We start from the raw sequence: 55,289 nt of genomic DNA on the forward strand, positions 1-55,289 counted from the left end.
ACGGGGTCCGCGGGCCCGCGGACCCCGTTGCCTCCGTCGGGACGTCTACGAGGCGATCAGGTGCCGACCGCTTCACAATTGACGATCCGTCAGGAACACTGGCGCGATGCGAAAGGGATCGCGGGCGGCCACCGCACTGCTCACCCTGTGCTGCACGGCCGTCGGCGGCCTCACCGGCTGCGGCGGCCCGGCGCGCGAGGGCTTCTCCGCCGTGGGCGCCGCCGCCCCGGGCCCCGAACGGGGCGCGGGGGAGAACGTCGCCCCGCAGGACGGCGTGGATTTCCACCAGCTCGGCGATCCGCCCGCGGCGGGCGGATCCGCCTCGCCGCGCCGTACGCAGGCCGGCCCCGCCGGATCGGGTACCGCAGGCAGCCGCATGACGGGTGGGGCGACGGCCACCGCGCCCAGCGGCTCCGTCGGCGCTCCCGATACCACCGCCGGAGCAGGCCGCACCCCTGGTACAGCCGGGGGGCCGGCCACACCAGGAGGGCCCGCCACACCCGGCGGCCCGGCCACACCGGCGAACCCCGCCGACCCCACCGCCCCGACGGGCCCCACCGGGCCTCCGAGCCCGCCCGGTACGACGCCTCCGGCGCCGCCCGCCACCCCGGCCCGGCTGGCGCTGTCCGCGCCGACCCGGTCCGCCACGGCCGACCGCCGGTGCGAGCGGGTCACCGTGACCTTCACCAACACCGGCACCACCGCCGCCCGTTCGGGCACGGTCAGCTTCGCGACGCACGTCATCGGCGCCCTCGGCATCGACTGGACCACGATCACCACGACCCAGGCACTACCCGCGCCCATCGCGGGCGGGGCATCGAAGACGCAGACCTACACGGTGTGCCTGGAGGCCTGGCGGGTGCCGCTGGGCATGCACGTGGACACCCGGAAGGTCACCGCGACCTGGAGCTGAGCCGCCCTGGCACCCGGAGCCCGGCACCTTCGGCGCCCGCTGCCGCTTCGGCCCCCCTCGGCGCGGCCCGCGACCTCACCACGACCCGCGATCCCAGCGCGGGCCAGGGCCTCGGCGCGGGCCAGGGCCTCGGCGCGGGGGGCGACCTCAGCGCATGACGACCCAGGCGACCGCGCCGATCACGAGCACGAGCGCGAGAGCCAGCCCGATCTTCACGGCCTGGCCGGACGACTTGGCCGCCTCCTGCTCGGCGCGACGCTGCTGGCGCGCCCCGGGGCCCGCCTGCCGAGCCGGCGCAGCCTCCTCGACGAAGGCCCGGAACATCTGGGTGCTGCCCGCCGGGTCGTAGTTGCCCTCGGGTGCCTGTGAGTTGTGGTTGTCAGCCATGGAGCAGGACCCTAGCCGGTTTTCCGATTCCTTTACCGCCCCGCCTCCAGATTAATTTGCCTGTAGCAACCATTGGCTTCTATGGTTGCCTCAAGCAACAAGATGGGAGGGTGCTCGATGCCGACGCAGACAACGCAGACGACGCGGACCACTCCGCACGAGGAACTGGCCCGCCGGCTGACCGGGATCGGCGCGGTCAAGCGGGAACTCGCCCGCAATCTGCCCCCGGACTGCCCGCCGGGCGCCGCCGCCGTGCTCACCGTGCTCGACCGGCACGGAGAGATGCGGCTGAGCCGGCTGTCCGACCTCATGGCCGTCGACATCTCGGTCACCAGCCGGCACGTCACCCACATCACCGCCCGCGGCTGGATCGAGCGCGAGCCGGACCCGGGCGACGGACGCTGCCGCATCCTGCGGCTCACCCCGGCCGGACGGGCGCTGCTCGCCGAGATCGGCGCCCGGTACACGGCCGCCCTGGAAAGAGCCCTCCACGACTGGTCCGCCCAGGACATCGACGTACTCAACACCCTGCTGGCCCGACTCCGATCGAGCTTCTAGAGGAAGGAAAGACATGGCCCAGTCGGAGACGACCACCGGCCCCGTGTCCGCATCCGTGGACATGACCCATTCGCAGATCATGAAGGCGCTGTCCGGGCTCATGCTCGGCATGTTCGTGGCGATCCTGTCCTCCACGATCGTTTCCAACGCCCTGCCCCAGATCATCAGCGACCTCGGCGGGACCCAGTCCTCCTACACCTGGGTGGTCACCGCCGCCCTGCTGTCCATGACGGCGGCCACCCCGCTGTGGGGCAAGCTGTCCGACCTCTTCAGCAAGAAGCTGCTGGTCCAGATATCCCTGGTGATCTACGTCCTCGGGTCCGTGGTCGCGGGCATGTCCCAGAACACCGGCACGCTGATCGCCTGCCGCGTGGTCCAGGGCATCGGCGTCGGCGGCCTCTCGGCCCTCGCCCAGATCGTGATGGCCGCGATGATCTCCCCGCGCGAGCGCGGCCGGTACAGCGGTTACCTCGGCGCGGTCTTCGCGGTCGCCACCGTCGGCGGCCCGCTGCTGGGCGGTGTCATCACCGACACGGAGTGGCTGGGCTGGCGCTGGTGCTTCTACGTCGGCGTGCCCTTCGCGATCATCGCGCTGATCGTCCTCCAGAAGACCCTGCGGCTGCCGGTCGTGCGGCGTGATGTCAAGGTCGACTGGCTGGGCGCCTTCCTGATCAGCGGCGCCGTGTCCCTGCTGCTGATCTGGGTCACCCAGGCCGGCGACTCCTACGAGTGGATCTCCTGGCAGACCTGGGCGATGACGGGCGGCTCGGTGGTCCTCGGACTGCTCTTCGTCCTCGTCGAGTCCCGTGCGAGCGACCCGATCATCCCGCTGCGGCTCTTCCGGAACAAGACCATCACCCTCGCCTCGATGGCCTCCCTCTTCGTGGGCATCGCGATGTTCTCGGGGACCGTGTTCTTCAGCCAGTTCTTCCAGCTGGCCCGGGGCGAGTCCCCCACGATGTCCGGAATCCTGACGATTCCGATGATCGGCGGGCTCTTCGTCTCCTCCACCGTTTCCGGTCAGGTGATCACCAAGACCGGCAAGTGGAAGGCCTGGCTCGTCTCGGGCGGTGTGCTGCTGACGGCCGGGCTGGGGCTGCTCGGCACCCTGCGGTACGACACCCCGTACTGGCACATCGCGGTCTACATGGCGGTGACCGGCCTCGGTCTCGGCATGATGATGCAGAACCTGGTCCTCGCCACCCAGAACCAGGTGGCCCCCGAGGACCTGGGCGCGGCCAGCTCGGTGGTCACCTTCTTCCGCTCCCTCGGCGGCGCCATGGGCGTCTCGGCACTCGGCGCGGTCATGGCCCACCGGGTCACCCACTACGTCCAGGAGGGGCTCACCGCCCTCGGCCCGAAGGCCGCGGCCCTGGGCCAGAGCGGCACCGCCGGCGGCGGGATCCCCGACCTCGACAAGCTGCCCGCGCCGATCCGCGAGGTCATCGAGTCCGCGTACGGGCACGGCGTCGGCGACGTCTTCCTCTACGCCGCCCCGTTCGCGCTTCTCGGACTGGTGCTGGTGGTGTTCATCAAGGAGGTCGCCCTGAAGTCGAAGCCCGCGGCGCACACCCCGGCGGCGGCTTCGGACGGTGCCTCGTCCGCCGGTGCGGCCAGGGCCGGCGAGGTCGTGGACGCCACCGTCAAGGCCTGATCCCCTCTGCTCCCACCGAGCGCCGCCCCGTCTCCCGGGCGGCGCTCGGTCGTGCGCGGGCTGTGCCCGGGCGCGGCCGGGCACAGTTCGGGCCGGGGCTCGCGCCGAGCCCCGGGCCGGGCTTCCGGCCGGGCTCAGGCCGGGCTCGTGCTCAGGCCGGTACGCCGGCCGCGGTGGCCTGGACCTGGATGCCCGCGATCAGGACGTCGAGCGCCAGGCAGAAGTCGCCCTCGGGCGTCCGCCGGACCGCGCCCCCGCAGCCGTGCAGGAACTGCCGGACGGCCAGGTGGGCGCCGGTCCGGGCGGCCCCCATCAGCCCGGTGGCGTCCATCAGCCGCTGGAGGGCGGCGTCGAAGGCCCGCGCGTGCGGGCCGATGTTCGGGTAGGCGGCACTGAGCGGAGCCACCCACGGGTGGTCCGCCAGCACCCGCCGGTAGCCCAGGGCCAGGTCCTTCAGCCCGTCCGGCCAGCCTGCCCCGCCGCCCCCCGGCTGCCCCGTCGGCAGGGCCAGCTCGCCCAGGACCCGGTCCAGGGCCAGTTCGAGCAGGTCGTGCTTGGTGTCCACGTACCAGTACAGGGACATCGCGGTGACGCCGAGACCGGAGGCCAGCCGCCGCATCGAGAACCGGGCGAGTCCGTCGGCGTCGAGCAGCCGCACGGCGGCATGGGTGATCCGGTCCCGGTCGAGCCCGGAGGGTGCTTCGGCGCGGCGTCTCCCGGGCGGGCCGGACCTGGCCACCAGCCACACACTGGATCGGGTCTCTCCCGGATCGGCCGCGGTCACCATGCAGGCACCCTCCTCGGGACGGCTGGACCGGCCCCGGAATGCCCGGTCCGCCCTCTTGATGCTAGGGGGTGGGCCGCCGATCGGGCCGGAACGGGGAGCGGTGTCCGATGCCACGGGATCTCCCCGACCCTCAGAGGCCCCCGCCGGCCAGGGCCGGATGACAGGCGGAGGCCGTGTACACAGCCGCGGATGACGCTTGGTCAGGACACCGGTGCGGTCAGGTCGTAGAAGGTGGCACCTCCGACCGTGGACTCCTTGAACGTGGCCTTGACCCAGTTCTCGATCTCCGTGCTGGTGCCACCGCCGGGGCCTCCCGGACCGCCGCCTCGGCGTCCGCCGTCCTCGCCGGCGCCCGCGGCGCCACTGCTCTGGCCGATGAACCAGTGGATCCTGCCGTCCCGCACGTACTCCTTGAACTGCTCCAGGGTCGGCGAGGGGTCGCTGCCGTTGAAGCCTCCGACCGGCATGACGGGCACGCCCGAAGCCAGCTGGTAACTGGCCGCGTTCTGCGAACCGATGGCCGCCGCCGCCCAGGTGTAGTCCTCGGCGTCGGCCGTGAGGGCCGCCTTGGCCTCGGCACTGACCTGGGCGCCGTTGAGCAGGCCACCTGCGCCGCCCGGGCCTCGGCCGCCCTGCGTCCCGCCGGGGCCGCCTCCCGGCCGCCCTGCTCCGCGGCCGCCCGCTCCGGGCGTACCGTCCTGCCCCTGCCCCTGCCCCTGCCCCTGCCCCTGCCCCGGCGGTACCGCGCCCTGCGGCAGCGTGCCACCGGGCTGCTGCCCGCCGCCCGGCCAGGTACCGCCGCCGCGCTGGCCGCCGTCCTGGCCGCCCGGACCGCCCTGCCCCATCCCGCCGGGGGCGCCCGGACCGCCGGGCATCCCGCCGGGGCCGCCCCGGCTTCCCGCCACCGCCGGTCCGGCGGTCACGATGGAGCCGGTGTGGCCGGTGCTCACGGTGGTCATGCAGTACGCGAACGGCCCGGCCAGGGCCGCCGCCACCCCGACTCCCGCGGTGAGCTGGAGCATCCGCCGGCCGGCCCGCCCCGCGAAGGGCAGCGCGACAGCGGCGACGAGCCCGCCCACCAGCACCGCCCAGCGCAGCCAGGGCAGGTAGTCGGTGGCACGGCCGAGCAGGACGTATGACCAGATCGCCGTCAGTGCGAGCGTGCCGGAGAGGGTGATGGCGGCCGGCGTGCTGCCGCGTTCCTCCCACAGCACGGCGACGCCCATACCGATCAGCGCGGCCACGAAGGGCGCCAGTGCGACGGTGTAGTACTCGTGGAAGATGCCCTGCATGTAGCTGAAGACCAGCGCGGTGATCAGCAGCGAGCCGCCCCAGGCCAGGAAGGCCGCGCGGGCCATCCCGTCCACCGAGTCGGTGGTGCGGCGGGCCCGCCAGGTGATCACCAGCCCGGCGACCAGCAGCACCAGGGCAGCCGGCAGCAGCCAGGAGATCTGCCCGCCGATGTTGCCCGAGAAGAGCCGGTCGATGCCGCTCTCTCCCCAGCGTCCACCGCCGCCGGCGCCACCGGGTCCCCCCGCTCCACCGCCGCCGACACTGCCGGTCTCGTTGCCGTTGATCCGTCCGAGGCCGTTGTAGCCGAGCGTCAGCTCAAGGAAGGAGTTGTTCTGCGATCCGCCGATGTAGGGACGGGAGGAGGCGGGCCACAGTTCGACGACGGCGACCCACCAGCCGCCCGCCACCACCATCGCGCCGCCCGCAAGCAGCAGCTGGCCGAGCCTGCGGCGCAGCCCGGTGGGCGCGCAGACCGCGTACAGCACGGCGAGCGGCGGCAGGATGACGAAGGCCTGCAGGGTCTTGGTGAGAAAGGCGAAGCCGACCGCGACCCCGGCCCAGACCAGCCAGCGGGTGTGCGCCCCTTCGAGGGCCCGCAACAGGCAGTACACGGTGACGGTGAGCAGCAGGGTCAGCAACGCGTCGGGATTGTTGAAGCGGAACATCAGCGCGGCGACGGGTGTCAGCGCGAAGGCTGCACCGCTCAACAGCGCGGCTCCCGGTCCGAACTGGCGGCGTACGGCGGCGTACAGCACGCCGGTGGTCGCCACGCCCATCAGGGCCTGCGGGGCGAGGATCTGCCAGGAGCCCAGCCCGAAGAGGCGGACCGACAGCATCATCGGCCACAGCGCGGCCGGAGGCTTGTCGACGGTGATGGAGTTGCCCGCGTCGGAGGAGCCGAAGAAGAAGGCCTTCCAGCTCTCGCTGCCGGCCTGCACCGCTGCCGAGTAGAAGGAGTTCGCGTAGCCGGAGGCGCCCAGGTCCCACAGGAGCAGGACTGCGGTGGCGATCAGCAGGCCGGCGAGGGCGGGCCGTTCCCAGCGGGGCCGGGCGACAGAGGCGCCGGCCACGGCGGCCGGGAAGATCGGGATTGCTGCCGTGGTCATCGGCTCTCCTTGGATATAGACGGGCGGGAATCGGTGCCGCGCCGCTCGGGGAAGACCCATGCGCGCAGGAGCAGGAAGCGCAGCACGGTGGCTGCGAGGTTGGCGGTGATCAGGACGGCGAGCTCGGTGCCGTGCGCGGGATGGGGCGTGGCCGCGGTGAGGGCGGCGAGGGAACCGCTGGTGAGGGCCAGCCCGATACCGAAGACCACCAGGCCCTGGGCCTGGTGGCGTACGGCACGCGCCCGGCCGCGGACCCCGAAGGTCAGCCGGCGGTTGGCCGCCGTGTTGGCCACGGCGGAGAGCAGCAGGGCCGCGCCGTTGGCCAGCTGGGGGCCGGCCCCGCCCCGGAAGGCGGAGTACAGCACCAGGTAGAGCAGGGTGGAGAGGACTCCGACGGTGCAGAAGCCGATGAGCTGGCGGGCCAGCCCGCCGTCCACCCCGGGCACCGCGGTACGGTCGCGCGGATCGTCGCCGAAGGGGCGGGCGAGCCGGTCGAGTGGGAGCGCTCCGACGGCCAGCGCCCGGCCGACGCGCCAGACGCCCTTGAGGTCATCGGTGGCGGTCTTGACGATGTGCACGGTGGAGTCGGGGTCGTCCACCCAGTCCACGGGCACTTCGTGGATCCGCAGGCCGGCCCGCTCGGCGAGCACGAGCAGCTCGGTGTCGAAGAACCAGCCGGTGTCCTCCACGAGCGGCAGCAGTCGCTCGGCGACCTCGCGCCGGATGGCCTTGAAGCCGCACTGGGCGTCGCTGAACCGGGCGGCGAGGGAGGACCGCAGCAGGAGGTTGTAGGCACGGGAGACGAACTCCCGCTTGGCTCCGCGGACGACCCGCGAGGAGCGGGCCAGCCGGGTGCCGATGGCGAGGTCGGAGTGACCGGAGATCAGGGGGGCCACCAGCGGCAGCAGTGCGTTCAGGTCGGTGGAGAGGTCCACGTCCATGTAGGCGAGGACGGGGGCTTCGGAACCGGACCAGACCGTACGCAGGGCCCTGCCCCGGCCCTTCTCCTCCAGACGGGTGCTGCGTACGCCGTCCAGCGCCGCGGCGAGCCCGGCCGCGACCTCGGGGGTGCGGTCGGTGCTCGCGTTGTCGGCGACCGTGATCCGGAAGGGGTAGGGGAAGGTCCGGGTGAGGTGCTCGTGCAGTCGGCGCACGCACGGGCCGAGGTCCTTCTCCTCGTTGAAGACCGGGATCACCACGTCAAGGACGGGCTCGCCGGGCACAGGCGCGAGGGGCGCCCGTGCCGGAAGGGCCCCGGGAGAGGTGTCGGTTGGCATGTTCCGACACTCCCGCGGCCTCCTGTCACCTCAGTGTGCTGAGCCTGTGCCCCGTCTGTGAGTCCGCAGCCGCCGCCCCGGTGGACCCGTCGAGCGGTAGGACGACGTCGAAGCAGGTCCGACCCGGTTCGCTCTGCACGTCGACGCTGCCGCCGTGGGCCGTGACGACGGCCTGGACGATGGCCAGTCCGAGGCCCGTGGAACCGGCGGCACGGGAGCGGGAGGCGTCACCACGGGCGAAGCGTTCGAAGACGCGGGGGAGCAGCTCGGGTGCGATGCCGGGCCCGTCGTCCTCGATGCGCAGTCGGACGGCGGATGTTTCACGTGAAACATGGGCGGTGACGGTGGTGCCGGGCGGCGTGTGCGTACGGGCGTTGGCGAGCAGATTGACCAGCACCTGCTGGATGCGGGCCGCGTCGGCGCGTACGGACGCGGGCTCCTCGGGCAGGTTCAGCCGCCAGTGGTGATCGGGCCCGGCGGCCCGGGCATCGCTGACGGCGTCGATGACGAGCGGAGCGAGGTCGGTTTCGGCGTCGGCGGTGGACAGCGGACGCCCGGCGTCAAGCCGGGCCAGCAGGAGCAGGTCCTCGACCAAGCCGGTCATCCGGGTGGCCTCGGACTCGATCCGGCCCAGGGCGTGCCGTGTGTCGGGCCCGGGCTCCTCGCGGCCCCGCCGGGTGAGTTCGGCGTAGCCGCGGATGGAGGCCAGCGGCGTGCGCAGCTCGTGGCTGGCATCGGCGACGAACTGCCGCACCTGCGTCTCACTCTGCTGACGGGCCGTGAGGGCGGACGCGACGTGCCCGAGCATCCGGTTGATGGCGGCACCTACCTGGCCCACCTCGGTGCGGGGGTCGGCCTCGGCGTCCGGGACCCGTTCGTGGAGTGCGGGCTCGCCCTTGTGCAGGGGCAGTTCGGAGACCCGGGTGGCGGTGGCCGCGACCCGGCGCAGCGGGCGCAGGGCGACGCCCACCAGGGCCTGCCCGGCGAGCGAAGCGGCGATCAGTCCAGCCAGGGTGACGCAGACCTCGACCCCGACCAGAGCTCCGACAGTGGCGTTGACCTCGCTGAGCGGGAAGGCCAGGACGACGGTCCGGTCGGGGGAGGCCAGCACCCGGTAGGCGCCCAGGCCCGGCAACTCGGCGCCCACCGCCCGCTCGGGCGACCCCTGCACGGTCTTCTGGGCGGCCGCGGCGAGGGTGGTGCTCTGGGCCTCGGTGAGGGACGGCGGCACCTGGTCGGGAGACCAGCCCTCGCCGCGAGTGTTGCGGGCGCTCCCGAGGACCGCGCCATGGTGATCCAGGCGAACCCCCACGGCGTCCAGCGGGCTGCCGGGGGCCATGACGATGCCCGCGCCGTTCTCCCGGGCCGCCTTGCCGCCGGGTGCCCGGGCGGCCATCCGCATGGACGTCTCCAGCTGCTCGTCGAGCTGGGTGACCAGGTACGAGCGGAGAGCGAGGGTGGTGACGGTTCCGATGGCCGCTCCCACGACGGCGATCAGGGCCACCGCCGCGACGACGAGCCGGGTCCGCAGTGACCAGGGCCGGCGCCCGCCCGGTCGCCGGATCCTGCGCGGTGCCACTACTCGGCCGGCTTGATCAGGTAGCCGGCGCCGCGCCGGGTGTGGATCATCGGAGGCAGGCCGAGGCCGCTCTCCAGCTTGCGGCGCAGGTAGGAGATGTAGAGCTCGACCACGTTGGCCTGGCCGCCGAAGTCGTAGGACCAGACCCGGTCCAGGATCTGCGCCTTGCTCAGCACGCGCCGCGGGTTGCGCATCAGATAGCGCAGCAGCTCGAACTCGGTGGCCGTCAGGTGGACGTCCTGGCCGCCGCGCACCACCTCGTGGCTGTCCTCGTCGAGGCGCAGGTCGCCGACGGTCAGCACGGAGCCGCCGCGCGCCGCCTGCGCCGCACCCGAACGCCGCACCAGGCCGCGCAGCCGGGCCACGACCTCTTCCAGGCTGAAGGGCTTGGTGACGTAGTCGTCGCCGCCCGCGGTGAGGCCCGCGATGCGGTCCTCCACAGAGTCCTTGGCGGTCAGGAACAGGACGGGAACTTGGGGGATCTCCCGGCGCAGCTGTCCGAGGACGGTGAGACCGTCCATGTCGGGGAGCATGACGTCGAGGACGACCACGTCAGGGCGGAAGTCGCGCGCGGCCCGCAGTGCCCCGGCGCCGTCGCCGGCGCTGCGGACCTCGCAACCTTCGTAGCGCAGGGCCATGGACAGCAGCTCGGAGAGGGAGGCCTCGTCGTCGACGACGAGCACCCGGCAGGGCCCGCCGTCGGGCCGTACCAGAGCCGTGTGGTTGCTGGTGGACGTGGACGCAAGGGAGGTGGTCGTCGCAGTCATACGGACACGCTCCCCGGTGCCTCTGAGAGCGTTCTTGCCCCAACCTGTGAATTTCCTGAGAAAGGGCCCCGCCCGTCGGGGGAGCGGGCGGGTGGTGGGGGCGGGTCAGCCGTCGAGCCGGAACAGCCGGGCGCCGTTGTCGTGGCAGACCGCCCGTAGCCAGGGGTCGCCCAGGCCCAGTCGTTCGAGGGCGGCGAGCTGGTGCTCGTACGGGTAGGGGATGTTCGGGAAGTCGGTCCCGAACAGGATCCGGTCGCCGAGGTCCGCGAGCCGTCCGAGGTCCGCGGGCGGGAACCCGCCGAACCGCTCGGAGAAGTCGGTGAAGGCCATGGTGGTGTCAAAGCGCACCGTCGGATGGCGGTCGGCCAGGTCGAGGAAGTCCGCGTACTCGGGCAGGCCCATATGCGCGATGATCAACGGCAGCCGGGGATGGCGGTCCAGCAGCCGGGCGACCGGGGCGGGGCCGGTGTACCTGCCGGGGACGGGACCGGAGCCGCAGTGGATCACCGTGGGGATATCGGCCTCGGCCAGCAGCCCCCAGACCGGGTCGAGCAGGCGGTCGTTCGGGTCGTAGCCGCCGACCTGGAGGTGTGCCTTGAACACCCGGGCACCTGCCTCCACTGCCTGGTGGACGTACGCGTCCACCCCCTGCTCCGGGAAGAAGGTGGCGGTGTGCAGGCAGTCGGGTGTGCGGGCCGCGAACGCGGCGGACCAGGCGTTGAGCCAGGCGGCCATCTCCGGCTTGTGCGGGTAGAGCATGGAAGTGAAGGCTCGGACCCCGAAATCCCGCAGGAGCGCGACGCGCTGCTCCTCCTCATGGCGATAGGTGATGGGCCACTCGACGCCGGTCAGGGGGCCGATCGCATCGAAGTGGTCCCACACCTTCTCCAGGACCCGCTCGGGCATGAAGTGCGTGTGGACGTCGACCAGTCCGGGCAGCCCGAGCCTCTGTCGGAAGACGCGGACCGCGTCAGCCGTTGCGGACACAGCCGTGGCTCCGCTCGACGGTGGCGATGCGCGGGGTGCGGCTCTCCTGCCAGTCGGCGCGGCCCGTGCTCCCGGCCTTCCGGTGCTCCGGCTCCTCTCGCCGGACGGCGAGGGACCCGCGGCCCAGGAAGGAGGCGGCGGTGCGGGCCGGGCCCTCGGCAGTGCGCGCGGACGCGTGGCCGAGGCAGCCGGGGACGGCCTGGACGATCTCGGTGCGGAGGCCACGGGGAACGGCCATGGCACTGGGCGGTTCGAAGGCTCCCGGGGGCTGGAGGGTCATGCTCACCACCCTCTGCGGAGCGCCCCCGGCGTGTCCACCGGATCGGCACGGAGGATCCAGGAGATCCGGGACATGGCCGTGTACCGGCCCTCCTGGTTCCCCGGCCAGGACATCAGAACAGCCCGTCCTGCTCCGCGGGCGGGGCTCCTGCGGGCGGGATCTGTACAACCGGAACCGAGGTCACCGCCCCCTCGCACGGTGCGGCGAGCTCCCAGCCGGCCAACAGCCGGGTGTCGACCACCAAACCGTCCTCGACGTGCAGATCGGGCCCGGCGGCACCGACCAGCCGCCCCACGACGGCCCCGTCGGCCGTCATCTGCGCGACCACCCGGTCCGGGGACGGGCGCCCCTGCCAGTCGTCCATCCCGAACACCGCTGCATGGTCGGAGACTTCACATCCCAGCCGCTTCAGGGACTCCGGCCACCCGGCCAGGGCCACAGCCCGGCCGTGCAGCTCTGCGACCTCCCGCGCCCGCTCCGGCGCGCCGGGCAGATGAGCCCGTACGGCGCGCTTGCGCGCGTACGGGATCCGGTCGGGCACCCCGAGCGCCGCCCGCAACAGCTCCTCGGTACGCCGGGCCGCCATCAGCGGCCCGCGTCCCAGCCAGGTCCACGACATCGCACCCTGCTCCAGCAGCCGGGCACGGCCGCGCTCCTCGGCGGTGATCCCGACCTTGACCAGGCCGGGGCCGAACCAGGCCAGATAGACCCGGTAGGTCCGCGGATCGGCGGCGTTGGTGTCGGCCGCCACGGAGAACGACCGGTCGAGGCGGGCGCATTCGGGGCACTGCGCACCGCCTCCAGTCCCGGGAACGGTGGCGGAGGCCGGACAGGGCGTCCGCTTCCCGGCCCTCCACACGCCCAGGCAGTGCCGTTCCCCGCGTGCGACGAAGGCCAACAGCTGCCCGTACTCCAGCGCGCTCGCGCGCTCGCCTCTCCCTTGGCCGTACCAGCCGATGACGGGCCCGGACCCCTTCCACCGGATCCCGGTGCACCACCAGGTCACAGCGGGAGCGGCCGCTCGAAGAAGGTGTCCAGGACGACGGTCGCGTGCGTACCGCTGACGCCGTCGATGGCGTAGAGGCGGCGCAGGACGTCCTGCAACTGCTCGGTCGAGGCCGTGCGGACCTTCACCAGCACCGACGCGCTGCCCGCGATGATGTGCGCCTCCTGGATCTCCGGGATCGCGGCGAAGGCTTCCGCGGACTCTCCCATCCAGGCGTTGGCGTCGACCATCACGTAGGCGAGGACCCCGCTGCCGACGGCGGTCGGGTCCACATCGATGGTGGTCCGCCGGATCACCCCGCGCTCGCGCAGTTTGCGTACCCGCTCATGGGTGGCCCCGGCAGAAAGCCCGACGGCCGTGCCGAGGGCCGCGTAGGACTGCCCGGCGTCCTGCTGCAGGCGCAGGACGAGCGCCCGGTCGATGTCGTCCACGCAATCTTCCTCTCTTGGGCCTGACAACCCTTGCGAAGACGGTACCTGTTCCTGCAATCTCACCATCAGACCGAACAAAATTCGGCAATCTTCTCTCAGGGGGAATCATGTCTGCCATAGCCGACCTCACCTTGTACGAGATTCTGGACGAACGCTTCACGACCGGCCGCTGCACCCACGGCGACGCCCGGCTGGACCGGCTCTACGACGACTGCCGCTGGGCAGAGGGCCCGCTGTACCTGCCGGCCTGGCGGCAACTCGTCTGGAGCGACATCCCCAACGACCGGATGCTGCGCTGGGACGAAGCGACCGGGGCGGTCTCCGTCTTCCGCTCACCCGCCGGCCACTCCAACGGCAACACCCTCGACCGCGAAGGCCGCCTGATCTCGTGCGAACAGGGCAACCGGCGCGTGACCCGCACCGAGCCCGACGGCAGCATCACCGTCATCGCCGACCGCTTCGAAGGCAAACGCCTCAACAGCCCGAACGACGCGGTGGTTCGATCGGACGGCTCCGTCTGGTTCTCAGACCCCGACTTCGGCATCACCACCGACTACGAGGGCCATCGCGCATCCAGCGAGATCGGCGCCTGCAACCTCTACCGAGCCGACCCCTCGACCGGCGAGGTGCGCATCGTCGCCGACGGCTTCCTCGGCCCCAACGGCCTCGTCTTCTCCGCCGACGAGAACGAGCTGTACGCCGCGGACACCAGGGCGGGCCACATCCGCGCCTTCAAGGTCACCGACGACGGCACCCTCACCGACGACCGGGTCTTCACCACCTGCCCCGGCATCGACAACATCCGCTTCGACGACCAGGGCCGGCTCTGGGCGGCCGCGATGGAGAACGGCGTCCACTGCTATGCCGCGGACGGGACCCTGATCGGCCGACTGCGCATCCCCGAGCCCGTCTCGAACATCGCCTTCGGCGGCCCCAAGAACAACCGCCTCTTCATCACCGCCACCACCTCCCTCTACTCGCTGGTGATGTCGGTGACCGGCCTCCCCCGGGTCCTCTGAGGCCGGCCGGGCGGCTACCGGGCGACGAACTGCGTCAGGATCGCCTGCACCTCGTAGATGTCGACACCCTTGGTGAAGGTCTTCTCGATCGGCGTCGAGCTGCCGGATATCCAGATCTTCAGCTCGGCGTCCAGATCGAAGTGGCCGGCCGTCTCCACGGAGAAGTGCGTGATGCTCCGGTACGGGACGGAGTGGTACTCCACCTTCTTGCCCGTGAGCCCCTGCTTGTCCACGAGCACCAGCCGCCGGTCGGTGAACAGGATCGTGTCCCGGATCAGCAGGAAGGCCGCGTGCACCTGCTCCCCCTGCCCCAGCAGCCGCGCGTAGTCCCGCTGCGCCGACACGGGGTCGACGGTGTGCGCATTCCCGAACAGTCCCATGATTGCCCCCGTTTTCCAGCCTCGGACGATCTGCAAGAACCGTACCGACGCCGCCGGGTCACCGGCGTCCCCCGCCAGAGCCATCCTGCCCCTGACATCTTCCGGGGGACCTCCTCCCCAGCAAGGAGGACATCCCGCCCGACATCTCCTGGGCATACGCCAGAGGCCCCGGACTTTCGTCCGGGGCCTCTGATCTGCGTGCACTCGGCAGGATTCGAACCTGCAACCTTCTGATCCGTAGTCAGATGCTCTATCCGTTAAGCTACGAGTGCTTGGGCTTCCCGGGGTTTTTCGCCCCGTTGGCCTTGCGAGAACAACAATACATGGACCTCGCCGGGACGCGAAATCCATTACCCAAACCACTCCTGACCTGGGAAAACACTCCCACCGAAGATCATCCACACGGGTCGGCGCAAGGAGCGGTCAAGGGTGCGGCGCGCCGGAAGAGCGCACGGCAGCGCACAGAAACACCCCGGTCGGCGCGAAGGCCACGGAACGCATCGAAGCCCCGGTCCTGACGGACCGGGGCTTCGATGAACTGCGGAGGCGGAGGGATTTGAACCCTCGATGGGTGGTAAGACCCAAACCGCATTAGCAGTGCGGCGCCATAGACCGGACTAGGCGACGCCTCCAGCACACCCTCGCGTACGAAGGTGCGTGCAGATGATGACACAGGCGCGGGGCCCCTCACCAATCCGCTCCCACGGTACTAGGCGGGGCGGGCCGAGGGCAAAGCCTTAAAGACCCCGCCGCACGCAACATCGGCGCGCTCACGTCGTTGGTCAGGCGTACGACGTCCGGACGACCTGGAGTGCCCCATGCTGCGTCTCGCCGCCTTCGCCGTCACCTCGGCCCTGGCCACCGCGGCCGCCGGGCCGCTGCCCCCACTGCCCCTGGGACAGCTGCTGGCCCCGCCCGACCGGCTGACCATGACCATGGCCGACACCGGCAACCGCCAGCTGGACCGCGAGTACACGCTCGAATGCGGCCCCGTCGGCGGCGACCACCCGGAGGCCGAGGGCGCCTGCGCCCGACTGGACCAGTTCGCCAGGGAGGGGCGCAACCCCTTCGCCCCCGTGTCCCCGGACCAGATCTGCACCAAGCAGTACGGCGGCCCCGCCACCGCACGCGTCACCGGAACATGGAACGGACGCAAGGTGAACGCCACCTTCCGGCGGACGGACGGATGCGAAATCAAGCGCTGGGACGAGTTGGAACCTCTGCTTCCGAGTGGGCGTTCCTGACCTGGGAGGATGCCCGGAAGCGGCGTTGCCGGCCCCACATCGGCCACCCCGCCGCGAGCCTGTGGCCTTAGACTCCTCCCGTGACTTGCCGGTAGTCGTTGGTCAGGGAGGAAGCTCGTCGTGAGCAGCAGGCCATCCCGAGGCGCTGCTCGCCTCGCAGCAATACTCGACGCCCTTCCGGACGCGCTGTTGCTCGTCAACGCCAACGGCACGGTCGTCAACGCCAATTCGATCGCGCTCGAGGTCATGGAGAGCCCCGGCACCGGACTGGTCGGCCGAGGCCTGCTCGACCTCCTGCCCGAGTTCGACTCCAAGCTGATCCCCGGCTCCATGCGTCGGCCCGGCGAGGACACCGGCGGCCGCACCAAGCCCAAGCGGATGATCGCCCGCCGCACCGACGGCTCCGAGTTCCCCGTCGAGGTCACCAGCGCCCACCTTGACGGCCGCGACGCCTACCGCGAGCCGCAACCCGCCTACACCGGTGACGAGCTGCTGATGCTCGTGGTCCGTGACCTCTCCGAGACCGTCGACACCGAGGCCGAGCTGGCCCGGTCCCAGCGGCAGACCGAGATGATCCTGCGCGCCGCCGCCGAGGGCGTCGTGGGCACCGATACCGACGGCCGCGTCGTACTCGTCAACCCGGCGGCCGCCCAGATCCTCGGCTACCGCGCCACCGACCTCGGCAACCGCGAACTGCACGGCCTGGTCCAGCACTCCCGCGCCGACGGCTCGCCCTTCCCGTTCGAGGAGTCCCCGCTCGCCGACACCCTGCGCAGCGGACGCAAGCACCGCGTCCGCGGGCAGGTGCTGTGGAACAAGGCCGGGCAGCCGGTCGCCGTCGACCTGACCACCTCTCCCGTACGGGACGGGGAGCAGCTCGTGGGCGCCGTCATGACCTTCACGGACCGCCGGCCCTACGACGCCCTGGCCGCGCGGCACGCGCAGCTGATCGCCGTCCTCCGGGACTCCCTGCGCGGCCCGCTGGACGAGCTGCGCGGCGAGCTGGCGACCCTGGCCGCCGACGACGCCGGACAGCTGTGGCCGGAGGCCAACCAGCTCCTGCACCACCTGGCCGCCGGGTACTCCCGGATGACCACCCTGGTGGACAACGTGCTCGGCTTCCAACGCCTGGACGCCGGCCGCGACAAGCTCTCGAAGAAGAAGGTCCTCATCAACGGCGTGGTCACGGCCGGCGTCGACGGTGCCGTCGAGCTGATCGGCCCCGGTCGGGCCCGGTTCGCCGTCCACGCGCCCACCATCGAGGCCGAGGTGGACGCGGAGCGGATCTCGACCGCCCTCGCGCACCTGGTGGCGGACGTCGCCGGCGTGGACGCCACCGGCAAGACCCGTCAGGGCAGCGGATACAGCGATTCGACGATCGTGGTGGCCGCCGCGCAGCGCGGCGACGTCGTACGGATCGAGGTGCGCGGTCCCTACGAGGGCGGCGACCCGGTCCACGAGCCGATCGTCAGGGGCATCGTGGCCGCGCACGGCGGTGTGCTGCAGACGGTGGAGGTGCCGGGCGCACCCGGCGGTGCCTACGTCCTGGAACTCCCGCTCGGCGCGGGGGCCGGGACGGTGACCCTGCCCGAGCCGCCGGAGGAGCCCGCGGGGGGCGCCGGGCCGGACGGCTCCGGAACGGCCGGGGGCGCCGCCCCCGGGAAGGTCTCCGGCGGCCGGCGGGGCCGGCGCGGAGTGGACGCCTTCCTGGAGGACGAGGCCCCGGGCCGCGGGGCCGCGCAGGACGGGGCGGGCGGAGGCGCTCTCGCGCTGCCCTCGGGCCGGCGGCGAGCGGCCGAGGCCACGCCGCAGCCGGGTCCCGAGCTGGCGCAGTCCCCGGTGAATCCCGCGGGCCTCGGTACCGGACGCAGGCGCGGCCGGGCCGGTGACGACAGTGGCGAGAGCGGCGCTCCCGAGGGCCAGAGCGGCCCCGGTCGGCCCGTGGCACCGCAGGGCAACGCCATGCCGGCGCTACCGCCCGTGCCCGCAGTACCTCCGGTTCCGGTGACCGAGCACCCGGCCGGCCGGCGGCGTGCGCTGGGGCAGGCCGGTCCGGCCCAGCCCGGCGGTCCCGTCCCCGCGACGGGGCTCGGCCCGACGCCCGCTCCGGCTCGGCCCATCGCCCCGGAGGGCGGCTTCGCGCTGCCCGCCGGCCCGGCCCCGGTGCCCCCCGCCGCACCTGCTCCCGCAGACTCCGGCCCGGCAGCCGCCAGCCCGGCTGCCACTGCCTCCGAGGGCGAGGGTGGGTCCGATGCCGCGGCGCCGGCGGGGCGGCGTGGCCGCAGGGCCCTGGGAGCCCCCGGTACCGAGCCCGAGGCCCCGGCCGCCGCAGCGTCCGACGTGCCTGCCGAGAACCCGACCGGGCGTCGGCGCGCGCTGGCCGGTGCCCCCGCGTGGCCGGTTCCGGGCCGTACCGCTGCCGAGGAGGACGGGGCCTCCGGCCAGGTCGCGGTCCCCGGAGCACGCCGGCCGCAGGACGCCCCGGTGCAGGGGCAGTCCGCGCAGCCGATCAGCGTGCGGGCTCTGGGCACGCTCGGCCAGGGCATCGCCGTCGATCCCGCCGGAGCGGCCCCTGCCGCGGGTTCCGGCTCCGGCCGCCGTCGTCGGCTCGCCGAGCCCAGCCCGCAGGGGCGGGCCTTCGCCATAGGTGCCCCGGAGGCGGGTTCCGACGAGGGCCCCGAGCCGCTGGACGGCCCGGGCGGTGCGGTCGAGGTGGTCAACCGGCCCGTACCGCAGCCCGTGGACGACGAACTGCCGCCTGAGCCACTGGACAACCCGCGCCGGCTCCTGGTGTGGCCGGCGCCCGACGTGCAGACGCAGCAGGCGCTCAGCGACCGCGGCTACCGGCCGGTGGTCGTGCACTCCCGCGAGGAGGTGGACGCGCAGATCGCCGCCTTCCCGGCCGCACTGTTCGTCGACCCGCTGACCGGGCCGATCACCCGGACCGCTCTGCAGTCGCTGCGGCAGGCTGCGGTGGCCGCCGAGGTGCCCGTACTGGTCACGGCCGGGCTGGGGCAGGCCACGCGGGAAGCCGCGTACGGCGCCGATCCGGCCGTGCTGCTCAAGGCACTGGCGCCGCGCGATAGCGAACAGCACCCCTCCCGCGTGCTGCTGATCGAGGAGCGGGACGAGATCGCGATCGCGCTCACGGCTGCCCTGGAGCGGCGCGGCATGCAGGTCGCCCGGGCGGGCGCGGACACCGACGCCGTGGAACTGGCGACGCGGATGCGGCCCAACCTGGTGGTCATGGACCTGATGCAGGTGCGCCGTCGGCGGGCCGGGATCGTGGACTGGCTACGGGCCAACGGGCAGCTGAACCGCACCCCACTGGTCGTCTACACGGCGACCGGCATCGAGCCGGCCGAACTTCCGAGGCTGGCCTCGGGCGAGAGCGTGCTCTTCCTCGCCGAGCGGGCCACCACGGCAGACGTGCAGGGCCGCATCGTGGACCTGCTGGCCAAGATCGGCACCAACTAGCGATCCTGGCCCGATGGCCATCATCCACACGACCGAGCACACCGTCCCCGCCGACAACGGGGAGGTGAACCTTCTCATCGCACGACAGGTCGAGCCCGGGCACGAGGAGGCGTTCGAGGCCTGGGCGCACGGGATCTTGGAGACGGCAGCCGGTTTCCCGGACCATCTGGGCTACGGGCTCTTCCGCCCGGCGACCGAGGGCGGGCCGTGGTTCCTGGTCCACCGCTTCCGCAACCAGGCCGCCTTCCAGCGCTGGCAGGACTCTCCGGAACGGGCCCAGTGGTTCTCCAACTGCCTGGGCCACCACCATACGGAGATAGCCCGGCGGGAACTGCACGGAATGGAGACGTGGTTCGCCAAGCCGGGCACGACCCGGCCCGCGCCGCCGCGGTGGAAGATGGCCATCAGCTCGGGGCTGGCCATCTTCCCCCTCTCGCTCGCGGGCAACGCGCTGCTCGGGCCGTACCTGGTGGATCTGCACGTCGTGCTGCGCACGGCCGCCTTCGCGGTCGTCTTCAGCACCCTGATGACCTACCTGGCCATGCCCGCAGTCAGCAGGCTGCTGCGGCCATGGCTCACACGCTAAACCCCGTCGGGGCCACCCCCCTCAGGCGATCTTGGTGACCTCCAGTGCGCCGTCCGCGTACTGCTGGCGGATCACCTTCTTGTCGAACTTGCCGACGCTCGTCTTCGGCACGGCGTCGACGGTGCTCCAGCGCTCCGGCAGCTGCCACTTGGCGATCGACTGCGAGAGGAACTCGCGCAGTCCCGTGTAGTCCACGGTCGCGCCGTCCTTGAGGACGACGGTGGCCAGCGGCCGCTCACCCCACTTCTCGTCGGGGACGGCGACCACCGCGGCCTCGGCGACCTCGGGGTGCGCCATGAGGGCGTTCTCCAACGAAACGCTCGATATCCACTCTCCGCCGGACTTGATCACGTCCTTGGCGCGGTCGGTGAGGGTGAGGTAGCCGTCCGGGCTGATGACTCCGACGTCCCCGGTCTTGAGCCACCCGTCGGCGCTGAACTTGTCCTCGGGCTGGAAGGGTTCGCCGGCGGCACCGCCGTAGTAGGCGTTCGCTATCCAGTTGCCGCGTACTTCGAGCTCGCCGGCCGACGCGCCGTCCCAGGGCAGCAGGTCGCCGCCGGGGCCGACCAGCCGGGCTTCGACACCTGCCGGGAAGCGGCCCTGGGTGATCCGGTAGGGCCACTCCTCCTCTGCGCTCAGGCCGGCCGGCGGGTGCGCCATCGTGCCCAGCGGGGAGGTCTCCGTCATGCCCCAGGCGTGACAGACGCGGACCCCGAGCTTGTCGTAGGCCTCCATCAGGGAGGGCGGGCAGGCCGCTCCGCCGATGGTGACCTGCTTCATCGAGCTCAGGTCACGGGGATGGGCGGTGACCTCCGCCAGCAGCCCCTGCCAGATGGTGGGGACGGCCGCGGCGTGCGAGGGCTTCTCCCGCTCGATCATCTCGGCGAGCGGGCCGGGCTGCAGGAAGCGGTCCGGCATCAGCATGTTGATGCCGGTCATGAAGGTGGCGTGCGGCAGGCCCCAGGCGTTCACGTGGAACTGCGGAACCACCACGAGGGTGGTGTCCTTGTCGGTCAGCCCCATGGACTCGGCCATGTTCACCTGCATGGAGTGCAGGTAGAGGGAGCGGTGGGAGTAAACGACGCCCTTCGGGTCCCCGGTCGTGCCGGAGGTGTAGCACATGGCGGCCGCCTGGCGCTCGTCCAGCTCCGGCCAGTCGTAGCTGTCGGAGCGGCCCTCGATGAGCTCCTCGTACTCGTGGACACGCACGTTCAGGCCGTCGAGCACCGAGCGGTCGCCGATGCCGGTCACGACGACGTGTTCGATGGTCGGCAGATGCGGCAGCAGCGGTGCCAGGAGCGGCAGCAGCGTGCCGTTGACCAGGACGACCCGGTCGGCGGCGTGGTTGACGATGAAGACCAACTGTTCCGCGGGAAGCCGCAGGTTCAGCGTGTGCAGGACCGCACCCATGGAAGGGATCGCGAAGTACGCCTCCACATGCTCGGCGTTGTTCCACATGAGGGTGGCGACACGGTCGTCCTGCTGCACCCCGAGCTCGTCGCGCAGGGCGCCGGCGAGGCGGGTGGCGCGGAGGCCGATCTCGGCGAAGCTGCGGCGGTGCGGCTCTGCCTCCCCGGTCCAGGTCGTGACCTGGGACTTCCCGTGGATCGTCATCCCGTGACGGAGTATGCGGGTGACGAGGAGCGGTACGTCCTGCATGGTGCTGAGCAAAGCGTCCTCCCGGTGAGCGCTGCGGCGCTGCGGCGGCTACGGATGCTGCCGATTCTGCGCACGTACCGCTCGGTCTGTCACTACCCGGGAGTAGAAACCGCTTCCGGTTTCACGTGAAACATTCTCTGGTTTCACGTGAAACATCGCCCGCCTCAGCGGACCGGGGTGAGTTCCGGATCCTCGCGGAGTTTGCCCAGCGCGCGGGAGACGGCGCTCTTGACCGTGCCGACCGAGACTCCCAGCAGCTCTGCCGTCTGCACCTCGCTCAAGTCCTCGTAGTAGCGCAGGACGACCATGGCCCGCTGCCGGTCGGGAAGCCGGGTCACCGCCCGCCACATCGCGTCGCGCAACGCCTGGGTCTCGGCGGGGTCGGAGAAAGAGGTTCCGTCGGCCTCCGGGAGCTCGTCGCATACGAACTCGTCCACCTTGCGCTTGCGCCACTGGGAGGTGCGGGTGTTGACGAGGGTCCGCCGGACGTAGCCGTCCAGGGCACGGTGGTCCTCGATGCGGTCCCAGGCCACGTACGTCTTCGCGAGGGCTGTCTGGAGCAGGTCCTCCGCATCGCACGGGTTGGCGGTGAGGGAGCGCGCGGTGCGCATCAGGACCGTGCCGCGGGTACGGACGTACGCCGAGAACGACGGGTACGGCGTCGGATTCGAGGCGAGCGTGCACACAGGCGGGGTCATGTCTCCACGCTAGGAGCGCCCGCCATTCCTGGAATCGCCCGCAGGTGCCGATGGGGGATCCATCTCAGGTTGTAGGAGTGGGGCCCTCCCCACCCCCTGAAGGTGGAGGGGGCGGGGGCCCGGCCGGGACCGGGGTCTCAGCCGTCGGCGCCGAGGATCAGCCCGGACGTCGGCACCCCGGTGCCGGCCGTGACGAGTGCGTGTGAGGCATCCGCCACCTGGTTGACCGAGGTGCCGCGCAGTTGACGGACGGCCTCGGCGATGCCGTTCATGCCGTGCAGGTACGCCTCTCCGAGCTGGCCTCCGTGGGTGTTCAGCGGGAGAGTGTCCGCGGCCACGAATGCGGCGGCCTCACCGGGTTCACAGAAGCCGAACCCCTCGAGCTGCATCAGGACGAAGGGCGTGAAGTGGTCGTAGAGAATGCCGACGTCGATGTCGGAAGGCCGCAGTCCGCTCGTGCGCCACAGCTGGCGCGCGACCACGTCCATCTCCGGCAGCCTGGTCAGGTCGTCGCGATAGAAGGAGGTCATGCCCTCCTGGCGGCGTCCGGCTCCCTGTGCCGCAGCGGTGATCACGGCGGGGGCGTGCCGCAGGGTGCGAGCCCGTTCGGTCGTGGTGACCACGAGGGCCTGGCCGCCGTCGGTCTCCTGGCAGCAGTCCAGCAGCCGCAGTGGTTCGACGATCCAGCGCGAGGCGGCGTGGTCGGCGAGGGTGATCGGCTTGCCGTGGAAGTAGGCGGCGGGGTTGTTCGCGGCGTGGCGGCGGTCGGTGACGGCGACGTGTCCGAAGGCCTCAGGGGTGAGGTGGTAGGTATGCAGGTAGCGCTGGGCGGCCATGGCCACCCAGGAGGCGGGGGTCAGCAGTCCCCAGGGCAGCGACCAGCCGAGCGCCGCGCCCTCCGCCGAGGGCTCGCGCTGCTGGACGCCGGAACCGAAGCGGCGCCCGGACCGCTCATTGAACGCGCGGTAGCAGACGACGACCTCCGCCACCCCGGTGGCGACGGCAAGAGCGGCCTGCTGGACAGTGGCGCAGGCGGCGCCCCCGCCATAGTGGATACGGGAGAAGAAGGACAGCTCACCGATGCCCGCCGCCTGGGCGACGGTGATCTCGGGGCTGGTGTCCATCGTGAAGGTGACCATGCCGTCGACGTCGGCGGGGGTGAGACCCGCGTCGTCGAGAGCCGCGTGCACGGCTTCGACGGCGAGTTTGAGCTCACTGCGACCGGAGTCCTTGGAGAACTCGGTCGCGCCGATGCCGGCGATCGCGGCCCGGCCGCCGAGCTTGTCCCGGCTACGCACACTCATGCCGCCACCTCCGCGGTGACCGTGCCCGACACATGGTGGCCGAGGCCGTTGGCTCCTACGACCCGGATCTCGACCGTGTTGCCGAGCACGGCCGTGACGGTGCCGGTGAGAGTCATGGTGTCCCCCGGATAGTTGGGGGCGCCAAGGCGGATGGCCACCTTGCGCAGGACGGCCCGAGGCCCGAGGCAATCGGTGATGTAGCGGCCGACCAGACCATTGGTCGTCAGGATGTTCATGAAGATGTCCGGGGAGCCCTTCTCCCGCGCGAGCGCCGCGTCGTGGTGCACGTCCTGGTAATCGCGGGAGGCGATCGCGCCCGCGACGATCAGGGTGCGGGTGACCGCGATCTCCAGGGACGGCAGCGTGTCACCGACGTTCATGCCCGCTCTCCCTCGGCTATCGCAGCTCCCAGCTCGGCCAGCAGCTCGCCGCCGCAGCCCAGGTAGGCGTCCAGCTGGCGCCCCCACAGGAAGTGCCGATGGACGGGATGGTCCAGATCGGCGCCCATGCCGCCGTGCAGGTGCTGCCCCGCATGTACGACGCGCTTGCCCGCCTCGGAAGCCCACCAGGCCGTCGTCAGCGCGTGCTCGTGCGCGGCGAGCCCCTGGTCGATACGCCAGGCCGCCTCGTACGCGGTCACCCGGATCGCCTCGGTGTCCATGTACGCGTCGGCCGCACGCAGCATGACCGCCTGGTTGGTGGAGAGCGGACGGCCGAACTGCTCACGGGAGGAGGTGTGCTCCACTGCGCGGGCCAGCGAGCCCGCGCAGACGCCCGCCTGGAGCCCTGCGAAGGCGGTGCGCGCGGCGGCGAGGCTGTGCTCGTAGGCGCCCTCGATGCCGATGCGTTCGGCGTCGGCCCCGCTCAGGACCAGTCGGCCCGCCGACCAGGGCGCGGTCGTCTCGACGGGTGACGTCCGCACACCGGGCGCATCGGTCCGTACGAGCCACAGTGCCCGCTCGGTGTCCGGAACCAGCACGTGAGTGGCGTCGCGCAGCCAGGGGACGGTGGGGGCGGTCCCGGTGAGCCGGCCGCCCCGGGCGGTGATCCGGCCGCGGGCGGGGAAGGCTCCGGTGGCCACCGCGTCCCCGCTGCCGAGCGCGGGCAGGAGGCGGGCACGCTGTTCGGGGCTGCCGTGGGCGGCCACCGGGAGGATTCCGTAGACGCAGGTGGCGGCGTAGGGGACCTGGGCCGTCGTGCGGCCCTGCTCCTCCAGCAGAAGGACCAGCCCGAGCAGGCCGATCTCCTGGACCGCGGCCGTCAGACCGGCTGTGGTGAGGGCCTTCCACAGTTCGGCATCGCTGCCGGTGCCGGTGGCGGCGAGGCGTTCATGGGTGGAGAGGTCAGCGAAGATCCGCGCGGCCAGACCGGCAGCGGCGGCCTGTTCCTCGGTGGGGTGGAAGTCCATCAGGCCTCGCTCCCGCGGAAGACGGGAAGTTCCAGGTCGTCGTCGACGCGCAGGAACTCCAGTTGGACGGGAAGGCCGATGCGCACCTTGTCGTACGGGACACCGGTGATGTTGCTGATCATGCGTACCCCTTCGGCGAGCTCGACGAGCGCGACCGCATAGGGCGGGTCGAAGGCCGGGAACGGCGGATGGTGCATGACGACGTGGCTGAACACGGTGCCGGCCCCGGAGGCCTCGACCGTGTCCCACTCGGGGCTCGCGCAGGTGTTGCAGCCGGGGAGCCAGGGGAAGCGGAGGGTGTCGCACGAGGTACAGCGCTGGATCAGCAGCCGGTGGTCCCGGACGCCTTCCCAGAAACCCCGGTTGTCACGGTTGACCACGGGGCGGGGGCGCCGCGCGGTGGTCTTCACGCGGGGCGCGTCCTCCTTCGCCGGCCGTCCTGCGGGCGCGTACTTGAGGATACGGAAGCGGTGGGTACCGACCGGCTCCCCGCCCGCGCGGATGTCCATGCGGGTCGTCACGAAGTGGCCGCTGCCCAGCTTGGTCGTCTTGCGCGGCGACACGGACTCGATGACCGCGTCGAAGGTGACCGTGTCGCCGGAGCGCAGCGGGCGGAAGTACTCCTGTTCGCAGTCGGTGGCGACGACGGAGGTGAAGCCGGCGTCGTCGAGGAGCGCGAAGAGCTCGTCGTAGGCGGAGGAGCGGTCGGAGTGGCCGGAGAGCCCGCCCATCGTCCAGGCCTGGAGCATGGTAGGGGGAGCGATGGCGCCCGGCCCGGTGTAGGCGGGGTGGGTGTCGCCCATCGCCTCGCACCAATGTCGGATCATCGGCTCGTTGACCGGGTCCTTGCCGCGGCCGGCGGTGGCGGCCGGTGCGCCCTCGAAGGCCGCGAGCAGCGCCTGGAACCGGGCGGCCTCCCCGGCCGTACCGGTCGCGTCCGCCGTCATCGCTTCCTCCCCTTCATCCCGAGCCGCATCATGGCGACGATCTCCCGCTGAACCTCGCTCACCCCGCCGCCGAAGGTGTTGATCTGCGCGGCCCGGTTCATCCGCTCAAGCTCGCCGCCCGCGAAGGCTTCGGGCCCCCGGACGAGCGCCTCCTCACCCACCACCTCCTGGCACATCCGGTACACCTCGACGGCGGACTCGGTACCGAGGAACTTCACGCCGCTGGCGTCACCGGGGGCGAGGCTTCCGCTGCGCACGTCCTGGACGAGACGCCAGTTGAGGAGGCGTACGGCCGCCAGCCGGGCGTGGGCCTCGGCGAGGCGGGACCGCACCCAGGCAAGGTCGGCGGGCCGCTCCCCAGTGGCCGGGTCGGGGGTGCGGACGTGCCGGAGGGCGAGCTCGTAGAAGTCCTCGGCCTGCATGCCGATGGCGGCGAGGGCCACGCGCTCGTGGTTCAGCTGGTTGGTGATCAGTTCCCAGCCGCCGTGTTCGGGGCCGACGAGGTTTCCGGCCGGCACGCGGACGGAGTCGTAGTACGTCGCCGTGGTCGTGAGCCCGCCGACGGTTTCGATCGGCGTCCACGAGAAGCCGGGGTCGCCGGTGGGGACGAGAATGATCGAGATGCCCTTGTGCTTCGGGGCTCGGGGGTCGGTGCGGCAGGCCAGCCAGATCCATTCGGCGTTCTGGGCGTTGGAGGTGAAGATCTTCTGCCCGTCGATCAGCCAGTCGGCTCCGTCACGGACCGCCCGGGTGCGCAGTGCGGCGAGGTCGGTGCCGGCCTCGGGCTCGGAGTAGCCGATGGCGAAGACGATCTCGCCCGAGAGGATCCGGGGGAGGAAGTAGTCCTTCTGTTCTTCGGTCCCGTACTTCATGAGGGTCGGGCCGACGGTGTTCAGCGTGACCATGGAGACGGGAGCGCCGGCCCGGTAGGCCTCGTCGAAAAAGACGAACTGCTCATCCGCCCCGCGGCCCTGTCCGCCGTAGGCGACGGGCCAGCCGAGGCCGAGCAGTCCGTCGGCGCCGATCCGGCGCAGCAGTCCGCGCTGACGGGCCGGATCTTCGGGGACTCCGTCGGGCAGCAGTTCCTTGAAGTACGCGCGCAGTTCGGCACGGAGCCGCAACTGGCCTTCGGTCGGGGCGAGGTGCACGGCGCAGGCCTCCCGGCGTCCATGTCATCAAGATAACTGACTGTCCGTCAGATTTACCCGTGGTGTCAAGGTCGGGAAGAGGCGGAAGAGGCAGGACGCGCGCGAGGGCGCCCGCGCTACCGGACCCCAGCCGGTCCGGTCGCACAGACGCCCTCACGATGGGAAGCGGCTGGTGCCGCTGCTACCACCAGGGGTGGAAGTTGACCGCCACGTTCGAGTTGCCCTGGTTGATCGCGGTAAAGGACGAACCGTTGACCTGCGCGGTGTTGTTCTGGTTGGAGGCGCCGAAGCCGGTGGCCACTTGCTGCGAGGTGGCCGAGTTGCCGTTGTTGTCACCACCCACGCCACTGCCGATGATGCTGGCGACGCTCGCATTCGATCCGTCGTTCGCGAAGGAGCCGTTGTCTGCCGACGCCACCCCGCCGAAGAGGGCGACGGTGAGGGGCAGGGCTGCGACGGCGGCGATGGCGCGGGCGGTACGGCTGCTTGCCATGTCTTCATTCCTCCAGAAAACCGAAGTGGGACTTGCACCAGGGCGGTTGGCCGACCGCCTCGGTCGTTCCGTGCTGACGACGTCGCGAGACCAGAGTTGCCCACCGAATCCCCGGCGAACCACCCCGGACTTCCCGATTCCCCCGCAAGCATGACCAACACCGGATAAACCCCATTCGCGCCCCCGAGGCCCCGGATCAGCACTGCAGAACCAGCCGCACCCCGCATCGCACAAGGGGTGAAGCGTTCCGTCAGGCCGTCGCTCCGGAACATGCCGAAAAGGGCCGCGCCGTCCGGGAACCCCACCGTCTCCCGGGCCTGCGGCCCTGCACTGCCAAGCTTCACGCCCCCTGCACGCTCCCCGGCGCACGCCGGGGGATCCCTCCGTACCCCGCTTCCGGGGCACCGCTCGGCGCGATCCACGGTCGAGACCGACCGGGCTCCAGCGCCTGCCTGCGTTCCTGCCTCTGTATCCCTGTCGCTGCCTGACGCCTGCGGCTGCCTACAAGCGGGCTTCCGGGGGCGGTGCTGATTCCCGCCGCGACCTCGCCCCTGCCTGCGGTCCTGCTGCTGCCTGCGCACCGGCGCACCCTCGCCCGACGGCGCGTCCCGGCCTCCGGCTGCGGTTCACAGTTCGTTCCGCTGCGTTCTGCCTGCCCGTACGGGGCTACGCGGCGAGCGCCAGTTCCTCGCGGGCGGCACGGCCGGCACGGACGGTACGGGCGGTACGTGGGGCAGGTACCACGGAGGGCGCCATGACGCGGGCGGCGGTTCCGGGGGCGGCACCCATGGCTGCGGCGGTGGTCGAGCGGCGGACACCGGGCGTCTTGCCGTGGGCCTCGGCGCGGATGCGCTGCTTCAGGGTCGGCGGCAGCGAACCACCCCGCATCATCTCCCGCCAGCTCCTCGGCGCCGAGACCGCCTGCCGGCGCGCGGGGACGGCGGCGACAGCGGTCGGAGCCGCGCCACCGGCGGTGGATGCGGCGGCGGCCGGAGCAGCCTTGCCGCCGAAGCCGAGGCTGGCGAGAACGGCCACGAGAGCTGCGAGGACCGAGGTCCAGATCGACGTGAGGACGTTGCGGTGAGCCATGACGGTGTGCCTCGATTCGCGATGTTCGGACGGGCGGATCTGAATACATTCGTCATGATGTGGGGGCAACCGCACCGCGTTCATCACACGCGCCGATCTTCCGACTAACACCACCCGGAAGGATCAATCGCACGTTCCGCCCGGCCCCTGGAGCCCGTGAAGACCGCGCTTTCAGGACCGGCCGGGCCCGGACCGGGCGGGGACCGCTGCCCCTGCACGCCGGCATCCGACCCGCAAGCCGAGAAACCCGCCCCGGGTGTTACCCCGCCGGAGAACGCCCCGCACGCCCGGTCCGGGCAGCGCTTCCTGGTGATCACGGCGGCCGACGACCGGCCCGCCCCCTCCGGCCGTCAGGCGCGGGACCACAACGCCGGCCGGTCAGGGAGTCCTCCGGCACTGGGTGTCGGACATGAGGGGAAACGTTGTGCGGTGTTCCCGGCGTGCTCGCCGTGCACGGCTCTGAGCAGGTACGTACAGCCGAGCAGGATGAGTAGGCGTACTCAGGTGGGGGTTCTCGGCAGCTTCGAGACTGGGCGCAGGTCGAACGAAGCGAAACGGAACGGGGAAACGTCATGGTGCGGCGCTGGTCGAAGGCTGAGATGTGGGTGCCCGGCGCATACCTGGCACTGGTGGTCGCGATGCTCGTCTACGTCGCGGTGGGCAGCCGGACCGGGGACATCGGGTTCTTCGGAGTCTGGCCGATCCTGGCCACCGCGCCGGTCAGCCTCCTGCTGCTGAGCACCTTCGGACCCGCGGCGGACGCCATGGGGCCGGCCCCGACTCCGCCCGTGGAGCCCTACTACGGCTCGGAACCGCCCGCTGAGCCGCCCGCGGAGTTCGTTCCGGCGTCGGATCCGCTCCCCGCGGACTGGGTACCGGACACCTCCGTGGCCGTCGAGCCCTCGGTCTGGGGAGGACTCGGCTTCTCCGCTGCGGTCCTGTTCAGCGCCCTGGTCAACGCCGCGGCGATCTGGGCCCTGCTCCGCTTCGTGGGCGCGGCGACGCAACGCCGGAGGCACGCAGGTCTAGCACCCTGGTCCTGGCCCACGAACTGGCCCGTACGTGGGCAGAAGCAGGGGGCTGGCCCTCCGTCTCAGGAGTAGAAGCCGGTCCAGTACTCATCGGGCGCCACGGCGAACGTCTCGGGCTGTTCACACTGAAGGACTTCGTACCGCTCATGGAAGGTCAGGAGCGCCTCTTGAAGAGAACATCCGAGATGCTCTCGGATGGCCTTGATGCCCGGCAGGATACGGCCAGCAAAGATCTCGCCGTCAGCGACAGTTACGGAGGCGGGGGGCGTCTCGCTCATGCTGGCAAGATCGCACAGTGCAGTGGTCCGGCGCTGCTGAGATTTGGGCGTGCGGGGCCCTGCGAGCGCTGCTCTCGTACCCCATGCGTGCCCGTCATGGCGGGGAACCAAGGGTGTCAGCAGCCACGGACGATGTCCGCACCACCAAACGGCCCCTGACCATATCTCCTGGTCAGGGGCCGTTCATCTGCGGTGGGTGTGGGATTTGAACCCACGGTGACATCGCTGCCACGACGGTTTTCAAGACCGTTCCCTTAGGCCGCTCGGGCAACCCACCTGGCCGGTACAGAGTACCGGCCAGGTGGGGGTGGCGGGGCGACTGTCGGATCAGGAGGTTTGCGCCTTGTCGTAGGCAGCCTTCGCCTCGTTGCCGAGATACGGGCCGTACATGCGGTTCGGCAGGAAGTTGTAGCCGAAGCTGTTCACCGAAACCTGGGTACCGAGACCCGTGGTCTCGTTGAAGTCCTGGAACCAGGGGCCGCCGCTGGAGCCGCCCGTCATGTTGCAACCCAGGCTGTGGTCCCGGGTGAGGAGGAAGTCCTTGCCGCTGTTGCCGCTGCAGTAGACCAGCTTCGTGCCGTCGTAGGGGGCCGCCGCGGGGAAGCCGAAGGAGTACATCCTCTTGTTGTAGCCGCCGTTGAAGAGGACGCCCTGCGCGCCGACGGCCTGGCTGAGGGTCCGGCCGTTCAGCGGGGCGACGACGGCGAGACCGACGTCCATGTTCATGTCCTCGCTGGCCGCCCACTGGTCGGTGGCGAAGGTCTTGGTGGCCGACCACTGGCCGTAGGGCGCGGATCCGTTGCTGTAGGCGGGCACGAAGACCCAGTTCGTGTGCCAGGCGCCCTGGTACTTCACGCAGTGGCCGGCCGTCATCACCGTGCTGCCGTTGGCGCTGGTGATCGAGTTGCCGGAACAGGAGGCGGTGCGGCTGCCCATCGTGAAGAAGACCCGGCCCGAGGTCTTCACGACCGCGCCGCCACCCGTCCAGGCCCCGCCCGCCTGCGGGAAGGCCGTGGGCGACGCGGCGGTCGCGGCAGCAGTCGGGGCGATGGCCGTGGGGGCCGCCGAGGCGGCGGAGGCCGCAGTGGAGATGCGGCCCGCGCCGGGGACCGCCGTGACGTCGAGCGGGGTGGCCCCCCGCATCCGCTCGGCGGTCCAGAAGCCCTGGGTGTGCTGCTGCCGGAAGGACGTGCTGGCGTCCGCCGCGATCGAGGGTGTGGCCGCCGTCAGGGCACCCGCGAACAGGGCGCCCACCGAGAGCAGGACGGACAAGGCCGTGCGATGACGATTCACGCATGACTCCTTCTGCCGTGCCCGGACCGGTCGGAGCCGGGCAGGGTGGGGGTGAAGAGCGGTCGGTGCGGATCGGCTGTGCGTGGCGCGTCGTACGGGGTGCGGCTTTGTCGGGGCAGAGTGGCACGGCCCCGCATCAATGTCATCGGACAGTCGGAACGTTCGGTAGGTTCCGGCCAGGAAATGTCCAACTCCCGGCCGTTGCAGCGTCATACGGTGAGCATCACGCCCGCGTACGAGGCCACGGCGACGACCACCCACGCCCCCAGTCCCAGCGCTGCGGCACGCCCACCGGTCCGGGCCAGCGTCGGCAGGTGGACTGCGCTCCCCAGGCCGAACAGGGCCGCCGCCAGCAGTGCCTCCTGCGCGGTGCGCGCCCATTCCAGGGCGACGTCGGGCAGCACGCCTGTGGCGCGCAGCGCGGCCGCGGCCAGGAACCCGGCCACGAAGAGCGGCACCGGGGCGGGCCGTCGCCCCGAGGACGTGCGCATGCCGCGCCGCCGGGCCCGTACCGAGAAGGCGACGGCCGCCACCAGAGGGGCGAGCAGGGCCACCCGCATCAGCTTGACCAGCACCGCCTCGCCCAGGGCGTCCGGGCCCGCCGTCTGCGCGGTTGCCACCACCTGGCCGACGTCGTGCACACCGGCGCCGACCCACCTCCCGAAGGCCTGGTCGGAGAGCATCAGCGGGTCCTGGAGGAGGGGCAGTACGGCGATGGCGAGGGTTCCGCACAGGGTGACCAGTGCCACCGAGGCGGCCACGTCCTCCTCGTCACTGCCCGAAACCTGGCTCACGGCGCCGATCGCGGAGGCTCCACAGATCGAGTACCCCGTGGCGATCAGCAGCGGCTGGTCGCCCGGTAGTCCCAGCCTGCGGCCCATCCAGAGGGTGCCGAAGAACGTGGCCGCGACCACCCCGACCACCATGGCCACCGTGACCCAGCCCAGACGGAGCACCTGGTCCAGCCCCAGGCCGAGGCCCAGCAGGACGATGCCGATCCGCATGAGCCGCCGCCCGGCCAGGGAGAGGCCTGCTCGCCCGGCTCCCCGTACGAGGCTCCGCGGTCCGGGGAAGTGAGCCATCGCGATGCCCAGCACCACTGACGCAGTCAGCATCGGTACGGCCGGTATGAGGCGATGGACGCACCAGGCGGCCAGGGCTCCTCCAGCCGCCAGCACCAACCCGGGCCAAAGCGTGGATGTTTCACGTGAAACATGCCGAACCACCTTGCCCTGTGGGCGATGGAGGAGGGCCATCAGCCGACGGGAAGCTGGTAGACGCGACGGATGCTGGTCCCCAGCCGGGACACGTCAGCGCCGTACACGTGCACCGATATCGCCGTGGTGGAACAGGAGTTGCGTACCTGGTGGATATCGCCGGGCGGCGCGAATCCACAGACCTCACCCTGGGCGTTGACCACGGTCTCCGTCGCCACCAGGCGAGCAGGACCCGCACCGGGCGCGAGGCGGAAACGGCTTTCGCTCTCCTCGCCCTGGTGCACCCCGGCCACGCACCACGACACGTGATCGTGGATGCAGGTCTCCTGCCCGGGAAGCCACACCAGCGCCACCACGGAGAAACTGCCGTCGGGCTCCGCGTGCAGGATGTGCTGCCGGTACCGCTCCGCATCGCCCTCCTGCTGTGTCGGCGTCAGCAGGTCGGTCGCACCGAGGTGGGGAGCGAGCCTTTCGCCCACGAGATAGGCGGTGAGGTCGGGGGCCAGTCCCCGCTCCACGACCGTGCGGATCTCACTGATGAGGGCGGCCATCCTCGTGGTGGTACGGGCCGGTGTGGTGGTGGTCATACGGGCAGCGTGCGGGCGCCGTTCCATTGCGTCCAACGACAGTTTTTACCCGAAATCCCAAGCAGTGCTTATGGATTGGTCAGCAGCCGACCCGGTTGGAGGCCACCTGCTTGAGTGCGCTCAGCACCACGGCCGTTGCCGGGATCCGCAGGTGGTCCCGGTAGACGTACGCGGCGATGTGCCGGCGGGCGGCCGGCTGGAGCGCGCGTCCGCAGACCCGGCTCAGCGAGAGCGAGGGCAGGACCAGCGCGGGCATCATCGCCACACCCAGGCCCTGGGCCACCAGGCTCTGCACCACCAGGTTGTCGTCGGTGGCGAAGCGGATGTCGGGCACGAAGCCCAGCTCCGCGCACTCGTGTAGCAGGTTCGCCCTGCAGCGTGGGCAGCCTGCGATCCACCGCTCCTCGGCGAGGTCGGCCAGGTGCACGGCGCGGCGCCGGGCCAGCGGGTGCCCGGTCGGGAGCAGCACCGTCAGCTGGTCCTCCAGCAGCCTGACCTCGGCGACGTCCCCCGGTACCTCCTCGTGCAGGCCGGGATAGGTGAAGGCGAGGGTGATGTCGCACTCGCCGCGCTCCAGCCGCCGCAGCGACTCCGGGGGCTCTCCCTCCAGTAGCTCCACCTGTATGCCCGGGTGGTCCTTGGCCAGGCCGCTCAGGGCTTCCGGGACAAGGGTGACGTTGGCGCTGGGGAAGCCGCACAGCCTGACCCGGCCGGTGCGCAGGCGGGCGTATGCCCGCAGCTGGGCCTCGGCGGCCGAGAGGTTGCCGAGGATGGTCTCGGCGTGCCGGGAGAGGGACTCCCCGGCCTCGGTGAGCTGCATCCTGCGGCCGACACGGGTGAACAGCGGGGTGCCGACAGCGCGTTCGAGCGCCTTCATCTGCTGGGTGATGGCGGGCTGGGTGTAGCCCAGCACGCGCGCGGCCGCCGAGTACGAGCCGGCGGCGACCACGGCGTGGAACGTACGTATGTGCCGAGAATCGAACACCAGCGAAGCATAAGCGGACGTTGGAGGGCCGTGGGCGCAATCGCGCCCACGGCCCTCGCCATTGAGCCACCGCCGTGGCCGGTAGTGCTACTTGTCGCCGATCCTGGAGCCGAGCGTGATGTCGACGGTGGTCGGCTTGCCGTCGCGCAGGTAGGTGAGCTTCACCGTGTCGCCGGGCTTGTAGGTCCAGATCATGCTGATCAGGGTCGGACCGCTGTCGACCGGCTTGCCGCCGAAGGCCGTGATGACGTCGCCCGGCCTGAGGCCCGCCTTGCCGGCCGGACCGTTGGGGTCGACGAGCTCGTTGGCGGCGGCACCCTGCTCGGAGATCTTCGCGCCTTCGGTCTTGGCCTGGAGGTCCACGGAGACCGAGATCACCGGGTAGACCGGCTTGCCCGTCTTGATCAGGGATTCGGCCACGTTCTTGGCCTGGTTGATCGGGATAGCGAAGCCGAGCCCGATGGAGCCGGCCTGGCCGCCACCGAAGCCGCCGTTCCCGGCCGACTGGATGGCGGAGTTGATGCCGATGACGGCGCCGCGACCGTCCAGAAGCGGCCCGCCGGAGTTGCCCGGGTTGATCGAGGCATCCGTCTGCAGCGCGCTCATGTACGAGTTCTTGCTGCCGGTGCCGTCACCGGAGGCGACCGGGCGGTTCTTGGCGCTGACGATGCCGGTGGTGACCGTATTGGACAGCCCGAACGGGGCACCGATCGCGATCGTGGCGTCGCCGACCGCGACCTTGTCGGAGTCGCCGAGGGCCAGCGGCTTCAGGCCGGCCGGCGGGTTCTTCAGCTTCAGCACGGCGACGTCGTAGCCCTGGGCACGGCCCACCACCTCGGCGTCGTACCGCTTTCCGTCGGAGAAGGTCGCGAAGAGCTTGCCGCCGTTCACAGCGGAGGCCACGACGTGGTTGTTGGTGAGGATGTGGCCCTGCTGGTCGTAGACGAAGCCGGTGCCGGTGCCCCCCTCACCGTCTCCGGCCGAAGCCTCGATGGTGACCACGCTGGGCAGTGCGCCGGCAGCGAGCCCGGCGATGGAGCCGGCCTCGCGCTTGAGGTCCTTCGGGGTGTTGGCCGCGCTGATCGTGGTCGAGCCGGTGCCGTTGTTGCTGCGCTCGGCGGCCCAATAGCCGACGCTGCCGCCGATGCCGCCCGCGAGGAGGGCCGCCACGAGCACGGCCGCGATCAGGCCACCCCTGCCCTTCGGCTTGGGCGCGGGATAGCCGTCGGCGGCCGGGGGAGCGCCCCAGACCGGACCGCCGCCCGCACCGCCCGCACCGTACGCCGGCACGGTGGGCGGCGGGGGAGGCCAGCCCTCGGCCCCGTGCGCGGCCGGGGCGGGGGCCTGGCCGTAGGCAGGGGCCTGCGGGGCGGGCGGGGGTGGGATCTGCTCGGTCGCTCCGGTGCCCGGCGCAGGCGTCGGCGGAAGCTGCTGGGTCACGTGCTCACCGGCGGCGGGCGCCGGTGCGGGCGCCGCGGACGGGGCCGGCGGCACGCCCGGGGCGGCGTCCTGCGGGGCGTGGTCCGGCTGCGGAGCGGGCGTGGAGGCCGCCGGCGCCGTCTCGGAGCCCTGAGCAGGGGTCACGGACGGGGCCGCGGAGGGTGTGGGGGCCGCGGTGCCCTCGTTCTCGGTGCTCACAGCTCTCTCTCCTCGTCACGCACAACTGCAGAAATCCGGCGATATCGATCCGGCTGAACGTTCGACATGCCGTACAAGTTCCAGGACAAAGCCTTTCCCATGCCCCGTCAGAGCACTGTAAGCCGGACCTGTGCATCTCCCCCCATTCCTTATGTCCGACATTTCGGATGCACTCGCAGGGCTCGACCCGACCACCAGAGGGCTGACGGTGGCACCATGACCCGGTGACCCACGCAATGCCGCGCACCATCCAGGTCGTCGCCCACCGCGGCGCTTCGGAGGACGCCCCCGAGCACACCCTGGCCGCCTACCGCAAGGCTATCGAGGACGGCGCCGACGCCCTCGAATGCGATGTCAGGCTCACCGCCGACGGCCATCTGGTCCTGGTCCACGACCGCAGGGTGAACCGCACCTCGAACGGCCGCGGCGCCGTCTCCGCCCTGGAGCTGGCCGATCTCGCCGCCCTCGACTTCGGCTCCTGGAAAGACCGTGAGGAATCCCCCGACTGGGACGCCGACCCCGAGCGCACCTCGGTCCTCACCCTGGAGCGCCTTCTGGAGCTGGTCGCGGACACCGGACGGCCCGTACAGCTCGCGATCGAGACCAAGCACCCGACGCGCTGGGCCGGACAAGTGGAAGAGCGCCTGCTCTCCCTCCTCAGGCGCTTCGGTCTGGACGCCGCGCCGCCCGAGGGCCCGCACCCGGTCCGGGTCATGAGCTTCTCCGCGCGCTCCCTGCACCGGGTGCAGGCCGCCGCGCCGACGATCCCGACGGTGTACCTCATGCAGTTCATCTCACCCCGGATGCGCGACGGACGGCTGCCGGCTGGAGTGGCGATCGCCGGCCCCGGGATCCGGATCGTCCGCAATCACCCCGGCTTCATCCGCAGGCTTCAGGACGCGGGCCATTCCGTTCACGTGTGGACGGTGAACGATCCAGAAGACGTTCAGCTCTGCGCGGATCTGGGTGTGGAAGCGATCATTACGAACAGACCGCGTCAAGTTCTGTCCCAACTGGGTCGCTGACGTCCCGATTTGCACACCCCCCACCCTCACCCCATCCATCACAGGGCGTACACCGGCGCATCCGTACCGTATTCGGCCGACACGAATGCGTCAGAGCGGTCTGGTTCGGCGGTTTCCGGTCCAGGCCAAGAGGGCATCCAGACCATGCGTGGGGCTAAGGAGGTTCCGGGGGTGGCGTTGGTGGTGGCACAAGAAGTGCCCACGTCGTCGTGCATGGACGTACGCCATGGTCCTGCGGGCGTGGGTGAGGCCAGACACCGGATGCGCGCACAACTGCGCATCAGCGGGGTGGCCGATTCGGTCGTGGACGATGCCGTACTGATCCTTTCCGAACTGCTCAGCAACGCCTGCCGACATGGCAGGCCGCTGGGCGCTCGGGAAGTCGGGGAGGGGGAGATACGCGCCGCGTGGCGCGTCGACGGAGCGGGGCGGCTGATGGTCGAGGTCACGGACGGGGGTGGGCCCACCCGGCCTGTTCCTTCGACGCCCTCGGTCACCGCGCGCGGCGGCCGGGGGCTGAACATCATCAGCGCCCTCGCCCAGGACTGGGGTGTCCGGGACGGAGCGGCGGGTGAGGTCACCGTCTGGGTAATCGTTGCCTGCGGGCCCCGGCACGAGGATTTCGCTACGCGCGTTGCGCCCCCGGCGATCGACTTCAGCACGGCATTCGACGATCTCGACGTCTGACCCCGCGGGCCCGGAAGTCGGGATCTTCCCCGGACCGGGACCCGTGACCGCACCGACATCAGCACAGCAGCACCGGCCATCCGAACAGGCGGCCGTCCGGGAGCGCACGCCGACCGTGCTCCCGGCCGCACCCCACCGGTTCCGGCGGTACGAACGGCTAGGCTCGCGCCCAGACCGACGCCGTACCGCCGCAACCGGGAGACACGCACGATGGCCAAGAAGCGCCCCGCAACCAAGTCTGCAAAGCCGCAGCTCAGCAACGGCGAGATCCCCGTTGTCGGGGCGCGTGAGCCCTGCCCCTGCGGATCCGGGCGCCGTTACAAGGCCTGTCACGGCGCCGCCGCCGCGCACGCCGTCACCGAGCACGTCCGGCGGCCGTTCGAGGGTCTGCCGGGCGAGTGCGACTGGGTCGCGCTGCGCGAACTCGTGCCCGCGGCCACCATCCCGTTGTCGCTGAAGGGCGGTCTGCCCGACGGCGTCCCCTCCGTCACGCTGGTGACCGTGCTGCCCATGGCCTGGCCGGCGCTGCGCCGCGAGGACGGGTCGGTCCTGCTCGGCCTGCAGAACGAGACGTCCACCGGAGACCTGAGCCGCGACCTGGCCGACACCCTGGAGCGCGCACTCGTCGCGGAGCCGGGAACTCCGGTCACTGCCCGCCGCGTACCCGCCGAGGGCCCCCGACTTCAGGATCTCCTGGACACCGACGGCGGTTTCGAGCCGGTTGTGCACAGCGGCTTCGAATTCTGGATTCCGGAATCCGAGGGCGGCGAGAACGCGTCGCCGGAGATCGCCGCCTCACTGGAGCGCGCCAACGCGGCCGCCATCCCCACCGTCAAGCTGACCGGCGTCGACGCCGCCTACTGGTGCGAGACCCCGGACAAGAACCACCTGCGCTGGGTCATGCCGCACCCCGAGGAAAAGCTCCTCGACGCCCTCGCGCGGCTGCATGCGGCCGGCACGTCCTCGCTCGGCGAGGGCACCAAGCTCGTCGGTTCCTTCCGCGCCCACGGCCTGATGGTCCCGGTCTGGGATCTGCCGACCGGGGTGACGGCCGACGACGTCGAGAAGCCGGCGGCGGAGTTCGCGGAGCGGCTGGCCAAGGCACTGGCCGCGGACGCTCCGCTGACCGCCGAGGAGCGCCGGGCGCGCGGCGGTCTCACCAACCGCCAGGTGACCCTGAGCTGACGCAGCCCGGACGCGCGGAGTCGGTGACCGGGGTCACAACTCCCGTTAATCGTCTGCAAATCGGTGTCTGAATATCAGAGATCGAATTTGCGAACAGGCGATCTCTTGTTACCGTTCTTGTAGCCCGGTCGCTGGTGCATCCCCCGTCGCCAGCGACCGGGCCCTTCTATTCAGGGCGGTGTTCAACCGTCAGCCGGTGCCGGTGAGTTGCTCCCGGACCGCAAGAGCAGCTTCCCTTCATCATCCGGAACTGCAAACTCCGCAACTGCGGAGTAACTCTCCAACCCCCCGGCGGAGTCTTCCTTCGGCGTCTCGCACAGACCGGGCTCGTCACCGGCACCGACCGAGCAGCGGATCTGCACCGTGCGCCCGGCCGGCCCCATCACCGTCAGCACGGCGTCCAGCGCCTGACCACTCGCGTTCCTGTAGTAACTCCTGCCCCACGTCTGGCTTTCGCTCGCCATGACGCACGTCTGCGCCTCCACTCCGTAGGGCGAGGACACCTCGGGGCCGCATCGGGCATCCGTACGGGGCTGCTCCGCCGGGCCCGAGCGCCCGGTCCCGGCCGGTTCCGCCGGGCGCCCGACCGGCACGGACGAGGTACGGGCGGGCTCCGAAAGGCCCAGGCTCGTGAACAGGCCGCCGCTCTTTCCGTCGTCCTGACCGGCAAAATCAGGCCCGGCGATCGCACCGGCGAGCGGGAGCGACAGGATGATCAGCACACCGGCGCCGATACCGATCAGGCGGAGATTCATTCGCCGAAGATAGCGACGCGGGAAAGGGGCGCGGAGATCCCCGCGCCCAATTCCCTTGGAAACTCGCCCCACTGGCACCCGTACGAGTGATCTTCGGGGACCCCGCAGGTCAGTACGCGAGCCGGCTTCCGCCACCGGGCGCGCTGCTGCTCGCCTCGACCAACGCGTCCACGACCACCTCGACATCGGGCAGCCAGAGCTTCACCCCCGCGGTCGGCGGCGGCCGCAGGCCAGGGGACTTCGGACCGGGCGGGCACTGCGGCAGCGCACGCGGTTCGCGCTCCCATCGGACGCGGCCGCCACTGGACGCGGCGGACGGCGGCAGCAGCAGGTAGCCGCCCTCACCGTGGAACCGGAGAGAGGCGGGCACGTGGTCTTTGGCGTACAGGAGTTCCCCGAGCCGCTCCAGCGAGTACGGCGCCACGAGCAGCGCCCACCGGGTCGGCGTGGCGACGACCGGCCCGAGCCTCAGGCCCTGCGCCTCCAGGCGTACGACGGCCCGCGCGGCCGCACCGGCGGGAAGGCTCACGGCGCACGGGGCGGTCCCGCCGGTCGCCAGCAGGACGGGTGCGGTGGGCCGGTTGGTCCACCACCAGGACACCATGCGGGGATCGGTGGAGGCTGCGAGCAGACCCGGGTCGAAGGGGTGGGCGCCGGGGACGACGCAGTCGGGGTCGGGACAGGCGCAGCGGGTTCCGTCCGTACCGGACCGGCCGACGCCGGGCAGGACGGGCCACTGCCATGTGGTGGCGCAGGTGAGCGCCGCTTCGGGGAGAGCGGAGGCACTGCCGCTCTCCCCCCGGTCGGGGCGCAGGGATTGCAGGCGATCGCGGAGCCGCTGGAGACGCCTTCCGAGGATCTCGCGCATGAGCGCTCGTTCCTTTCCGTTGAACGTCGAGGGCCACATCACACCATGTGATCGGTGTCTCACCACACGTACAGGTTTCGCGTCACTGTTCGCCAGGGGCAGGATCACACGGTTCGTACAGTTCTTACGGGTCCATCAAACGTCCGGCGGGGGTGGAGCGCGACCCGCGCCGACTGCCGAGACCGGCTGCCGCCGCTGAGGACGACAGACCGCGACCGAGTGGTTCCCGGTACGTCAACTGCCCTCGGCCACCACCGAGTACGTACCCGACCCCCCTGCGGAGCTCGTCCAGTCGACCTCAAAAACCGATCGCGTCCAGCTTTTTCCGGCCAAGTTCTAGCCTTGGCCCGACAGTGAGTTGCCGTCTCATGGACACCAGGATTCCCACCTGGGCAATGCTGGACATGCCTCCGTGTGTGCGTGTAGATGTGGATTCCTTGATGGCGGCGCAGCACGGTCTGGGGGTTTGCAATGCTATTTGGCGAATCGCACCAGGTGGAAAGGCGGACGCCATGAGCGCCCCGCATCTGCCGAAAGTGGCTGGAATCGATCCAGCAGTTACCACGTCACCGCACACTGCGGCACCCCCGCCCGCCCGGACCACTCCCGCGGCGGCCCCTCCGACCGCACCGGGCAGCCTCATCCAGGACCGGCTGGCAGGCATGGTCTCGGACCTCACCACCCTGCACGAGCTCACCGAGCGCCTGGCCCGCGCCGACGACCTCGACACCTCCCTCAGCGAGTTCCTGCGCGCCGGCGCCGCACTCGTCGGCGCCCGTCGCGGCCTGATCGTCCTGGAGCCCTCCGACGGGCTGGGCCCCACCGCCACCATCGGACTCGGCCTCGGACACGCCGAACTGGGCCACATCGAGACCGTGCCCCGCAGCGCGACCCGCTACGGGCGGATCCTCGACGGACTGCCCGACGCCCAGGGCGGCTCCGAAGTGCTTCCCGAACCGGACGCGCCCCCCGGGGCCGGCGGATTCGCCGCCCCCGTGGATCCCCGTCACCGCGAGGTCGCCGCCCGGCTCGGCTACGCCGCCAGCTACGCACTCCCCCTGACCGCCGAGGCCACCGGCCGACTCGGCGCCGCCGTGTGGCTCTACGACGAACAGGCCGAACCCAGCGACCGCCAGCGCGATCTGGCCGGGCTGTACGTGCGGCACGCCGCCGAGCACCTGGCCCGCATGCTGGAGGTGGAACGATCCCGCACCCGGCTGGCCACCGTCGCGGAGGAACTGCTGCCCAGCCGGCTCCCCCGGATCCCCGGGATCCAGCTCGCGGCACGCCACCACACGGGACCGCTCGGCGGGGGCGACTGGTACGACGCGCTGCCGCTGCCGGAGGGCGCCCTGGGACTGGCCGTGGGCTCCGTCACCGGATCCGGCCCGAGCGCCGTCGCCGCCATGGGACGGCTGCGCGCGTCCCTGCGCGCCTACGCCGTCATGGAGGGCGAGGATCCGGTCGCCGTCCTGTCCGACCTGGAACTGCTGCTCCGGCTGACCGAACCCGCCCGCTCGGCCACCGCGCTCTTCGCCTACTGCGAGCCCGCCGGGGGGCAGCAGAGCGACGACCGGGACAGCAAGATCATCTTGGCGGGGGCCGGACACACCCCGCCGCTCGTCGTCGGCGAGCACCGCACGGAGTACGTGGAGACCTCGCTCTCCGCCCCCCTGGGCATGTTGTCCTGCTGGGAGGCGCCGAGCATGGAGATCGAACCCGCACCCGGAGAAACGGTGCTTCTCTACACCGACGGGCTGCTCCACCACACCGGCGACCCGATGGACCGGGCCTATGCCCGTCTGCACGCGGCAGCCGCAGGGGCGCCCCGAGCCGCCCGGGAGGACCCGGAGACCCTGTGCGACCACATCCTGCGGACCGTGCTGCCCGACGGGCGGCCGGCCGACGCCCCCGAGGACATCGTGCTGCTCGCAGCCCGCTTCGAGTGATCCGCCGCGCGGCCCGGACCGTGACAACCCGCACGATCCGGACCACGCCTTCCCCGTACACGCATACGATGGGTGAGGTCCACACCCAGGTCCGTACCGTCGTAGCTGAGGAGAAGACGTGGCTGACGAGCTCACCCCGGAGACCCCGGAAGAAGAGCAGCCCAAGAAGACGCACAAGCAGCGCAAAAACGCTCTGTACCCGGGCGTCAGCGACGAACTCGCCGAGAACATGCGCACCGGCTGGGCCGACACCGAGCTGCGCGGTCTGGAGCCGATCGCGCAGGCCGCGCACACCGCGGCCCGGCGTGCCGCGCTGTCCGAGCGCTTCCCCGGTGAGCGCCTGGTCGTCCCCTCAGGCCGTCTGAAGACCCGCTCGAACGACACCGAGTACCCCTTCCGCGCTTCGACGGAGTACGCGTACCTGACCGGCGACCAGACCGAGAACGGCGTCCTGGTCATGGAGCCGGCCGGGGCGAGCGGTCACACCGCGACCATCTACCTGCTGCCGCGCTCCGACCGGGCCAACGGCGAGTTCTGGCTGTCCGGCCAGGGCGAGCTGTGGGTCGGCCGCCGCCACTCCCTCGCCGAGGCCGAGCAACTCCTCGGCATCCCGGCCCAGGACGTGCGCGAGCTCGCCGCCGCCCTCACCGAGGCCGAGGGCCCGGTCCGCGCCGTGCGCGGCCACGATGCGGTGATCGAGTCCGCCCTCACCGACAAGGTGACCAAGGAACGCGACGAGGAGCTGCGCGTCTACCTCTCCGAGGCCCGCGCCGTGAAGGACGCGTTCGAGATCGGCGAGCTGCAGAAGGCCGTCGACTCCACCGTCCGCGGCTTCGAGGACGTCGTGAAGGTTCTCGACAAGGCCGAGGCCACGTCCGAGCGCTACATCGAGGGCACCTTCTTCCTGCGCGCCCGCGTCGAGGGCAACGACGTCGGCTACGGCTCGATCTGCGCCGCCGGCGCACACGCCTGCACCCTGCACTGGGTGCGCAACGACGGGGACGTCCGCTCCGGTGACCTGCTGCTGCTGGACGCCGGTGTGGAGACCCACTCCCTCTACACCGCGGACGTCACGCGCACGCTGCCGATCAGCGGCACGTACACCGACATCCAGCGCAAGATCTACGACGCGGTCTACGCGTCCCAGGAAGCCGGCATCGCCGCGGTGAAGCCGGGCGCGAAGTTCCGCGACTTCCACGACGCCTCCCAGCACGTACTGGCCGAGAAGCTCGTCGAATGGGGGCTGCTGGAAGGCCCGGTCGAGCGTGTCCTGGAGCTCGGTCTGCAGCGCCGCTGGACCCTGCACGGAACCGGCCACATGCTCGGCATGGACGTCCACGACTGCGCGGCCGCGCGCACCGAGGCGTACGTGGACGGAACGTTGGAGCCGGGCATGTGCCTCACCGTGGAGCCGGGGCTCTACTTCCAGGCCGACGACCTGACCGTGCCCGAGGAGTACCGCGGCATCGGCGTCCGCATCGAGGACGACATCCTGGTCACCGAGGACGGCAACCGGAACCTGTCGGCCGGGCTGCCCCGCACCTCGACCGACGTCGAGGCCTGGATGGCGCGCCTGAAGGGCTGACGCCGAGCGGACCGAGGCCGCAACGGCCGAGGCCCGAAGGACCGGTGTCCGCGCCGCAGTACGTGTCGGTGGGCGGGATCTCGTACGAGGTCCCGCCCGCCGTCGTATCTACCGCCCACCGTCGTACTACGACACCTTCAGCAGCGCGTCGTCACGCCACTTCAGCATCTTGTCGAAGCTCACCACGGCGCCCCGGCCCGGCCGGTTGCGGAAGCGGACGTGATCGGAGAGCTCGGCGATCAGGTGCAGGCCCCGGCCGTGTTCGGCCAGGGCCGGTCTGCGGCAGGCCACCGTGGCGGGCGGGAATCCGGGCCCGGAGTCGGTCACCTCGATGTGGCAGCAGTCCCCGTCCAGATAGGCGGTGACGTGGTACGCCTCGGCCTCGGTCTCGTCCGGGATGTTGCCGCCCCCGCCGTGCTCCACCGCGTTCGCGCAGGCCTCGCTCAGGGCCACCGAGAGATCGAAGGAGATGTCCGCGTCCACCCCCGCGGTCTCCATCGTCCGCAGCAACAGCCGCCTAGCGAGCGACACGCTCGCGGCTTCGCGCCTCAAGTGGAGAGACCACCAGATGCTCATACGGTTACCTATTGCCGCCCGGGAGGGGCCGTAAGCGCCCCGCGGCCGTCCGAGACCTCCGTGCACACGTCCGGCGGATGCGGATCTTCCGGACCTGCCGTAAGGAAGGTGTCAGCGCAGTGCGATGATGTCCCGGCCATGTCTGACCCCCACGCGACGCACGCCGGAGCCGGCCTCCGGCTCATCCGGGCCGCGGTGTTCACCGCGGTCTGTGTCGTGCTGTCCGCGGCCGGGCACGCCCTCGCGTCCTGCGCCACCGTGCCGTGGTGGGCCCTCTGCATCGGCTTCCTCGCGGTCTTCGCCGTCGCCGCCCCGCTCGCGGGGCGCCGCCGGGCGCTGCCCGGCCTGGCCGCCGGGCTCGCCGCCGGGCAGCTCTCCTTGCACGCGCTGTTCGGCCTCGGCCAGCACAGCACCGCAGCGGTGGGGACACCCGGCGGCGCCGCTGACGGCTCCCTCGCGGAACTCGCCGCCCGGCTGGTGTGCGGGGGCAATTCCGTACCCCTGAGCCCGTCCGACGCCCGCCGGATCCTGGAATCCGCCGGCCTGGACCCGTCCGCCCTGGCCGAGCAGGCCACGGGACAGGGCCACAGCGTGCACGTGGCCCACGCCGTCACCACGGCACCCGAGACCGGCCTGCTCAGCCCGGCCATGCTGCTCGGGCACCTGCTGGCCGCACTCGTCGCCGGCTGGCTGCTCGGCCGGGGCGACGCCGCGCTCTTCCGGCTCGTCGAGCTGTCCCGGCTCACCGCCGACACGGCTCCGATGCGCTCGCTGCGCGCCGCGCTGACGTTCGTACGCGCCCTCGGCGCCGGACTCGGCGCGCCCGCCCGCACCCCGCGGACCGGCCGCCGGACCGGAAACGAGCCCGCGGCGTGCACGGGCCGGGTAGCACTCCAGCACACGGTGATCCGCCGCGGGCCGCCCGCGGCGTTCGCCCTCGCAGCCTGAAGCGGCATCCGCCTCCCCTGGGCACACAAGGGGAGCACCGGTGCCGCGTACTCCGCGCGCGCCCGTGCGCGGAGCCACCGCCGCCACTGCTTCCGTGGAGTGTTTCTGTCATGAAGACCTCTCGCGTCTCCTTCGCCGCCGCCCTCGCCGCCGGCTCCGTCCTCGTCCTCTCCGGCACCGCCTTCGCGCACGTGGGCGTGCAGCCGATCGGCGACGCCGCCAAGGGCGGGTACGCGACGCTCAACTTCAAGGTCCCCAACGAACGCGACAACGCCTCGACCACGCAGCTCGAGGTCAACTTCCCGGTCGACCAGCCCCTCACGTCCGTGATGCCGCAGGACGTCCCCGGCTGGACCGTGAACGTCGAGAGGACGAAGCTCGACAAGCCCCTGACGGTGCACGGCAAGCAGGTCAACGAGGTCGTCACCAAGGTGACCTGGTCAGGCGGCAAGATCGGTCCGGGCATGTTCCAGCAGTTCCCCGTCTCGGTCGGCAAGCTCCCGGAGAACGCCGACCAGATGGTCTTCAAGGCGATCCAGACCTACGACAACGACGAGGTCGTGCGCTGGATCGAGGAGGCCAAGGAAGGCGCCGCGGAACCGCAGACCCCGGCCCCCGTACTGAAGCTGACGGCCGCCAAGGGCGATGACCACCACGCCGGTGCCAAGGCCGACGAGGCGAAGAACGCCGACAAGGAAGCGGGCCACGGCCACGACGAGGCCTCCGCCGGCCACGGATCCGACACCACCGCCCGCGCCCTCGGCATCGCCGGCATCGTCGTCGGACTCGGCGGTGTCGCCTTCGGTATCGCCTCGCGCCGCCGCTCCGCCTGACGGGTGGCGCCCGCGGGCGCCACCGCTCCGTCCATCCCCATCCCCACATCCCCGATCCCAGGGACATTTCTCCATGCGCACCACACGTGTGACGGTCGCCGCGCTCCTCGCTGCTGCCGTACTCACCCTCACCGCCTGCGGCGGTGAACCCGCCAGGGACAACGGCGGGATCACCCAGATCTCCGGCGGCCAGGACGCAAAGAAGGCAGCCACCGTCCTGGATCGCCCCTTCACCAAGCCGGACCTCGTCCTGACGGACACCACCGGCAAGCCGTGGAACCTCCGCGAGCAGACCCAGGGCAAGCCGACGCTCATCTACTTCGGCTACACCAGCTGCCCCGACGTGTGCCCGCTGACGATGAGCAACATCGCTGTCGCCAAGAAGAACCTCGCGAAGGAGGACCAGGACAACCTCCGGGTCGTCTTCGTCACCACTGACCCCGAACGGGACACCCCTGAATCCCTCGGTGCGTGGCTCAAGGCGCAGGATCCGTCCTTTATCGGGCTCACCGGGGACTTCGCGACCATCCAGGCGGCCGCACGGACCCTCGGCATCGGCATCGATCCGGCCAAGAAGGAGGCCGACGGCAGCGTCGTCTCCATGCACGGCGCGCAGGTCATCGCGTTCTCGCCCAAGACCGACGAGGGCTACGTCCTCTACGGCGAGGGCACGACCGTCGAGGACTACGCCAAGGACCTGCCGAAGCTCGCCAAGGGGGAGAACCCGTGAACACCCGCACCGTCCGTACCCTCGCCGCCGCCCTCTCCCTGACGGCGATGCTCGCCATATCCGGCTGCTCCGGAGAATCCGAACCGAAGATGGTCGTCAAGGGCGCCTTCATGCCGCAGCCCGTGAACGACAAGATGGCCGGTGCCTTCATGGTCATCGACAACCCGAGCGAGAACCCCGACAAGCTCATCAGCGCCACTTCCCCCCTCTCCGACGATCTCCAGATCCACGAGACCAAGGACCAGAAGATGCAGCAGGTCCAGTCCATGGACGTGCCGGCGGACGGCGAGCTGAGGCTGGAGCGCGGCGGCAACCACATCATGTTCATGGGGCTCAAGAGCACTCCCAAGGTCGGCGACAAGGTCGCCGTCGAGCTCCGCTTCGAGAAGGCCGGCTCCGTCAAGGTCGAGCTGGATGTGAAGGAACGCACGTACAACGCGCAGGCTCCGACCTCCACGGCCGACCACGGCCACTGACGGACCGAGGACTGACACGCCATGACGGTCACCGCCCCCTCCGCGGCCCGCGCCCGTGCCACGGCACTCCTGCCACGGCTCGCGCTGGTCCTCGCAGCCTTGCTGGCGACCCTGTTCACCGCGGCCGCACCGGCCACGGCGCACGCCGCACTCACCGCGAGCGACCCCACGGACGGGGCGGTGGTCGCCACGGCCCCCGCCCAGGTCACGCTCTCCTTCTCGGAGCAGGTCGCCATGGGCGACGACTCGATTCGTGTCCTCGACCCCCAGGGCCGACGGGTAGACACCGGTGAACTGCGCGACATGTGCAGCGGGAACAGCATCCGCTACGGCACCGCCCTGCACTCCGGTCTACCCGACGGCACCTATACCGTCGCCTGGCAGGCCGTCTCGGCGGACAGCCACCCGGTCTCCGGCGCGTTCACCTTCTCCATTGGCGCGCCCTCGGCCACGGAGGTCTCCCTCCCCGCCACGGCAGCAGGCGGCGGGCCCGTCGGAATCGCCTACGGCATCGCCCGCTATGCCGCCTACGCCGGCTTCACCGCCCTGGTGGGCGGCGCCGCCTTCATCCTGCTGTGTTGGCGCAGGGGCGCCGCCGAACGGCCGCTCCAGAAGCTCGTCGTGCGGGCCTGGGTCACCCTGACCGCAGCCACCCTGACGATGCTGGTGCTCCGGACCCCTTACACGGGCTCCGGCCGGTTCACCGACGTCTTCGACCTGGACGGGCTCAGGGCGGTCCTGGAGACCAAGACAGGCGCCTCGCTGGTCTCCCGGCTGCTGCTGCTGGGCGCGGCAGCCCTGTTCGTCGCGGTCCTCTTCGGCGTGTTCGCGCGCCGTCTGCAGGACACCGGGACCGAGGAGGAGACCAGGGACACCAACGACCTGACCTTCGGCCTGACCATCGGCGGGGCCGTGGTCTCCGGTGGCATTGCAGCCACCTGGGCCCTCTCCGAGCACGCGTCCACCGGCATCCAGCCCGGCCTCGCCATGCCCGTCGACATCCTCCACCTGATGGCCGTGGCCACCTGGCTGGGCGGCCTCTCCGCCCTGCTCGTCGCCCTGTACAAGGTGCCCGGGATCGAGCGCTCGGCGGTCCGGCGATTCTCCCGGCTCGCCTTCGTCAGCGTGGTGGTCCTGGCCGTTACCGGCATCTACCAGGCCTGGCGGCAGACCGGCAGCTGGTCCGCCCTGACCGGCACCGAGTACGGGCGACTGCTGCTCCTCAAGGTCGCCCTGGTCGTCGTTCTCCTCGCCGTCTCCTACCTGTCACGGAAGTGGACCGCCCGGCTGGCCGAGGCTCCTGCCGCGTTCGAGGAGGCCGACGCGAAGGTGGGCGCGCGGGTAGCCGAACCCGATGATGTTTCACGTGAAACAGAGCCCACCACCACCGTCCCGGCGGACCCGGAGCGGGCCGCACAGCTCGCCCGGCAGCGCGCCGCTCTGGAGAGCGCACGCGAGAAGCGGGTACGTGACGCCGACCCGGACCGGGCGGGCCTGCGCCGCTCCGTGCTCGCCGAAGCGGCGATCGCCGTGGTCCTGCTCGTCGTGACCACGATCCTCACGAGCACCGAACCCGGACGCACCGTGGAGCAGGAGGCGTCCCGCAGCAACGCTTCCACCGCGGTCCCCGACCGCGCCGTAAAGATCACCCTGCCGTTCGACACCGGCGGTCCGACGGGCAAGGGCTCCGTCCGGTTGGAGCTCGACCCGGGCCGGGTCGGCGCCAATACGCTCCACCTCTGGGCGGACACCGGCGAGGGGCAGCCCTTCGACCTCCCCGAGATCAAGGTCGCCTTCACCCTCCCGTCCCAGGACATCGGCCCGCTGCCGGTCCTCCCCGAGCAGGCCGCCCCCGGACACTGGACCGCATCCGGTGTCCAACTGCCGCTTGCCGGCGAATGGCGCATCGATGTGACCGTCCGCACGTCCGACATTGACCAGACCACCGTCCAGAAGACCGTGAAGATCGGCTGACCAGCGTGACCGAGAGCAACCCTGACATCGAGATCTCCCGGCGCCGGCTGCTGGGCACCGTCGGCGCGGCAGGCGCGGCCGGCCTGGCCCTCGGCGGCGCGAGCGGCGCCCTCGCACACGCCTCGCTCGCCGATTCCGGCAGTGGCTCGGCGACCGGAGCGGCTGGGACCTTGTCCTCCTTGGGAGCCACCCGGGTGGCGTTCCACGGGGACCACCAGGCCGGCATCACCACGCCCCTACAGGCCAAGGGACACGTGGTCGCCTTCGACCTGGCCCCCGGAGCGGGCCGCGCCGAGGCCGCGGCGCTGCTGCGTCGCTGGTCCGACACCGCACGGCGGCTCATGGCCGGCGAGACCGCACCGACCGCCGACAGCGGTATCGCCCTCGACGCCGGGCCGTCCTCCCTCACGGTCACCTTCGGCTTCGGACACTCCTTCTTCGACCGCACGGGCCTCGGCTCCCGCCGCCCCGCCGCCCTCGACCCGCTGCCCGACTTCTCCTCCGACCGGCTCGACGCGCAGCGCAGCAACGGCGACCTGTGGGTCCAGATCGGCGCGAACGACGGACTCGTCGCCTTCCACGCCCTGCGCGCACTCCAGAAAGACGCGGGGGAAGCCGCCCGCGTCCGTTGGCAGATGAACGGCTTCAACCGGTCCCCCGGCGCGACCGACACCCCGATGACCGCCCGCAACCTCATGGGGCAGGTCGACGGCACCGGCAACCCGAAGCCCTCCGAGCCCGACTTCGACAAACGGATCTTCGTTCCCGCCGTGGGCCCCGGGCCCGCGGAGCACGCCTGGATGGGCGGAGGCTCGTACGCCGTCGTGCGGCGCATCCGCATGCTCCTCGACGACTGGGACAAACAGTCCCTCGACCAGCAGGAGCAGGTCATCGGCCGCACCAAGGCCACTGGCGCACCGCTGACGGGTGGCGGCGAGACCACCGAGATGGAGCTCGACAAGATCGGCCCCGACGGCAGGCCCGTCATCCCGTCGAACGCGCACGCCCGTATCTCGGCCCCCGAGCAGAACGGCGGGGCCGCCATGCTGCGGCGCCCCTTCTCGTTTCACGACGGAATCGGCCCCGACGGAGCTCCGGACGCCGGGCTCCTGTTCATTTGCTGGCAGGCCGACCCGCTGCGCGGCTTCGTGCCCGTACAGCGCAAGCTCGACCGCGGCGACGCGCTGTCGGCGTTCATCCGACACGAGTCCAGCGGCCTGTACGCGGTTCCGCCCGGCCCGCGCAGCGGCGAGTACGTGGGGCAGCGACTGCTCGAAGGATGAACAGCGCCGCGGTGGCCGGGACCCCGGCATTAGGCTGATCGCATGTCAGCCACCCGCTTCACGTATCTCGGTCCCGAGGGCACCTTCACCGAGGCCGCCCTGCGCACCCTGCCGGAAGCCGCGACCCGGGAGCTCGTCCCGATGGTGTCGGTCCCGGCCGCCCTGGACGCCGTGCGCAACGGCGAGGCGGCCGCCGCCCTCGTACCGATCGAGAACTCGGTGGAGGGAGGAGTCACGGCCACCCTCGACGAACTGGCCTCGGGCGAGCCGTTGATGATCTACCGCGAGGTGCTGCTGCCCATCGCGTTCGCCCTGCTGGTACGGCCGGGGACCGCCCTGTCGGACGTGAAGACGGTCACCGGGCACCCGGTCGCCCAGCCCCAGGTGCGGAACTGGCTGCGGGCGAACCTGCCCGACGCGGTATGGGAGTCGGCGGCCTCGAACGCCGATGGCGCCCGGCTGGTCCAGGAGGGACGCTTCGACGCCGCCTTCGCCGGCGAGTTCGCCGCCGCCACCTACGGCCTCGTGCCACTGGTCACCGAGATCCACGACGCGGAGAACGCCGAAACCCGGTTCGTGCTGGTGGGACGTCCCGCGCGGCCGGCCGCACCGACGGGTGCCGACAAGACGTCCGTCGTCCTGTGGCTCGGCGACGACCACCCTGGTGCGCTGCTGGAGCTCCTTCAGGAGTTCGCGGTCCGCGGGGTGAACCTGATGCTCATCCAGTCCCGTCCGACCGGACAGGGCATCGGCAACTACTGCTTCGCCGTCGACGCGGAGGGCCATATCTCGGACCGGCGGGTCAGCGAGGCGCTTATGGGCCTCAAGCGGACCTGTCCTCAGGTCCGCTTCCTCGGCTCCTACCCCCGCGCCGGTGTCGCTCAGAGTGACGTGCGGTCCCCGCGGGCCGGAACCTCCGATGGCGATTTCACGGCTGCGTCCGACTGGCTGGCACGCTGCCTCGACGGTCGGGCCTAGCGCCCCCTCTATCCACAGAGTTATCCACAGGTCGCGGCCGAGACTGGGGATAAGTCGACAGAGCGGTGCGGCAAGGTCGACAAATCGGTCAGGCAGCCCAGGTTTCGCGCCGGGAAGCGACAGGTGAACGGTGTCACCCCCGTATCGCCGATGAACACTTTGGAGCGAGCCATTCCCACCCGAATGAGTGTGTGAGGGCGGTTTGGGCCCTGATTCCCCTCAGCCATCCACCGGTCAGGAATGATCTATTCCTGTGTCCACAGCGACGGCGCACAGCCTGTGGATAAACTTCGGACGGTCACCATTCCTGTGGACAAGAACCACCTCCGGCCCTGCTCAGGGACGACTCAGGATCCGGCACGCTGCCCCTTTTCGGGGAATGCGGCCGCTTTTATTGACAGCCCGAGAAGGGCCACTTCCGGTCAGCGATCAAGACTTATCCATTCGTTGCAATCAGGACATAGCGACACGCAGCGTGATATCGGTGTGATCCAAGGAAGCCCAGCCCGGTAGCCTGGAGGGGTGATTGACCTCCGGCTGCTCCGTGAAGACCCCGACCGTGTCCGCGCCTCGCAGCGCGCTCGTGGAGAGGACGTCGACCTCGTCGACGCCCTGCTCTCCGCGGACGAGCGCCGCAGGTCCTCCGGCATGCGCTTCGACGAACTGCGCAACGAGCAGAAGTCGCTCGGCAAGCTCATCCCGAAGGCCTCCCCGGAGGAGCGGGCGGAGCTGCTGAAGAAGGCCGAACAGCTCAAGCAGGACGTCAAGGCCGCCGAGGCCGAGCAGAACGAGGCCGACGAAGCCGCGAAGCGCCTTCTCCTCCAGCTCGGCAACATCGTCCACGAGGACGTACCCGTCGGCGGCGAAGAGGACTTCACCGTCCTGGAGACGCACGGCACCATCCGCGACTTCGCCGCCGAGGGCTTCGAGCCCAAGGACCACCTGGAACTCGGCGAACTGCTGGGCGCCATCGACGTCGAGCGCGGTGCGAAGGTCTCGGGCTCGCGCTTCTACTACCTGACCGGTGTGGGCGCCCTGCTGGAGCTGGCGCTGGTCAACGCCGCGATCGCCCAGGCCACCGAGGCCGGTTTCATCCCGATGCTGACCCCGGCGCTGGTCCGCCCGCGCGCCATGGAGGGCACTGGTTTCCTCGGCCAGGCCGCGGAGAACGTCTACCACCTGGAGAAGGACGACTACTACCTGGTCGGCACTTCCGAGGTCCCGCTGGCCGCCTACCACATGGACGAGATCATCGAGGGCGACCAGCTGCCGCTGCGGTACGCCGGCTTCTCCCCCTGCTTCCGCCGTGAGGCCGGTACCTACGGCAAGGACACCCGAGGCATCTTCCGCGTCCACCAGTTCGACAAGGTCGAGATGTTCTCGTACGTCGCGCCGGAGGAGGCCGAGGCCGAGCACCAGCGGCTCCTGGAGTGGGAGAAGCAGTGGCTGACGAGCCTGGAGCTGCCGTTCCAGGTGATCGACGTCGCCACCGGCGACCTGGGCGCCTCCGCCTCGCGCAAGTTCGACTGCGAGGCATGGATCCCGACCCAGGGCAAGTACCGCGAGCTGACCTCCGCATCGAACTGTGACAGCTTCCAGGCCCGCCGCCTGTCGATCCGCTACCGCGACGGCAAGAAGACCCAGCCGCTGTCCACGCTGAACGGCACCTTGTGCGCGGTTCCGCGCACGATCGTGGCGATCCTGGAGAACCACCAGCTGGCCGACGGATCCGTTCGGGTTCCTGAGGCGCTCCGCCCGTACCTCGGCGGCCGCGAGGTCCTGGAGCCGATCAACAAGTGAGCCCGGCCCCGTTCCCCTACAAGCTCGTCGCGACCGACCTCGACGGCACGCTGCTGCGTGGCGACGACACCGTCTCGGAACGCACCCGTGAAGCCCTCGCCGCGGCCACCGCGGCGGGCGCGGCACACATCATCGTGACCGGCCGTTCGGTGCCCTGGACCCGTCACGTACTGGACGACCTCGGCTACGAGGGGATCGCCGTCTGCGGACAGGGCGCCCAGGTCTACGACGCGGGTTCGCACCGGCTCATGACCTCGGTGACGCTGGACCGGCAGCTGGCCGGGCTGGCGCTGTCGAAGCTGGAGGCTGAGGTCGGCCCGCTGGCCCTGGCAGCCAGCCGCGATGGGGTGGACGGCAAGGTCCTGTTCGGGCCCGGCTACCAGGTGCAAGAGGGGCTCCCGGCCCTCTACCTGGAGGACACCGCAGCCATGTGGACAGCTCCGCTCAACAAGCTCTACATCCAGCACCCGGAGCTGGACGACGACCAGCTCGTCAAGGTGGCCCGGGAGGCCGTGGGAAGCCTCGTCGACGTTGTCATGGCGGGGCCCGGCATCGTCGAGATACTGCCGCTGGGCCTGACGAAGGCCACCGGCCTGTCCCTGGCCGCGCGCCGGCTCGGGGTGAAGGCGACGGAGACGATCGCCTTCGGCGACATGCCGAACGACATCCCGATGTTCGGCTGGGCCGCCCACGGGGTGGCCATGGCCAACGCCCACCCGGAACTCAAGGCGGTGGCCGACGCGGTGACGACCTCCAACGAGGAGGACGGGATCGCCGTGGTGCTGGAGCGTCTGCTGGGCGCCGGATAACGCGCAGGACCTACGAAAGGTCCGGGGTGGCCCGCGCCGGAAGGCGCGCTCGAAGTGGCCGCCCCGGACCTTTCTTGTTGCTCCCCGCACTCCTTACTCTGCCCCGGCCCGAAGCCCCGTACCAGCGAATTTCCGCGCATCAGCCGTGAATCCGACGGCGCCGCCCATAGGCGACGGCCAGTGGGTGGACCCGGGGCAATGCCCCGCGAAAACGGAGGCCGACCCACCACGTTTCACGTGAAACGTGGCGGTGTTTCATCTGGAACGACGTGGCGGGTGAGCGGCCAGGACAGCAGTCCGATGGCGAGCGCTATGGCATGGCCCAGGTCGGTGAAGGTGCCTCCGGTGACGAGCGGGATCCCGAAGAAGGCGAGCACTCCGACCAGGTAAAGCCATCTCCATGGGCCGGGGAGCCGGTAGGTGAGGACACCTATTGAAGCCGCGAGGCCATAACTGACGCCGATGTCGACGACGTGAGCCATGCTGCGCGGGGCCCGGTGGTCCTGGATGGCCGTCAACAGGACCCTCTGGCTGATCAGCGTGGCGACGACATGGGCGGTGGCCACGATGACGAGCCAGCGCAAGGTGCCGAGCCAGCGTTCGACGGGTGCATGGAAGACCTCGAAGAGCGCGGCGTAGAGAGCCAGGGAAGCCGGGTTCTCGATCCAGAACGCGCTACTGAGGAGGGCACGCACGGGGTACTGGACGAGTTGGTGGATGTTGCTGCTGTTTCGGTGCAGCAGGACGCGTTCCGTCTGGTCCGGCACGATCGCGACGATGACGCTGGTCACGGCGATGATCAGCAGCCAGATGTGCGTTCCGGGCGAGGAACGTATCCAGGACCGCAGGGGCCTGGACGGCTCCGGGTCAGTGCGCTCGATCATGCACCGATGATGGCCCTCGAAACGGTGCCCCGCCTGGCCGGTGGGCCGGGCGGGGCACAGTCGGGCGAGTACTGCGGCAGGGCCTACTCCTCGCCGGCCAGTGTGAGGCGGCGCAGCTTCTGGCCTGCGTAGACGGTGGCTCCGACGGTGACCGCGACGAGCAGGACCGAGGCGGTGGGCAGGCCCACGGTGGCGTCGACATATCCCTCACCGGCGACCTTCTCGGCGAGCGCCAGGGCCCACTGCTGGACGCTGAGGGTTTTGGCACCCTCGACCAGGCTGCCGAAGAGCGACTCCCAGATCAGGGCGTAGACCAGGCCGAAGACGACGGCGTGCCGGCTGACGGTGCCCAGCAGCAGGAACAGAGCGCTGTAGGCGATCGAGGCGACGAGTGCGGCGATCGTGTAGGCCACGGCGATCTGCTGGCCATTGCCGTTG

52 protein-coding genes, 3 tRNA genes and 1 pseudogene (1 of these 56 running past the window's edge) are annotated in these 55,289 nt (G+C 71.1%); 22 read left to right on the forward strand and 34 right to left on the reverse strand.

From position 1 onward, the window contains the following. Positions 1-106: 106 nt before the first annotated feature. Positions 107-913: a hypothetical protein gene (locus tag ACFW2G_RS04585; RefSeq protein ID WP_384580947.1), complete on the forward strand. Its 807-nt coding sequence runs from the start codon at positions 107-109 to the stop codon at positions 911-913. 147 nt (positions 914-1,060) lie between these two features. Here ACFW2G_RS04585 and ACFW2G_RS04590 read toward each other — a convergent pair whose 3' ends face one another. After that, entirely contained in the window at positions 1,061-1,300 is a 240-nt protein-coding gene (locus ACFW2G_RS04590) for a hypothetical protein (RefSeq protein ID WP_037920149.1), read from the reverse strand. A gap of 117 nt (positions 1,301-1,417) precedes the next feature. On the opposite strand from ACFW2G_RS04590, the gene ACFW2G_RS04595 reads away from it, so the two are divergent. Both ACFW2G_RS04595 and ACFW2G_RS04600 read left to right on the forward strand, forming a co-directional pair. After that, entirely contained in the window at positions 1,418-1,858 is a 441-nt protein-coding gene (locus ACFW2G_RS04595; protein ID WP_052030341.1) for a MarR family winged helix-turn-helix transcriptional regulator, read from the forward strand. A gap of 13 nt (positions 1,859-1,871) precedes the next feature. Beyond that, positions 1,872-3,512 carry an MDR family MFS transporter gene (locus ACFW2G_RS04600; protein WP_384580949.1) on the forward strand — a complete coding sequence of 547 codons (1,641 nt, stop codon included), beginning with the start codon at positions 1,872-1,874 and terminating at the stop codon, positions 3,510-3,512. A 151-nt stretch (positions 3,513-3,663) separates the two neighbouring features. On the opposite strand, the gene ACFW2G_RS04605 is transcribed toward ACFW2G_RS04600, so the two are convergent. The 9 genes from ACFW2G_RS04605 to ACFW2G_RS04645 all read right to left on the reverse strand — a co-directional run bounded on the left by ACFW2G_RS04605 (position 3,664) and on the right by ACFW2G_RS04645 (position 13,025). Beyond that, positions 3,664-4,299, reverse strand: a complete 636-nt coding sequence (locus ACFW2G_RS04605) for a TetR/AcrR family transcriptional regulator (protein WP_384445749.1) — start codon at positions 4,297-4,299, stop codon at positions 3,664-3,666. 200 nt (positions 4,300-4,499) lie between these two features. Next, positions 4,500-6,698: an ArnT family glycosyltransferase gene (locus ACFW2G_RS04610; protein WP_384580951.1), complete on the reverse strand. Its 2,199-nt coding sequence runs from the start codon at positions 6,696-6,698 to the stop codon at positions 4,500-4,502. Further along, on the reverse strand, positions 6,695-7,975 hold the full coding sequence (locus tag ACFW2G_RS04615) for a glycosyltransferase (protein ID WP_384445753.1): 1,281 nt from the start codon (positions 7,973-7,975) through the stop codon (positions 6,695-6,697). The genes ACFW2G_RS04610 and ACFW2G_RS04615 overlap by 4 nt, the downstream gene beginning before the upstream one ends. 25 nt (positions 7,976-8,000) lie before the next feature. Beyond that, positions 8,001-9,554, reverse strand: coding sequence for a sensor histidine kinase (locus ACFW2G_RS04620; RefSeq protein WP_384445755.1), 1,554 nt, complete (start codon positions 9,552-9,554; stop codon positions 8,001-8,003). Then, positions 9,554-10,321, reverse strand: a complete 768-nt coding sequence (locus ACFW2G_RS04625) for a response regulator transcription factor (RefSeq protein ID WP_037920160.1) — start codon at positions 10,319-10,321, stop codon at positions 9,554-9,556. Before ACFW2G_RS04625 ends, ACFW2G_RS04620 begins: the two co-directional genes overlap by 1 nt. Before the next feature lie 105 nt (positions 10,322-10,426). Beyond that, positions 10,427-11,308: an amidohydrolase family protein gene (locus ACFW2G_RS04630; RefSeq protein ID WP_384445757.1), complete on the reverse strand. Its 882-nt coding sequence runs from the start codon at positions 11,306-11,308 to the stop codon at positions 10,427-10,429. Continuing rightward, a complete protein-coding gene (locus tag ACFW2G_RS04635) occupies positions 11,292-11,588 on the reverse strand; it encodes an antibiotic biosynthesis monooxygenase (RefSeq protein WP_384445759.1) in 297 nt (98 codons plus the stop codon). The genes ACFW2G_RS04630 and ACFW2G_RS04635 overlap by 17 nt, the downstream gene beginning before the upstream one ends. A 112-nt stretch (positions 11,589-11,700) precedes the next feature. Further along, positions 11,701-12,594 carry a DUF2797 domain-containing protein gene (locus tag ACFW2G_RS04640; RefSeq protein WP_384445761.1) on the reverse strand — a complete coding sequence of 298 codons (894 nt, stop codon included), beginning with the start codon at positions 12,592-12,594 and terminating at the stop codon, positions 11,701-11,703. Further along, a complete protein-coding gene (locus ACFW2G_RS04645; protein ID WP_037920164.1) occupies positions 12,591-13,025 on the reverse strand; it encodes an Lrp/AsnC family transcriptional regulator in 435 nt (144 codons plus the stop codon). Before ACFW2G_RS04645 ends, ACFW2G_RS04640 begins: the two co-directional genes overlap by 4 nt. A gap of 107 nt (positions 13,026-13,132) precedes the next feature. On the opposite strand from ACFW2G_RS04645, the gene ACFW2G_RS04650 reads away from it, so the two are divergent. Then, a complete protein-coding gene (locus ACFW2G_RS04650) occupies positions 13,133-14,044 on the forward strand; it encodes an SMP-30/gluconolactonase/LRE family protein (protein WP_384445764.1) in 912 nt (303 codons plus the stop codon). Positions 14,045-14,058: 14 nt separating this feature from the next. Here ACFW2G_RS04650 and ACFW2G_RS04655 read toward each other — a convergent pair whose 3' ends face one another. The 3 genes from ACFW2G_RS04655 to ACFW2G_RS04665 all read right to left on the reverse strand — a co-directional run bounded on the left by ACFW2G_RS04655 (position 14,059) and on the right by ACFW2G_RS04665 (position 15,056). Next, positions 14,059-14,424: a PH domain-containing protein gene (locus tag ACFW2G_RS04655; protein ID WP_030839590.1), complete on the reverse strand. Its 366-nt coding sequence runs from the start codon at positions 14,422-14,424 to the stop codon at positions 14,059-14,061. A gap of 199 nt (positions 14,425-14,623) precedes the next feature. Then, a tRNA-Arg gene (locus ACFW2G_RS04660) sits at positions 14,624-14,696 on the reverse strand. Between the two features lie 269 nt (positions 14,697-14,965). Beyond that, positions 14,966-15,056: transfer RNA gene (locus ACFW2G_RS04665), tRNA-Ser, on the reverse strand. Between the two features lie 186 nt (positions 15,057-15,242). Here ACFW2G_RS04665 and ACFW2G_RS04670 point away from each other — a divergent pair. From ACFW2G_RS04670 to ACFW2G_RS04680, 3 genes are all read left to right on the forward strand, one after another. Further along, positions 15,243-15,668: an SSI family serine proteinase inhibitor gene (locus tag ACFW2G_RS04670; RefSeq protein WP_037920168.1), complete on the forward strand. Its 426-nt coding sequence runs from the start codon at positions 15,243-15,245 to the stop codon at positions 15,666-15,668. 120 nt (positions 15,669-15,788) lie between these two features. Then, entirely contained in the window at positions 15,789-19,145 is a 3,357-nt protein-coding gene (locus tag ACFW2G_RS04675) for a PAS domain-containing protein (RefSeq protein WP_384580954.1), read from the forward strand. 13 nt (positions 19,146-19,158) lie between these two features. Beyond that, complete coding sequence (locus ACFW2G_RS04680; RefSeq protein ID WP_384445769.1) at positions 19,159-19,731, forward strand: antibiotic biosynthesis monooxygenase; 573 nt, start codon at positions 19,159-19,161, stop codon at positions 19,729-19,731. A 21-nt stretch (positions 19,732-19,752) separates the two neighbouring features. On the opposite strand, the gene ACFW2G_RS04685 is transcribed toward ACFW2G_RS04680, so the two are convergent. The 9 genes from ACFW2G_RS04685 to ACFW2G_RS04725 all read right to left on the reverse strand — a co-directional run bounded on the left by ACFW2G_RS04685 (position 19,753) and on the right by ACFW2G_RS04725 (position 28,477). Further along, positions 19,753-21,402, reverse strand: a complete 1,650-nt coding sequence (locus tag ACFW2G_RS04685) for a long-chain fatty acid--CoA ligase (RefSeq protein ID WP_384445771.1) — start codon at positions 21,400-21,402, stop codon at positions 19,753-19,755. A gap of 152 nt (positions 21,403-21,554) precedes the next feature. Then, a complete protein-coding gene (locus ACFW2G_RS04690; RefSeq protein ID WP_037920174.1) occupies positions 21,555-22,088 on the reverse strand; it encodes a SigE family RNA polymerase sigma factor in 534 nt (177 codons plus the stop codon). Between the two features lie 137 nt (positions 22,089-22,225). Next, positions 22,226-23,392, reverse strand: coding sequence for a lipid-transfer protein (locus ACFW2G_RS04695; protein WP_384445773.1), 1,167 nt, complete (start codon positions 23,390-23,392; stop codon positions 22,226-22,228). Further along, the gene (locus tag ACFW2G_RS04700; protein WP_384580956.1) at positions 23,389-23,772 is read right to left on the reverse strand and encodes a MaoC family dehydratase; all 384 of its coding nucleotides are present in this window, start codon (positions 23,770-23,772) and stop codon (positions 23,389-23,391) included. Before ACFW2G_RS04700 ends, ACFW2G_RS04695 begins: the two co-directional genes overlap by 4 nt. Then, on the reverse strand, positions 23,769-24,800 hold the full coding sequence (locus ACFW2G_RS04705) for an acyl-CoA dehydrogenase family protein (protein ID WP_384580958.1): 1,032 nt from the start codon (positions 24,798-24,800) through the stop codon (positions 23,769-23,771). The genes ACFW2G_RS04700 and ACFW2G_RS04705 overlap by 4 nt, the downstream gene beginning before the upstream one ends. Beyond that, complete coding sequence (locus ACFW2G_RS04710) at positions 24,800-25,747, reverse strand: bifunctional MaoC family dehydratase N-terminal/OB-fold nucleic acid binding domain-containing protein (protein WP_384580960.1); 948 nt, start codon at positions 25,745-25,747, stop codon at positions 24,800-24,802. Before ACFW2G_RS04710 ends, ACFW2G_RS04705 begins: the two co-directional genes overlap by 1 nt. Beyond that, positions 25,744-26,895: an acyl-CoA dehydrogenase family protein gene (locus tag ACFW2G_RS04715; RefSeq protein ID WP_384445781.1), complete on the reverse strand. Its 1,152-nt coding sequence runs from the start codon at positions 26,893-26,895 to the stop codon at positions 25,744-25,746. The genes ACFW2G_RS04710 and ACFW2G_RS04715 overlap by 4 nt, the downstream gene beginning before the upstream one ends. Positions 26,896-27,076: 181 nt before the next feature. After that, positions 27,077-27,388: a hypothetical protein gene (locus ACFW2G_RS04720; protein WP_384580962.1), complete on the reverse strand. Its 312-nt coding sequence runs from the start codon at positions 27,386-27,388 to the stop codon at positions 27,077-27,079. A 666-nt stretch (positions 27,389-28,054) separates the two neighbouring features. Beyond that, positions 28,055-28,477, reverse strand: coding sequence for a DUF6344 domain-containing protein (locus ACFW2G_RS04725; RefSeq protein ID WP_384580964.1), 423 nt, complete (start codon positions 28,475-28,477; stop codon positions 28,055-28,057). Between the two features lie 572 nt (positions 28,478-29,049). Here ACFW2G_RS04725 and ACFW2G_RS04730 point away from each other — a divergent pair. Further along, the gene (locus ACFW2G_RS04730) at positions 29,050-29,580 is read left to right on the forward strand and encodes an SCO4225 family membrane protein (protein ID WP_384445787.1); all 531 of its coding nucleotides are present in this window, start codon (positions 29,050-29,052) and stop codon (positions 29,578-29,580) included. Here ACFW2G_RS04730 and ACFW2G_RS04735 read toward each other — a convergent pair. The 7 genes from ACFW2G_RS04735 to ACFW2G_RS04765 form a co-directional block, all read right to left on the reverse strand. Further along, complete coding sequence (locus tag ACFW2G_RS04735) at positions 29,571-29,786, reverse strand: hypothetical protein (protein WP_384445789.1); 216 nt, start codon at positions 29,784-29,786, stop codon at positions 29,571-29,573. The genes ACFW2G_RS04730 and ACFW2G_RS04735 overlap by 10 nt on opposite strands. A gap of 190 nt (positions 29,787-29,976) precedes the next feature. Next, positions 29,977-30,063: transfer RNA gene (locus ACFW2G_RS04740), tRNA-Ser, on the reverse strand. Between the two features lie 50 nt (positions 30,064-30,113). After that, a complete protein-coding gene (locus tag ACFW2G_RS04745) occupies positions 30,114-31,079 on the reverse strand; it encodes a trypsin-like serine peptidase (protein WP_384580966.1) in 966 nt (321 codons plus the stop codon). 209 nt (positions 31,080-31,288) lie between these two features. Next, positions 31,289-32,335, reverse strand: coding sequence for a YeiH family protein (locus ACFW2G_RS04750; protein WP_384580968.1), 1,047 nt, complete (start codon positions 32,333-32,335; stop codon positions 31,289-31,291). Further along, on the reverse strand, positions 32,335-32,883 hold the full coding sequence (locus ACFW2G_RS04755) for a cysteine dioxygenase (protein ID WP_384445795.1): 549 nt from the start codon (positions 32,881-32,883) through the stop codon (positions 32,335-32,337). Before ACFW2G_RS04755 ends, ACFW2G_RS04750 begins: the two co-directional genes overlap by 1 nt. A gap of 79 nt (positions 32,884-32,962) precedes the next feature. Further along, the gene (locus ACFW2G_RS04760) at positions 32,963-33,868 is read right to left on the reverse strand and encodes a LysR family transcriptional regulator (RefSeq protein WP_037920222.1); all 906 of its coding nucleotides are present in this window, start codon (positions 33,866-33,868) and stop codon (positions 32,963-32,965) included. Between the two features lie 87 nt (positions 33,869-33,955). Next, positions 33,956-35,506: a trypsin-like peptidase domain-containing protein gene (locus tag ACFW2G_RS04765; protein ID WP_384445799.1), complete on the reverse strand. Its 1,551-nt coding sequence runs from the start codon at positions 35,504-35,506 to the stop codon at positions 33,956-33,958. A gap of 236 nt (positions 35,507-35,742) precedes the next feature. Between ACFW2G_RS04765 and ACFW2G_RS04770 the strand changes: the two genes are divergently transcribed. From ACFW2G_RS04770 to ACFW2G_RS04780, 3 genes and pseudogenes are all read left to right on the forward strand, one after another. Beyond that, positions 35,743-36,531 (forward strand): glycerophosphodiester phosphodiesterase, encoded by a 789-nt coding sequence (locus ACFW2G_RS04770; RefSeq protein WP_172671318.1) that lies wholly within the window; start codon positions 35,743-35,745, stop codon positions 36,529-36,531. A gap of 85 nt (positions 36,532-36,616) precedes the next feature. After that, positions 36,617-37,218: pseudogene (locus ACFW2G_RS04775) on the forward strand (ATP-binding protein). Between the two features lie 210 nt (positions 37,219-37,428). Continuing rightward, on the forward strand, positions 37,429-38,403 hold the full coding sequence (locus tag ACFW2G_RS04780; RefSeq protein WP_384445801.1) for a DUF5926 family protein: 975 nt from the start codon (positions 37,429-37,431) through the stop codon (positions 38,401-38,403). A 182-nt stretch (positions 38,404-38,585) separates the two neighbouring features. Here the strand turns inward: ACFW2G_RS04780 and ACFW2G_RS04785 are convergent, their stop codons facing one another. Then, positions 38,586-39,158, reverse strand: a complete 573-nt coding sequence (locus ACFW2G_RS04785; protein WP_384445803.1) for a hypothetical protein — start codon at positions 39,156-39,158, stop codon at positions 38,586-38,588. A 109-nt stretch (positions 39,159-39,267) separates the two neighbouring features. Continuing rightward, on the reverse strand, positions 39,268-40,026 hold the full coding sequence (locus ACFW2G_RS04790) for a bifunctional DNA primase/polymerase (RefSeq protein ID WP_384580970.1): 759 nt from the start codon (positions 40,024-40,026) through the stop codon (positions 39,268-39,270). 395 nt (positions 40,027-40,421) lie between these two features. On the opposite strand from ACFW2G_RS04790, the gene ACFW2G_RS04795 reads away from it, so the two are divergent. Both ACFW2G_RS04795 and ACFW2G_RS04800 read left to right on the forward strand, forming a co-directional pair. Further along, positions 40,422-41,975, forward strand: coding sequence for a PP2C family protein-serine/threonine phosphatase (locus ACFW2G_RS04795; RefSeq protein WP_384445857.1), 1,554 nt, complete (start codon positions 40,422-40,424; stop codon positions 41,973-41,975). 118 nt (positions 41,976-42,093) lie between these two features. Continuing rightward, the gene (locus ACFW2G_RS04800; RefSeq protein ID WP_384445807.1) at positions 42,094-43,560 is read left to right on the forward strand and encodes an aminopeptidase P family protein; all 1,467 of its coding nucleotides are present in this window, start codon (positions 42,094-42,096) and stop codon (positions 43,558-43,560) included. Between the two features lie 126 nt (positions 43,561-43,686). Here the strand turns inward: ACFW2G_RS04800 and ACFW2G_RS04805 are convergent, their stop codons facing one another. Continuing rightward, entirely contained in the window at positions 43,687-44,136 is a 450-nt protein-coding gene (locus tag ACFW2G_RS04805) for an ATP-binding protein (protein ID WP_384580972.1), read from the reverse strand. A gap of 138 nt (positions 44,137-44,274) precedes the next feature. On the opposite strand from ACFW2G_RS04805, the gene ACFW2G_RS04810 reads away from it, so the two are divergent. From ACFW2G_RS04810 to ACFW2G_RS04850, 9 genes are all read left to right on the forward strand, one after another. Then, positions 44,275-45,084, forward strand: coding sequence for a hypothetical protein (locus tag ACFW2G_RS04810; RefSeq protein ID WP_384445811.1), 810 nt, complete (start codon positions 44,275-44,277; stop codon positions 45,082-45,084). Positions 45,085-45,194: 110 nt separating this feature from the next. Further along, complete coding sequence (locus ACFW2G_RS04815) at positions 45,195-45,917, forward strand: YcnI family protein (RefSeq protein ID WP_037920249.1); 723 nt, start codon at positions 45,195-45,197, stop codon at positions 45,915-45,917. A gap of 73 nt (positions 45,918-45,990) precedes the next feature. Beyond that, positions 45,991-46,647, forward strand: a complete 657-nt coding sequence (locus tag ACFW2G_RS04820) for an SCO family protein (RefSeq protein WP_037920252.1) — start codon at positions 45,991-45,993, stop codon at positions 46,645-46,647. Next, positions 46,644-47,123: a copper chaperone PCu(A)C gene (locus ACFW2G_RS04825; protein ID WP_037920254.1), complete on the forward strand. Its 480-nt coding sequence runs from the start codon at positions 46,644-46,646 to the stop codon at positions 47,121-47,123. Before ACFW2G_RS04820 ends, ACFW2G_RS04825 begins: the two co-directional genes overlap by 4 nt. Positions 47,124-47,144: 21 nt before the next feature. Next, positions 47,145-49,097, forward strand: coding sequence for a copper resistance CopC/CopD family protein (locus tag ACFW2G_RS04830; RefSeq protein WP_384580974.1), 1,953 nt, complete (start codon positions 47,145-47,147; stop codon positions 49,095-49,097). After that, complete coding sequence (gene efeB, locus ACFW2G_RS04835) at positions 49,094-50,380, forward strand: iron uptake transporter deferrochelatase/peroxidase subunit (protein ID WP_370466687.1); 1,287 nt, start codon at positions 49,094-49,096, stop codon at positions 50,378-50,380. The genes ACFW2G_RS04830 and efeB overlap by 4 nt, the downstream gene beginning before the upstream one ends. Positions 50,381-50,422: 42 nt before the next feature. Continuing rightward, a complete protein-coding gene (gene pheA, locus ACFW2G_RS04840; protein ID WP_037920260.1) occupies positions 50,423-51,358 on the forward strand; it encodes a prephenate dehydratase in 936 nt (311 codons plus the stop codon). A 522-nt stretch (positions 51,359-51,880) separates the two neighbouring features. Beyond that, positions 51,881-53,158 (forward strand): serine--tRNA ligase, encoded by a 1,278-nt coding sequence (gene serS / locus ACFW2G_RS04845; protein ID WP_384445815.1) that lies wholly within the window; start codon positions 51,881-51,883, stop codon positions 53,156-53,158. Further along, positions 53,155-53,967 (forward strand): HAD family hydrolase, encoded by an 813-nt coding sequence (locus ACFW2G_RS04850; protein WP_037920265.1) that lies wholly within the window; start codon positions 53,155-53,157, stop codon positions 53,965-53,967. Before serS ends, ACFW2G_RS04850 begins: the two co-directional genes overlap by 4 nt. 233 nt (positions 53,968-54,200) lie before the next feature. Here ACFW2G_RS04850 and ACFW2G_RS04855 read toward each other — a convergent pair whose 3' ends face one another. Both ACFW2G_RS04855 and ACFW2G_RS04860 read right to left on the reverse strand, forming a co-directional pair. Beyond that, positions 54,201-54,851 carry a rhomboid-like protein gene (locus ACFW2G_RS04855; protein ID WP_384445819.1) on the reverse strand — a complete coding sequence of 217 codons (651 nt, stop codon included), beginning with the start codon at positions 54,849-54,851 and terminating at the stop codon, positions 54,201-54,203. An 83-nt stretch (positions 54,852-54,934) separates the two neighbouring features. Beyond that, on the reverse strand, positions 54,935-55,289 hold the 3' portion of the coding sequence (locus ACFW2G_RS04860; RefSeq protein ID WP_037920269.1) for an ABC transporter permease. Its footprint extends 365 nt past the window's final position; the window shows 355 of its 720 coding nt (coding positions 366-720); its start codon lies beyond the right edge, outside the window; the stop codon is at positions 54,935-54,937.

The sequence above is a fragment of the Streptomyces sp. NPDC058880 genome (genome assembly GCF_042742535.1).
In the GTDB taxonomy this organism is placed as follows: Bacteria; Actinomycetota; Actinomycetes; order Streptomycetales; family Streptomycetaceae; genus Streptomyces.

What these genes read in the sequence shown, in the direction of transcription:
- ACFW2G_RS04610 (WP_384580951.1), bottom strand. Translation starts at nt 6,698, where the DNA reads ATGACCACGGCAGCAATCCCGATCTTCCCGGCCGCCGTGGCCGGCGCC.
- ACFW2G_RS04635 (WP_384445759.1), bottom strand. Translation starts at nt 11,588, where the DNA reads ATGACCCTCCAGCCCCCGGGAGCCTTCGAACCGCCCAGTGCCATGGCC.
- ACFW2G_RS04725 (WP_384580964.1), bottom strand. Translation starts at nt 28,477, where the DNA reads ATGGCTCACCGCAACGTCCTCACGTCGATCTGGACCTCGGTCCTCGCA.
- ACFW2G_RS04600 (WP_384580949.1), top strand. Translation starts at nt 1,872, where the DNA reads ATGGCCCAGTCGGAGACGACCACCGGCCCCGTGTCCGCATCCGTGGAC.
- ACFW2G_RS04795 (WP_384445857.1), top strand. Translation starts at nt 40,422, where the DNA reads ATGCTGGACATGCCTCCGTGTGTGCGTGTAGATGTGGATTCCTTGATG.
- ACFW2G_RS04815 (WP_037920249.1), top strand. Translation starts at nt 45,195, where the DNA reads ATGAAGACCTCTCGCGTCTCCTTCGCCGCCGCCCTCGCCGCCGGCTCC.
- pheA (WP_037920260.1), top strand. Translation starts at nt 50,423, where the DNA reads ATGTCAGCCACCCGCTTCACGTATCTCGGTCCCGAGGGCACCTTCACC.
- ACFW2G_RS04650 (WP_384445764.1), top strand. Translation starts at nt 13,133, where the DNA reads ATGTCTGCCATAGCCGACCTCACCTTGTACGAGATTCTGGACGAACGC.
- ACFW2G_RS04790 (WP_384580970.1), bottom strand. Translation starts at nt 40,026, where the DNA reads ATGCGCGAGATCCTCGGAAGGCGTCTCCAGCGGCTCCGCGATCGCCTG.
- ACFW2G_RS04750 (WP_384580968.1), bottom strand. Translation starts at nt 32,335, where the DNA reads ATGGCCCTCCTCCATCGCCCACAGGGCAAGGTGGTTCGGCATGTTTCA.
- ACFW2G_RS04595 (WP_052030341.1), top strand. Translation starts at nt 1,418, where the DNA reads ATGCCGACGCAGACAACGCAGACGACGCGGACCACTCCGCACGAGGAA.
- ACFW2G_RS04785 (WP_384445803.1), bottom strand. Translation starts at nt 39,158, where the DNA reads ATGAATCTCCGCCTGATCGGTATCGGCGCCGGTGTGCTGATCATCCTG.
- ACFW2G_RS04695 (WP_384445773.1), bottom strand. Translation starts at nt 23,392, where the DNA reads ATGAGTGTGCGTAGCCGGGACAAGCTCGGCGGCCGGGCCGCGATCGCC.
- ACFW2G_RS04590 (WP_037920149.1), bottom strand. Translation starts at nt 1,300, where the DNA reads ATGGCTGACAACCACAACTCACAGGCACCCGAGGGCAACTACGACCCG.
- ACFW2G_RS04680 (WP_384445769.1), top strand. Translation starts at nt 19,159, where the DNA reads ATGGCCATCATCCACACGACCGAGCACACCGTCCCCGCCGACAACGGG.
- ACFW2G_RS04655 (WP_030839590.1), bottom strand. Translation starts at nt 14,424, where the DNA reads ATGGGACTGTTCGGGAATGCGCACACCGTCGACCCCGTGTCGGCGCAG.
- ACFW2G_RS04735 (WP_384445789.1), bottom strand. Translation starts at nt 29,786, where the DNA reads ATGAGCGAGACGCCCCCCGCCTCCGTAACTGTCGCTGACGGCGAGATC.
- ACFW2G_RS04615 (WP_384445753.1), bottom strand. Translation starts at nt 7,975, where the DNA reads ATGCCAACCGACACCTCTCCCGGGGCCCTTCCGGCACGGGCGCCCCTC.
- ACFW2G_RS04780 (WP_384445801.1), top strand. Translation starts at nt 37,429, where the DNA reads ATGGCCAAGAAGCGCCCCGCAACCAAGTCTGCAAAGCCGCAGCTCAGC.
- ACFW2G_RS04770 (WP_172671318.1), top strand. Translation starts at nt 35,743, where the DNA reads ATGCCGCGCACCATCCAGGTCGTCGCCCACCGCGGCGCTTCGGAGGAC.
- ACFW2G_RS04705 (WP_384580958.1), bottom strand. Translation starts at nt 24,800, where the DNA reads ATGGACTTCCACCCCACCGAGGAACAGGCCGCCGCTGCCGGTCTGGCC.
- ACFW2G_RS04670 (WP_037920168.1), top strand. Translation starts at nt 15,243, where the DNA reads ATGCTGCGTCTCGCCGCCTTCGCCGTCACCTCGGCCCTGGCCACCGCG.
- ACFW2G_RS04690 (WP_037920174.1), bottom strand. Translation starts at nt 22,088, where the DNA reads ATGACCCCGCCTGTGTGCACGCTCGCCTCGAATCCGACGCCGTACCCG.
- ACFW2G_RS04710 (WP_384580960.1), bottom strand. Translation starts at nt 25,747, where the DNA reads ATGACGGCGGACGCGACCGGTACGGCCGGGGAGGCCGCCCGGTTCCAG.
- ACFW2G_RS04730 (WP_384445787.1), top strand. Translation starts at nt 29,050, where the DNA reads ATGGTGCGGCGCTGGTCGAAGGCTGAGATGTGGGTGCCCGGCGCATAC.
- ACFW2G_RS04810 (WP_384445811.1), top strand. Translation starts at nt 44,275, where the DNA reads ATGTCTGACCCCCACGCGACGCACGCCGGAGCCGGCCTCCGGCTCATC.
- ACFW2G_RS04585 (WP_384580947.1), top strand. Translation starts at nt 107, where the DNA reads ATGCGAAAGGGATCGCGGGCGGCCACCGCACTGCTCACCCTGTGCTGC.
- ACFW2G_RS04605 (WP_384445749.1), bottom strand. Translation starts at nt 4,299, where the DNA reads ATGGTGACCGCGGCCGATCCGGGAGAGACCCGATCCAGTGTGTGGCTG.
- ACFW2G_RS04855 (WP_384445819.1), bottom strand. Translation starts at nt 54,851, where the DNA reads ATGATCGAGCGCACTGACCCGGAGCCGTCCAGGCCCCTGCGGTCCTGG.
- ACFW2G_RS04805 (WP_384580972.1), bottom strand. Translation starts at nt 44,136, where the DNA reads ATGAGCATCTGGTGGTCTCTCCACTTGAGGCGCGAAGCCGCGAGCGTG.
- ACFW2G_RS04755 (WP_384445795.1), bottom strand. Translation starts at nt 32,883, where the DNA reads ATGACCACCACCACACCGGCCCGTACCACCACGAGGATGGCCGCCCTC.
- ACFW2G_RS04625 (WP_037920160.1), bottom strand. Translation starts at nt 10,321, where the DNA reads ATGACTGCGACGACCACCTCCCTTGCGTCCACGTCCACCAGCAACCAC.
- ACFW2G_RS04720 (WP_384580962.1), bottom strand. Translation starts at nt 27,388, where the DNA reads ATGGCAAGCAGCCGTACCGCCCGCGCCATCGCCGCCGTCGCAGCCCTG.
- ACFW2G_RS04820 (WP_037920252.1), top strand. Translation starts at nt 45,991, where the DNA reads ATGCGCACCACACGTGTGACGGTCGCCGCGCTCCTCGCTGCTGCCGTA.
- ACFW2G_RS04700 (WP_384580956.1), bottom strand. Translation starts at nt 23,772, where the DNA reads ATGAACGTCGGTGACACGCTGCCGTCCCTGGAGATCGCGGTCACCCGC.
- ACFW2G_RS04830 (WP_384580974.1), top strand. Translation starts at nt 47,145, where the DNA reads ATGACGGTCACCGCCCCCTCCGCGGCCCGCGCCCGTGCCACGGCACTC.